The 57,671-nt window shown below is 63.4% G+C and carries 47 protein-coding genes (2 of these 47 cut by a window edge); 34 read left to right on the forward strand and 13 right to left on the reverse strand.

Annotation, left to right across the window (positions count from 1 at the left end; translation table 11 throughout):
• The 6 genes from AC1DXN_RS02475 to AC1DXN_RS02500 all read left to right on the forward strand — a co-directional run.
• On the forward strand, positions 1 to 288 hold the 3' portion of the coding sequence (locus AC1DXN_RS02475) for an ABC transporter permease (RefSeq protein WP_477271691.1). Its footprint begins 666 nt before the window's first position; 288 of the gene's 954 nt are visible here — the last part of the coding sequence; its start codon lies beyond the left edge, outside the window; it ends in the stop codon at positions 286 to 288.
• A gap of 17 nt (positions 289 to 305) precedes the next feature.
• On the forward strand, positions 306 to 1,163 hold the full coding sequence (locus tag AC1DXN_RS02480) for an ABC transporter permease (RefSeq protein ID WP_477272409.1): 858 nt from the start codon (positions 306 to 308) through the stop codon (positions 1,161 to 1,163).
• Complete coding sequence (locus AC1DXN_RS02485; RefSeq protein ID WP_477271689.1) at positions 1,156 to 3,186, forward strand: dipeptide ABC transporter ATP-binding protein; 2,031 nt, start codon at positions 1,156 to 1,158, stop codon at positions 3,184 to 3,186. The genes AC1DXN_RS02480 and AC1DXN_RS02485 overlap by 8 nt, the downstream gene beginning before the upstream one ends.
• 255 nt (positions 3,187 to 3,441) lie before the next feature.
• Positions 3,442 to 4,764 (forward strand): NAD(P)H-dependent oxidoreductase, encoded by a 1,323-nt coding sequence (locus tag AC1DXN_RS02490; RefSeq protein ID WP_477271687.1) that lies wholly within the window; start codon positions 3,442 to 3,444, stop codon positions 4,762 to 4,764.
• A 20-nt stretch (positions 4,765 to 4,784) separates the two neighbouring features.
• On the forward strand, positions 4,785 to 6,278 hold the full coding sequence (locus AC1DXN_RS02495; protein ID WP_477271685.1) for a xylulokinase: 1,494 nt from the start codon (positions 4,785 to 4,787) through the stop codon (positions 6,276 to 6,278).
• A gap of 56 nt (positions 6,279 to 6,334) precedes the next feature.
• Positions 6,335 to 6,940: a hypothetical protein gene (locus tag AC1DXN_RS02500; RefSeq protein WP_477271683.1), complete on the forward strand. Its 606-nt coding sequence runs from the start codon at positions 6,335 to 6,337 to the stop codon at positions 6,938 to 6,940.
• Between the two features lie 23 nt (positions 6,941 to 6,963).
• Here the strand turns inward: AC1DXN_RS02500 and AC1DXN_RS02505 are convergent, their stop codons facing one another.
• Complete coding sequence (locus tag AC1DXN_RS02505) at positions 6,964 to 7,926, reverse strand: sugar-binding transcriptional regulator (RefSeq protein ID WP_477271681.1); 963 nt, start codon at positions 7,924 to 7,926, stop codon at positions 6,964 to 6,966.
• Positions 7,927 to 8,352: 426 nt separating this feature from the next.
• Here AC1DXN_RS02505 and AC1DXN_RS02510 point away from each other — a divergent pair, with 426 nt between their 5' ends.
• The 8 genes from AC1DXN_RS02510 to AC1DXN_RS02545 all read left to right on the forward strand — a co-directional run bounded on the left by AC1DXN_RS02510 (position 8,353) and on the right by AC1DXN_RS02545 (position 18,228).
• Positions 8,353 to 9,336 (forward strand): ABC transporter permease, encoded by a 984-nt coding sequence (locus tag AC1DXN_RS02510; RefSeq protein ID WP_477272407.1) that lies wholly within the window; start codon positions 8,353 to 8,355, stop codon positions 9,334 to 9,336.
• Between the two features lie 151 nt (positions 9,337 to 9,487).
• Positions 9,488 to 10,426: a substrate-binding domain-containing protein gene (locus AC1DXN_RS02515; protein WP_477243363.1), complete on the forward strand. Its 939-nt coding sequence runs from the start codon at positions 9,488 to 9,490 to the stop codon at positions 10,424 to 10,426.
• A 32-nt stretch (positions 10,427 to 10,458) separates the two neighbouring features.
• The gene (locus tag AC1DXN_RS02520; protein ID WP_477271679.1) at positions 10,459 to 11,967 is read left to right on the forward strand and encodes a sugar ABC transporter ATP-binding protein; all 1,509 of its coding nucleotides are present in this window, start codon (positions 10,459 to 10,461) and stop codon (positions 11,965 to 11,967) included.
• Between the two features lie 126 nt (positions 11,968 to 12,093).
• Positions 12,094 to 12,858 (forward strand): SDR family oxidoreductase, encoded by a 765-nt coding sequence (locus AC1DXN_RS02525; RefSeq protein ID WP_477271677.1) that lies wholly within the window; start codon positions 12,094 to 12,096, stop codon positions 12,856 to 12,858.
• 8 nt (positions 12,859 to 12,866) lie between these two features.
• Positions 12,867 to 13,652, forward strand: a complete 786-nt coding sequence (locus AC1DXN_RS02530; protein ID WP_477271675.1) for an SDR family oxidoreductase — start codon at positions 12,867 to 12,869, stop codon at positions 13,650 to 13,652.
• Positions 13,653 to 14,120: 468 nt separating this feature from the next.
• Positions 14,121 to 15,095, forward strand: a complete 975-nt coding sequence (locus AC1DXN_RS02535) for an ABC transporter substrate-binding protein (protein WP_477271673.1) — start codon at positions 14,121 to 14,123, stop codon at positions 15,093 to 15,095.
• Positions 15,096 to 15,172: 77 nt separating this feature from the next.
• The gene (locus AC1DXN_RS02540; protein WP_477271671.1) at positions 15,173 to 16,252 is read left to right on the forward strand and encodes a quaternary amine ABC transporter ATP-binding protein; all 1,080 of its coding nucleotides are present in this window, start codon (positions 15,173 to 15,175) and stop codon (positions 16,250 to 16,252) included.
• Complete coding sequence (locus AC1DXN_RS02545; protein ID WP_477271669.1) at positions 16,249 to 18,228, forward strand: ABC transporter permease; 1,980 nt, start codon at positions 16,249 to 16,251, stop codon at positions 18,226 to 18,228. The genes AC1DXN_RS02540 and AC1DXN_RS02545 overlap by 4 nt, the downstream gene beginning before the upstream one ends.
• 15 nt (positions 18,229 to 18,243) lie before the next feature.
• Here AC1DXN_RS02545 and AC1DXN_RS02550 read toward each other — a convergent pair whose 3' ends face one another.
• On the reverse strand, positions 18,244 to 19,602 hold the full coding sequence (locus AC1DXN_RS02550; RefSeq protein WP_477271667.1) for an NAD(P)-binding domain-containing protein: 1,359 nt from the start codon (positions 19,600 to 19,602) through the stop codon (positions 18,244 to 18,246).
• Positions 19,603 to 19,946: 344 nt separating this feature from the next.
• Here AC1DXN_RS02550 and AC1DXN_RS02555 point away from each other — a divergent pair, with 344 nt between their 5' ends.
• On the forward strand, positions 19,947 to 20,666 hold the full coding sequence (locus tag AC1DXN_RS02555) for a helix-turn-helix domain-containing protein (protein WP_477271665.1): 720 nt from the start codon (positions 19,947 to 19,949) through the stop codon (positions 20,664 to 20,666).
• A 50-nt stretch (positions 20,667 to 20,716) separates the two neighbouring features.
• Here the strand turns inward: AC1DXN_RS02555 and AC1DXN_RS02560 are convergent, their stop codons facing one another.
• Genes AC1DXN_RS02560 through AC1DXN_RS02575 form a run of 4 tightly spaced genes read right to left on the reverse strand, consistent with a single transcriptional unit; the run spans position 20,717 to position 24,499 of the window.
• Positions 20,717 to 21,757: a heme-dependent oxidative N-demethylase family protein gene (locus tag AC1DXN_RS02560; protein ID WP_477271663.1), complete on the reverse strand. Its 1,041-nt coding sequence runs from the start codon at positions 21,755 to 21,757 to the stop codon at positions 20,717 to 20,719.
• A 9-nt stretch (positions 21,758 to 21,766) separates the two neighbouring features.
• Positions 21,767 to 22,732: a PDR/VanB family oxidoreductase gene (locus tag AC1DXN_RS02565; protein ID WP_477271661.1), complete on the reverse strand. Its 966-nt coding sequence runs from the start codon at positions 22,730 to 22,732 to the stop codon at positions 21,767 to 21,769.
• On the reverse strand, positions 22,729 to 23,325 hold the full coding sequence (locus AC1DXN_RS02570) for a dimethylamine monooxygenase subunit DmmA family protein (protein ID WP_477271659.1): 597 nt from the start codon (positions 23,323 to 23,325) through the stop codon (positions 22,729 to 22,731). The genes AC1DXN_RS02565 and AC1DXN_RS02570 overlap by 4 nt, the downstream gene beginning before the upstream one ends.
• A gap of 40 nt (positions 23,326 to 23,365) precedes the next feature.
• On the reverse strand, positions 23,366 to 24,499 hold the full coding sequence (locus AC1DXN_RS02575; protein ID WP_477271657.1) for an aminomethyl transferase family protein: 1,134 nt from the start codon (positions 24,497 to 24,499) through the stop codon (positions 23,366 to 23,368).
• 286 nt (positions 24,500 to 24,785) lie between these two features.
• On the opposite strand from AC1DXN_RS02575, the gene AC1DXN_RS02580 reads away from it, so the two are divergent.
• From AC1DXN_RS02580 to AC1DXN_RS02665, 18 genes are all read left to right on the forward strand, one after another.
• Positions 24,786 to 25,073: a hypothetical protein gene (locus AC1DXN_RS02580; RefSeq protein ID WP_477243339.1), complete on the forward strand. Its 288-nt coding sequence runs from the start codon at positions 24,786 to 24,788 to the stop codon at positions 25,071 to 25,073.
• Between the two features lie 11 nt (positions 25,074 to 25,084).
• Entirely contained in the window at positions 25,085 to 25,462 is a 378-nt protein-coding gene (locus AC1DXN_RS02585; RefSeq protein WP_477243337.1) for a hypothetical protein, read from the forward strand.
• 18 nt (positions 25,463 to 25,480) lie between these two features.
• Entirely contained in the window at positions 25,481 to 25,642 is a 162-nt protein-coding gene (locus AC1DXN_RS02590; protein ID WP_477243336.1) for a hypothetical protein, read from the forward strand.
• Positions 25,643 to 25,656: 14 nt separating this feature from the next.
• Entirely contained in the window at positions 25,657 to 27,051 is a 1,395-nt protein-coding gene (locus AC1DXN_RS02595; protein WP_477243334.1) for an APC family permease, read from the forward strand.
• A gap of 45 nt (positions 27,052 to 27,096) precedes the next feature.
• Positions 27,097 to 27,786, forward strand: a complete 690-nt coding sequence (locus AC1DXN_RS02600) for a hypothetical protein (RefSeq protein WP_477271655.1) — start codon at positions 27,097 to 27,099, stop codon at positions 27,784 to 27,786.
• Positions 27,783 to 28,112 (forward strand): hypothetical protein, encoded by a 330-nt coding sequence (locus AC1DXN_RS02605; RefSeq protein ID WP_477271653.1) that lies wholly within the window; start codon positions 27,783 to 27,785, stop codon positions 28,110 to 28,112. The genes AC1DXN_RS02600 and AC1DXN_RS02605 overlap by 4 nt, the downstream gene beginning before the upstream one ends.
• An 83-nt stretch (positions 28,113 to 28,195) precedes the next feature.
• Positions 28,196 to 29,092: a class II glutamine amidotransferase gene (locus AC1DXN_RS02610; RefSeq protein WP_477271651.1), complete on the forward strand. Its 897-nt coding sequence runs from the start codon at positions 28,196 to 28,198 to the stop codon at positions 29,090 to 29,092.
• A gap of 4 nt (positions 29,093 to 29,096) precedes the next feature.
• Entirely contained in the window at positions 29,097 to 29,828 is a 732-nt protein-coding gene (locus AC1DXN_RS02615; RefSeq protein ID WP_477271649.1) for a GltB/FmdC/FwdC-like GXGXG domain-containing protein, read from the forward strand.
• Between the two features lie 6 nt (positions 29,829 to 29,834).
• On the forward strand, positions 29,835 to 31,163 hold the full coding sequence (locus tag AC1DXN_RS02620; protein ID WP_477271647.1) for an FMN-binding glutamate synthase family protein: 1,329 nt from the start codon (positions 29,835 to 29,837) through the stop codon (positions 31,161 to 31,163).
• Positions 31,164 to 31,204: 41 nt separating this feature from the next.
• Positions 31,205 to 32,512 carry a type III glutamate--ammonia ligase gene (gene glnT, locus AC1DXN_RS02625; protein WP_477271645.1) on the forward strand — a complete coding sequence of 436 codons (1,308 nt, stop codon included), beginning with the start codon at positions 31,205 to 31,207 and terminating at the stop codon, positions 32,510 to 32,512.
• Positions 32,513 to 32,547: 35 nt separating this feature from the next.
• Complete coding sequence (locus AC1DXN_RS02630; RefSeq protein ID WP_477271643.1) at positions 32,548 to 33,801, forward strand: sarcosine oxidase subunit beta family protein; 1,254 nt, start codon at positions 32,548 to 32,550, stop codon at positions 33,799 to 33,801.
• Between the two features lie 17 nt (positions 33,802 to 33,818).
• Positions 33,819 to 34,094 carry a sarcosine oxidase subunit delta gene (locus AC1DXN_RS02635; protein ID WP_477271641.1) on the forward strand — a complete coding sequence of 92 codons (276 nt, stop codon included), beginning with the start codon at positions 33,819 to 33,821 and terminating at the stop codon, positions 34,092 to 34,094.
• Complete coding sequence (locus tag AC1DXN_RS02640) at positions 34,094 to 37,075, forward strand: sarcosine oxidase subunit alpha (protein ID WP_477271639.1); 2,982 nt, start codon at positions 34,094 to 34,096, stop codon at positions 37,073 to 37,075. Before AC1DXN_RS02635 ends, AC1DXN_RS02640 begins: the two co-directional genes overlap by 1 nt.
• Positions 37,068 to 37,697, forward strand: coding sequence for a sarcosine oxidase subunit gamma (locus AC1DXN_RS02645; protein WP_477271637.1), 630 nt, complete (start codon positions 37,068 to 37,070; stop codon positions 37,695 to 37,697). The genes AC1DXN_RS02640 and AC1DXN_RS02645 overlap by 8 nt, the downstream gene beginning before the upstream one ends.
• Positions 37,698 to 38,003: 306 nt before the next feature.
• The gene (locus AC1DXN_RS02650) at positions 38,004 to 40,373 is read left to right on the forward strand and encodes a DUF1989 domain-containing protein (RefSeq protein WP_477271635.1); all 2,370 of its coding nucleotides are present in this window, start codon (positions 38,004 to 38,006) and stop codon (positions 40,371 to 40,373) included.
• A 255-nt stretch (positions 40,374 to 40,628) separates the two neighbouring features.
• A complete protein-coding gene (locus AC1DXN_RS02655) occupies positions 40,629 to 42,341 on the forward strand; it encodes an APC family permease (protein WP_477421446.1) in 1,713 nt (570 codons plus the stop codon).
• A gap of 179 nt (positions 42,342 to 42,520) precedes the next feature.
• Positions 42,521 to 44,623 carry an oxidoreductase gene (locus AC1DXN_RS02660; RefSeq protein WP_477271631.1) on the forward strand — a complete coding sequence of 701 codons (2,103 nt, stop codon included), beginning with the start codon at positions 42,521 to 42,523 and terminating at the stop codon, positions 44,621 to 44,623.
• Between the two features lie 9 nt (positions 44,624 to 44,632).
• Positions 44,633 to 46,171, forward strand: a complete 1,539-nt coding sequence (locus AC1DXN_RS02665; RefSeq protein WP_477271629.1) for a trimethylamine methyltransferase family protein — start codon at positions 44,633 to 44,635, stop codon at positions 46,169 to 46,171.
• Here the strand turns inward: AC1DXN_RS02665 and AC1DXN_RS02670 are convergent.
• The 7 genes from AC1DXN_RS02670 to AC1DXN_RS02700 all read right to left on the reverse strand — a co-directional run bounded on the left by AC1DXN_RS02670 (position 46,168) and on the right by AC1DXN_RS02700 (position 57,253).
• On the reverse strand, positions 46,168 to 46,842 hold the full coding sequence (locus AC1DXN_RS02670) for a TetR/AcrR family transcriptional regulator (RefSeq protein WP_477271627.1): 675 nt from the start codon (positions 46,840 to 46,842) through the stop codon (positions 46,168 to 46,170). The two genes, AC1DXN_RS02665 and AC1DXN_RS02670, sit on opposite strands and share 4 nt — an antisense overlap.
• A 55-nt stretch (positions 46,843 to 46,897) precedes the next feature.
• Positions 46,898 to 48,253 (reverse strand): LLM class flavin-dependent oxidoreductase, encoded by a 1,356-nt coding sequence (locus tag AC1DXN_RS02675; protein ID WP_477271625.1) that lies wholly within the window; start codon positions 48,251 to 48,253, stop codon positions 46,898 to 46,900.
• A 130-nt stretch (positions 48,254 to 48,383) separates the two neighbouring features.
• Positions 48,384 to 49,877, reverse strand: coding sequence for an aldehyde dehydrogenase family protein (locus AC1DXN_RS02680; protein WP_477271623.1), 1,494 nt, complete (start codon positions 49,875 to 49,877; stop codon positions 48,384 to 48,386).
• A 123-nt stretch (positions 49,878 to 50,000) separates the two neighbouring features.
• Entirely contained in the window at positions 50,001 to 53,147 is a 3,147-nt protein-coding gene (locus tag AC1DXN_RS02685) for an efflux RND transporter permease subunit (protein ID WP_477271621.1), read from the reverse strand.
• A gap of 242 nt (positions 53,148 to 53,389) precedes the next feature.
• Positions 53,390 to 54,529 carry an efflux RND transporter periplasmic adaptor subunit gene (locus AC1DXN_RS02690; RefSeq protein WP_477271619.1) on the reverse strand — a complete coding sequence of 380 codons (1,140 nt, stop codon included), beginning with the start codon at positions 54,527 to 54,529 and terminating at the stop codon, positions 53,390 to 53,392.
• Positions 54,530 to 54,585: 56 nt separating this feature from the next.
• Complete coding sequence (locus tag AC1DXN_RS02695) at positions 54,586 to 55,191, reverse strand: TetR/AcrR family transcriptional regulator (RefSeq protein ID WP_477243296.1); 606 nt, start codon at positions 55,189 to 55,191, stop codon at positions 54,586 to 54,588.
• Between the two features lie 421 nt (positions 55,192 to 55,612).
• A complete protein-coding gene (locus AC1DXN_RS02700; protein WP_477271617.1) occupies positions 55,613 to 57,253 on the reverse strand; it encodes an acyl-CoA synthetase in 1,641 nt (546 codons plus the stop codon).
• Positions 57,254 to 57,442: 189 nt separating this feature from the next.
• Here AC1DXN_RS02700 and AC1DXN_RS02705 point away from each other — a divergent pair, with 189 nt between their 5' ends.
• Positions 57,443 to 57,671, forward strand: partial view of a sugar-binding transcriptional regulator gene (locus tag AC1DXN_RS02705; RefSeq protein WP_477243292.1) — the start only. Its footprint extends 725 nt past the window's final position; the window shows 229 of its 954 coding nt (coding positions 1–229); its start codon is at positions 57,443 to 57,445; its stop codon lies beyond the right edge, outside the window.

Here is a 57,671-nt window from a genome sequence, read left to right on the forward strand (position 1 = left end):
TGGCGAACGGTGATCTGGCGGCATGTGCTGCGCAATGCACTGTTGCCGACCGTCACCGTCATTGCGACGCAGACCGGCTATCTCATCGGCGGCCTCGTCGTCATCGAAACGCTGTTTCGCTACCAAGGCATCGGCTCGCTGATCTTCACCGCCGCGCGCGGCAAGGACTTCCCGATCCTCGAAGCCGGCATCCTGACCATCGGCATCGTCTATGCGGTCGCCACTCTGGCCGCCGATTTTCTCTACTCCGTGCTCAATCCGCGGATACGGCTGGGGACAGACCAATGAGCACCATCGACAGCAGCATGCCGACGCCTGACGATACCAACCGGCGCGGCCCCATGGCCGAGGTTTTCTTTTCGCTGCTGCGCTCCGGCACGTTTCTCACCGGCCTCGGCATCGTGGTGTTCTGGGTCGCCTGCGCGCTGTTCGGCGAGCATTTCGCACCTTACGATCCGCTTGCCGACGACATCATCAACGCGCTGGCGCCGCCCTCGGGCGAGCACTGGTTCGGCACCGACCAGATTGGCCGCGACGTCTTCTCACGCGTCATCGTCGGCTCGCGCGACATCCTGACTGTCGCCCCATTGGCCACCTTGTTGGCCACCATCGCCGGCACCGCGCTCGGCCTGTTCACCGGCTATTTCCGCGGCATCGTCGACGACATCATCAGCCGCATCCTCGAAGCCTTCATGGCCATCCCGGTGGTCATCGTCGCGCTGCTCGCCATCGTCGCGCTCGGCACGTCCAAGACCACGGTCATTGTCGTGATTGGTTTGAGCTTTGCGCCGATCATCGCCCGCACCGTGCGCTCGGCGGTGCTGGCCGAACGCGAGCTCGACTATGTCGCTGCCGCGCAGCTGCGGCACGAAAGCGCGCTGCACACCATGTTCGTGGAGATCCTGCCCAACGTCATCCCGCCGATCCTGGTCGAAACGACGGTCCGCCTCGGCTATGCGATCTTCGCCGTCGCGACGCTCAGCTTTATGGGTTTCGGCATCCAGCCGCCCTCGCCCGACTGGGGGCTGTCGATCTCCAGCAATTACGGCATGATCGGCGGCGGCTTCTGGTGGACGGTGTTGTTCGACGCGCTCGCCATCGCCTCGCTGGTGATCGGCGTCAATCTGGTGACCGACGGCGTGCAAGGGGCGCTCAATGACTGAGAAGGCCGCCAACGCACTCGAACTCTCAGACCTCTCCGTCGCCTACCGCGTCGGCGGCCGCAACCGCGCGGTGCTGCGCAACCTCAGCCTGACCATCGGCCAAGGCGAAGCCTATGGGCTGGTCGGCGAATCCGGCTGCGGTAAATCCACGGTGGCGCTCACCGTCGTGCGCTATCTCCCGAGGAACGGTTCTATCACCGGCGGGGCGATCTCGCTCGACGGCCAGGACGTGATGAAGCTCGACGCCGAAGCGCTCAGGCGCGCCCGCGCGGAAAGCGTGTCGATGGTCTATCAGGACCCCGGCAAGGCGCTGAATCCGTCGATCCGCATCGGCCGCCAGTTGACCGAGATTTTCGAGCTTGGCGGCGTTACGGGACAGGCCGCCACCGACAAGGCAATCGCCATGCTGAACCGGGTGCGGATTTCCGATCCGGTCAGCGTCATGCAGCGCTATCCGCACCAGCTGTCGGGCGGCATGCAGCAGCGTGTGGCGATTGCCATGGCACTGGCCAACGACCCGACCATGCTGATCCTAGACGAGCCGACGACCGGCCTCGACGCGACGGTGGAAGCCGAAGTGCTCGATCTGATCGCACAGCTGCGCCAGGAACTGTCGGCCTCGATCCTGTTCATCAGCCACAACCTCGCCGTCGTCTCCAACATGTGCGACCGGGTCGGCGTTCTTTACGCCGGCATGCTGGTCGAGGAAGGACCGACGGAGGCCGTGTTCAACGATCCGCGCCATCCCTACACGGTGGCGCTGCTGCGCTGCCTGCCGCGCGGCGGCCAGCGCAAGGATCAGGGCCGCCTCGACACCATTCCGGGGTTCCTGCCCAGCCTAGGTGCCACGATCAAGGGCTGCGCCTTCGCCGATCGCTGCGCGCTGGCGACGGACCGCTGCCGTAGCGAATTGCCGCCGCTCTACGATCTTGGTGGTCGGCTGTCGCGCTGCCACTATCACGAACAGGCGCAGTCATTGCCACGCGCCACGCCAAGCGATGCGGTTGTCGCCGCGCCGAAGGCGGCAGCCGAAGCCGTATTGCGCGTCGAGGGGGTGAACAAGACCTTTGCCAGCCATGGCCATGCGCTGCGGGCGGTGAAGGATGTTTCGGTCAGCCTGAGGCCCGGCGAAACGCTCGGCCTGGTCGGCGAATCCGGTAGCGGCAAGACCACCTTCGCCAGGCTGCTGCTTGGCCTGGTGCCGCCGGACGAGGGCGGCAGGATCGAACTCGAGGGCAAGGCTCTGGCGCCGCGGCTGGACAGTCGCACCGCTGACCAGATCAAGGCGATGCAGATTGTCTTTCAGAACCCGGATTCGGCGCTCAACCGTTCGCATTCGATCCGCCATTTGATCAGCCGGGCGCTGAAGCGGCTGGCCGGCTTGAGCGGTGCGGCATTGCAGGCCCGCCTCGATGAGCTCGTCCGTTCGGTGCGGCTTACCGACCGGCATCTCGCCGTCAAGCCGCGCCAGCTCTCGGGCGGCCTGAAGCAGCGTGTCGCCATTGCTCGCGCCTTCGCCGGCGAGCCGCGCATCGTCGTCTGCGACGAACCGACCTCGGCGCTAGACGTGTCGGTGCAGGCGGCGATCCTCAATTTGCTCGCCGACCTGCAGTCGAAGGAAGACGTCAGCTACATCTTCATCTCGCATGATCTGGCGGTGGTGCGATATCTCTCCGACCAGATCGCCGTACTCTATCTCGGCCGCATCATGGAACTCGGGCCTTCCGAAAATGTCTTTGCCGGCCCGCATCACCCCTATACCGAAGCGCTGCTGTCGGCGGTGCCCAAGCTCGACCAGACGGAGACGTCGCGCATTCGCCTCGACGGCGAAATCCCCAGCGCCACCCACCCGCCATCGGGTTGCGTGTTCCACACACGCTGCCCGCGCAAGATTGGCGCGATCTGCGAACAACAGGAGCCGCCGCTGGCCGAGGCTGAGCCCGGCCATACGATCCGCTGCCACATTCCGTATGCGGAACTGGCGAGACTGCAGAAGCAGGTGGTGCAAGCGGAGCCGGCCTGACCGCGGTCCCTTCGCGGCTCAATCGGCCATCATGAAGGCACGGTCGCCTTCCGAAAGCGACAGGCCGTAGCGCTCTGTCGCGCCCCCTCTGTCCTGCCGGCATCAAAGGCTTTCCATCGCCGCGTAGAGTCCAACCCAGATTTGAATCCTGCCGCTACTGCCAAATTGTTGGTTGAAATATTGTTCATTTGGAAATAGGAATGTTCAAAATGATGATCTCGACGCTGCGGCGCGTCAGGAACTGGAGGAAGCGACATGTCCCATCCGCAATTTGCAGCGGAACTTTTGCAGCGCGCTGAAAAGCAGGGACCTATCACCATCGGTCTCGCCGGCGCCGGGCAGATGGGCACCGACATTGTCGTTCAGGTCGCATTGATGCCGGGCATGCGGATCGGTGCCATTTCCGAGGTCAGACCGCAAGCGGCGATCGATGCCGCCTTGCTCGCCGGCCACGACCGTTCCGACATCGTGCAGGCGGCCAATGCCTCAGCCATTGATCGCGCCATCGAGGCCGGCAAGATCGCGGTGACCGAAGACCTGCATGCGCTGGCGTCGGCCGGCCGCATCGACGTCATCATCGACGCCACCGGCAATCCCAACATCGGCACGCTGTTCGCGCTCGAAGTGATGAAGAACGGCAAGCATATCGTCATGCTCAATGTCGAGGCCGACATCACCATCGGCCGCTTCCTCAAGGAAGAGGCGCGCAAGGCCGGCGTCGTCTACACCGGGGCGGCCGGGGACGAGCCCGCCTGCACGCTGGAGATCATCGGCTTTGCCAAGAGCCTCGGCTTCAACATCATCGCCGCCGGCAAGGGCAAGAACAATCCGCTGAAGATCGACGCCATGCCGGCCGACTACGAGAAGGAAGCGGCCGAGCGCAACATGAATGCGCGCATGTTGGTCGAGTTCGTCGACGGCTCGAAGACGGCGATCGAGATGGTGGCGATCGCCAACGCCACCGGCCTGGTGCCCGACGTGCCCGGCATGCACGGCCCGACCGCGACGCTCGAGGAGTTGGCCAGCGTGCTGTGCCCGCGCGAGGATGGCGGCGTGCTGCACCGCAAGGGCGTGGTCGACTACTCCATCGGCAAGGGCGTCGCGCCCGGCGTGTTCTGCATCATCGAGACGAGGCATCCGCGCGTGCTGGAGCGTATGGTCGACCTCAAGGTCGGCAAAGGCCCTTATTTCACGATCTTCCGCCCCTATCATCTGACCAGCCTGGAAGTGCCGCTGTCGGCGGCGCGCGCCGTGGTCTACAAGCGCGCCGACATGGAGCCGCTCGACCATCCGGTCGCCGAGGCGGTGGCTGTGGCCAAGAGCAATCTTGGCCAGGGACAATCGCTCGGCATGATCGGCGAGAACGACTATCGTGGCTTGGCCATGACCTGGGAGGACGCGCGCGCCAAGGGCGCCCTGCCGCTCGGCCTCGCCGAACGCGCCAAGGTGGTCAAGCCGCTCAAGACCGGCGAATTCCTGACCTATGAAAATTGTGTACCCGACGATTCGATGGTGATAACCCAGATCCGCCGTCGTCTCGACCAGTCGGACGGACGGTTCGTGACCAACGCCGCCTGACACCGCCGGATCTCCGCCTGATGAACGATGTCGTAATCGGGATCGACGCCTCGACGACGGCCGTGAAGGCGATCGCTTTCACGCGCGACGGCGAAGAACTGTTCCAGGCGCGTGAGTCCTATCCGCTTTCCAATCCCAGGCCCGGCCATTTCGAGCAGGATGCCGAGCACTGGTGGACGGCGCTGCTCGGCGCGCTGAAGCAGGTTACCGAGGGGGTTGGCGCTGCGCGGGTGGCGGCCATCTCCATTGCCCACCAGCGCGAGACCTTCACGCTGATCGACCATGCCGGCAAGCCGCTCATTCCCGCCATCCTGTGGCTCGACGAACGCGCCCGCCCGCAGGTCGCCAGGCTGTCGGCCGAACTTGGCCGCGAGACGATCCGCGACTGGAGCGGCAAGCCGCCGGATCCGACGCCGGCGCTGTACGCCATCGCCTGGCTGGCCGAACACCAGCCGCAGGCACTCAGCAAGGCGGCGGCACTTGTCGACGTGCACGGCTTCCTCGTCCACCGGCTGACCGGACGGCTGGTTACCAGCACAGCAAGTGCCGACCCGCTCGGGTTTCTCGCCGTCGCGAATCGCACCTGGCATCCCAAGCTTGTCGCGGCCGCGGGGCTGCGGCCGGAGCAACTGCCGGACCTTATCGCGCCGGGCGCCGTCTGTGGCGGCCTTAATGAAAGCGTGGCCGGACTGACCGGGCTGAAGGCCGGTACGCCTGTTGTCGCCGGCGCCGGTGATGGCCAGGCGATGGGCCTCGGCATGGGCGTCCATGGCGAGGGCAAGACCTATCTTTCGCTTGGTTCCGGCGTCGTCAGCGGCTGCTATTCCGGCACCGTCACCACGTCGGATGCGTTTCGCACGCTGGTCTCACCGACCGGTTCGGGGTTCATGCTGGAAACCGTGCTGCGCTCTGGCATGCAATTGGTCGACTGGATCGTGCGCACCACCGGCTCGCCATCCGCAGCAGTGCTGGAGAAGGCGGCGGTGAACGTTGCCGCCGGCAGCGACGGGCTGCTGATCATGCCCTATTGGGCCGGCGTGATGAGTCCCTATTGGGATGGTGCGGCGCGCGGCGCCATTGTCGGCCTCTCGCTCGATCACCAACCCGCGCATCTGTTCCGCGCGACGTTGGAAGGCATCGCCTTCGAGCAAGCCATCGCCACCGAGGCGATGGAAGCGCAGACCGGTTGCAAGCCGACAGCGATGATCGCCGCCGGCGGCGGCACCAATTCGGCTTTGCTGATGGCGATCATGGCCAGTGTGCTCGAACGGCCGATCTCGGTTTCGCCGGTCAACGAAGCCGCCGCCCTTGGCGCCGCCATGCTGGCGGCTTGCGCGATCGGATGGTTTGCTTCGCCCGAGGCGGCGGCAGAGGCGATGACGGCGGCACCCACCAGGCATGTCGACCCTGTCGATGATCTCGTGCCCTTCTACCGCGCCCGCAAGGCAATCTACCGTGACCTCTATCAGGCGACGCGCGACATCCACGAACGGCTCGGCAACGCCCCGGCGTGAGCCCCGCTCGCCGCCGATATTGCGTGTTGTCCAGCCAATGCTAGAATCGCTGGCTCATGAAGACAGCGTTTCATCTTGCGGCCCTGCTTTGGATTGTTGCCCTCGCCGCAGTCCCGATGTCGGTGCTCGCGCAAGACAACCCGCTGGCCGACGCGCCGTTGCAGGTGTCGCTCGATATGGACCATGACGGACGGATGGATCGGGCCGTGGTGGTGGAGGATCCCGACAGCGGCGAAGCGGTGCTTACCATCTACCTGGGCGCTGGTGACGAAAAGCTCGATCCGTCGCGCAAGCCGACCTTCGTCAAGAAAGCCGTTACCGAGGGCCGGGTTCTCGAGCTCGCTGCCAAGGGCAAGGGCTCGCTGACCGTCACCTCCTGTTTCGGCTGTGGCGCCGGCAAATCATGGGAGGAGACGCTGACGATCGTCTATCGCAGCGGCAAATTTCTGGTCGCCGGCTTCAGCCGTTACTGGGACTGGAACGTCCAGAAGGCCGACGGCACCGTCGAAACCACGCTCGGCAGTTGCGACATCAACTACCTCACCGGCAAAGGCGTCGCCTCGCAGGATCTGAGCGACGGCAAGCCGATCGCAGGAAAGTTCACGCTGAAGTCTTTGGCAAACTGGTCGGCTGACAAGCGCCCCAAGCCCTGCGAATTTTGAAGCGCCTCTGCGGAAGACAACACTCAGCCGTTGAGCAGGCCCTTGGCCGCATCCTCGTCGGTGATCAGCACCGAAATCTTGTTGCTGGCGAGCGCTGCCCGCATGACGGCAACTTTTTCCTGGCCGCCTGAAACCAGGATGATGTTGGGAATCTCCGACAGATCCTGCAGCGGATAGGCACAGACCCGCCGATTGACCTCGTGGTCGACCGGGCGACCCTCGGCGTCGACAAAATGGCACAGAATGTCGCCAACGGCGCCGGCGGCCTGCAATTCCTCGAGTTCACTGGGCTTGATGAAGCCGTAGTTGGCGATCGGGCTCTCGTTGGAAAACGAGCCGACGCTGAGCACGGCTATGTTTGCCCGGCGCGCGCGAAAGACGACATCCTGAACGCTGCGCTGGCTCATGAAGGCGTCGCGCTGATCCGGCCTGTCGGCATAGACCGGCACCGGCAGCAGAAAACACTCGGCGCCGATCTTTTCGGCGAACTCCCAGGCGCTTTCGGTCGGGTTGAGCGGTTGGGCGTGGGTGAGGCCACCCAGCATCGACACCACCGTCGTCCTGGCGATCGGCCGCCGCGGCAGTTCCTTGATGGCGAATTTCAGCGTCCGCCCCCAGCCGAGTGCGATGACATCGCCGGCATTCACATTGTCGGCCAGATAGGTGGCGGCGGCGTGGCCGATCATCAGCGGCGCGTTGCTCCTGTCGGCAGCCGACGGCACCACGACGGCCTGGCTGAGCCCGAAACGCTGCTTCAGGCTCTCCTCCAGCACCACGCATTCGACGACGCTGTCACGGATGCGGAACTGGACGATACCCTCCTCGCGGGCGGCGGAAAGAATGCGATGCACCTTGATGCGACCGATGCCGAGGATTTCGGAAATGCGCTCCTGCGTCAGGCCCTCGACATAATAGTGCCACGCCGCCCGCGCCTTGAGCTCGGCGTCCGGGAAGCGCGAGGCCTTCTCGTTCTCCATCACCGCCATCTTTTTGTCCTCCCGCAGCCGTGCGTAGCGGCCCCATGCTTTTCAACCGGCATTTGCAAACGGAGCAACCGTCTGGGGTCCCTCGACCTAATCGCCGCGCGAAATGAAACCCGAAATAGTCAACATTTACTTTGTCTTGGCCGCCCGCCGCTGTTCAGCCGGCTAAAATGATCGAAAGAGAAAATCCGCACTTAAAACTCGACATTCCGCGCCCTTTCGTAAGCCAAACCGAACTGCAGCGCAAACCGGCGTCGAATGAAGCGGCAGGCCTTGACAATTTTCCGATGACCGGTTTAGCTGAACAAAATTGCATATCAAAGATAAATTGTTCACAGGGAGGTACCTGGTGAACAAGGCGGATGGCGAGGCATCGCCATTTTGCTGGGTGGAGGAGACGAATTGGCTGTGAGCAACGACACAAGCGAGTTGAAAGCCGGAACCGGTGCGCAGGCCCCGGCGGGCGCCAGGCTTTCTGCGCTGTTTGCCGGAACCATGGGACCGCTGATCGGCCTGCTTTTGCTTTGCCTGGCGCTGACGCTGACCACCGACACTTTCCTGACCATGCGCAACATCCTCAACGTGCTCGACCAGATCACCGTGCTCGGCATCATGGCGATCGGCATGACGCTGGTCATCCTGATCGGCGGCATCGACCTGTCGGTCGGCTCTGTGCTGGCGCTCGCCGCCATGGTGATGGGCTATGTCGCCCATCCCGACTATCTCAATCTCGGCCTTGCGGCGGGTGTCGTCGCGGCCCTTGTCGTCGCCGGCCTTTGCGGGCTGGTTTCCGGCATGCTGGTGACCATCACCAGGCTGCCGCCCTTCATCGCGACGCTGGCGATGATGTCGGTGGCGCGCGGCCTCGCCAACATGATCACCGACGGCTCGCAGATCGTCGGCTTTCCCGACTGGTTCACCAACCTGTCGATCATCCGTCATTTCGGCTTCCTGTCGGTCACGGTCGGGCTGATGATCGTGCTGGCGATCATCTTCGCCATCTTCCTCAACTACCGCGCCACCGGCCGCAGCCTCTACGCCATCGGCGGCAGCGCCGAGGTCGCCCGGCTTTCGGGCATACCGGTCAAGTCGCTGACCAACTGGGTCTACGTCGTCTGCGGCGTGCTGGCCGGGCTCGCCGGCATCGTGCTGGCGGCACGGCTCGATTCGGTCCAGCCAAGCTCCGGCCTCGGCTACGAGCTGGACACGATCGCCGCGGTGGTGATCGGCGGCGCCAGCCTGTCGGGCGGCGTCGGCTCGATCGGCGGCACCGTGGTCGGCGTCCTCATCATCGGCGTGCTGCGCAACGGCCTGAACCTGCTCGGCGTCTCGCCCTTCATCCAGCAAGTGGTGATCGGCGTGGTGATCGCGCTGGCGGTCGCCACCGACACATGGCGGCGAAGGTCGCAATGAAGGACGGGGCACAATGAAGAATGGGGCGCAATGAGATTCGCCCGATATTCGGGCGGAATACGGATCGGTTGATCCGAAACTGGGAGTGTTCGGCCAAGGGCGCCAAGGGTGCGCCGGCAGAACTGATTGACCTTATCAACGGAGGAATAACATGCTGACCAAACGTTCACTCTTGCTCGCCGCCGCGGCCGTCATCCCGCTGCTCGGCCTCACCGACATGGCCTCGGCCAAGGACGCCAAGAAGCTCGGCCTCGCCGTCGCCAATCTGCAGGCCGATTTCTTCAACCAGATCAAGCAGTCGGTCGAAGCCTACGGCAAGGAAAAGGGCATCGAAATCGTTACCGTCGACGCCAAGGGCGATTCGGCGACGCAGGTCAGCCAGGTGCAGGATCTGATCACGCAGAACATCGACGCGCTGATCTACATCCCGGCCGGTGCCACCGCCGCCACCGTGCCGACCAAGACGGCCAAGGCAGCCGGCATCCCGGTCATCAATGTCGACCGCAACGCCGATGGCGCGCCCGGCGACACCTTCATCGCCACCAACAGCGTCGCCTCGGCCCAGGCGGTTTGCGACTACATCGCCAAGCAGGCCGGCGGCAAGGGCGAGCTGATCATCATCCACGGCCAGAAGGGCACGACACCTGAAGTCGACCGTTCGAAGGGCTGCGGCGAAGCGCTCAAGGGCTACCCCGATATCAAGGTGGTCGGCGAACTGTGGAGTGAAGGCTGGCACCAGGACGAAGGCTTCAAGCTGACGCAGGACCTGCTGCAGGCGCATCCCGACGTGTCGATCGTCATCGGCCAGGCCGATGCGCTGGCGCTCGGCGCGGCGCAGGCAGTCAAGGTCGCCAATCCCGGCCACAAGGTCTGGGTTGCCGGCTTCGACGGCGACGTGGCGGCGCTCAAGGCGCTGAAGGACGGCGTCTTTGACGTCACCGCGACGCAGCAGACGCAAGGCATGGGCCGGCTGGCCGTCGATGCGGCGATCAAGCTGGTGGCCGGAGAGAAAGTCCCCGCCGAAGATCTGCAGGATGCGACACTGACCACCAAGGACAATGTCGAGCAGTTCATCGCCAAGCATCCTTAAGAGCTGGCATCCCTGACCAGACGAGCGCAACGATGTCCCTGAATCCACGCCATACGGAGAGCCCCCATCTGGGGCTCTCCGTCAGCGGCCTCTGCAAAAGCTACGGACCGGTCCAGGTCCTGGCCGATGCAAGCTTTGAGGTGCGCCCGGGCGAGGTCGTGGCGCTGCTTGGCGAAAATGGCGCCGGCAAGTCCACTATTTCGAACATCATTGCCGGGTCGACCAAACCCGATGCCGGCACCATCATGTGGCGGGGGAAATCCTATTCCCCCGCCTCTCCCGCCGCGGCCATCGAAGCCGGCGTCGGCATGATCCACCAGGAGCTGAAGCTGCTGCCGGACCTGTCGGTGGCCGAGAACGTCTATGTCGGGCGGCTGCCGATGCGCGGCGGCCGCATCGACCGCGCGGCCATGAACGCGCAGGCATCGGCACAGCTCAAGCGCCTCGGCCTCGACGTCTCGCCGGAGCGCAAGGTGCGCACGCTGCGCATCGCCGCCCAGCAGCAGGTCGAGATCGCCAAGGCGCTGGCCCTCAATGCCGAGCTATTGATCTTCGACGAACCGACGGCAGCCCTTGGCGGCGAGGAAACGGAGCTGCTGTTCCAGCAGATCCGCAAGCTCACGGCGGAAGGTATGTCCTTCATCTATATCAGCCACCGGCTGGACGAGATTGCCCAGATCGCCGACCGCGTGGTGGTGATGCGCGACGGGCGCATCGTCGCCCGGCACGAGCGCGCCGATATTCCGGTGCGCACCGTGGTCGAGCAGATGGTCGGCCGCTCGGTCGAGCGGATGTTTCCGCCATTGTCGCCGCCGGGAGCGGACACGCTGCTCGAAGTCGAGAACCTGTCCTCGCCCGAACACAGCTTCAACAACATCTCCTTCTCGGTGAAGTCAGGTGAGATCCTCGGCCTCGCCGGACTGATCGGCGCCGGACGCACGGAGCTGGTGCGGGCGATCGCCGGCGCCGATCCGATTTCATCGGGGTCGGTGCGTGTTGCCGGCAAACCGGTGCATCTCAGCGGCCCGGCGGCGGCGATCAAGGCCGGCGTCGTGCTGGTGCCGGAAGACCGCAAGGCACAAGGCGTCGTGCTCGACCAGACCATCGGCGAGAATCTGGCATTCGGTAATTTCGACCATGTCGCGCCGAATGGCTGGGTGTTCCCCAAGGCCGTGCAGAAATTCGCCGAGGCCGGCATCGCCAGGCTCGGCGTCAAGGGCAAACCTGGCCAGGCGGTGAGCAAGCTGTCCGGCGGCAACCAGCAGAAGGTGATCATCGCCAAATGGGTGTCGCGCCCGCCCAAAGTGTTCATCCTCGATGAGCCGACGCGCGGCATCGATGTCGGTGCGCGTGCCGCGATCTATGATGTCATCGCCGATCTCGCCCGCTCGGGCATGGCGGTGGTGGTGGTGAGCTCCGACCTCGAGGAAGTGCTCGGCCTGTCGCACCGCGTGCTGGTGCTGAGCCGTGGCCGCCAGCGCGGCATTCTCGACCGCGGCGAGGCCAGCAACGTCGCCGTCATGGAACTTGCCACGAGCTAGAACAACGTATCGGAACAAAGCGCTCCAGGTGATATCCTCCCAAGGACCGGACCGCACGGGGCGCCAGCAAAAAGACTGGCGCCCCTTCATTTCGAGCGGCCGGCGGTTGGAGCAGAGGGACCGACGATGAAACTATTCGATCTTCACGGAGACGTAGCGCTGGTGACCGGCGCCGGCAGCGGCATCGGCCAGGCGATCGCCATTGGTCTGGCCGAAGCCGGCGCCGATGTCGTCTGTTTCGGCCATACCTCCAAGGGCGGGTTGGACGAGACGGCGCACAAGATTACGGCACTTGGCCGCAAGGCGCTGGTACTGACCGGCACGGTGACTTCGGAGGCCGATCTTGCGGCGGCGATCGAGAGCACCGAGAAAGAGCTCGGCGCGCTGACCATCGCCGTCAACAATGCCGGCATTGCCGGGGCCGAAGCAGCCGAGACGCTGTCGCTGGAGAAGTGGCAGAAGGTCTATGACGTCAATGTCAGCGGCGTGTTCCTGTCCTGTCAGGCCGAGGCGCGCGCCATGCTGACGCGGCGCAAGGGCTCGATCATCAACATCGCCTCGATGTCCGGCTCGATCGTCAATCGCGGCCTGACCCAGGCGCATTACAATTCGTCGAAGGCCGCCGTCATCCACATGTCGAAGAGCCTCGCCATGGAATGGGCCGATCGCGGCCTGCGGGTCAATGTGGTCAGCCCGGGCTATACGCTGACCCCGATGAACAAGCGCCCGGAGGTCGCCGAACAGGTGAAGATCTTCGAGCGCGACACGCCGATGGGCCGCATGGCAGCACCGGAAGAAATGGTCGGCCCGACCGTGTTCCTCTCCAGCCGCGCCGCGAGTTTCGTCACCGGCATCGACCTCATCGTCGATGGCGGCTTTGTCTGTTGGTAGGAGGAAAAATGCAGAAGCGTTTCGAGGGAAAGACGGCCGTCATCACCGGCGCCAGCGGCGGCATCGGGGCGGCGATGGCGAAACGCTTCGCGGCTGAGGGTGCTGCCGTCGTCATCAGCGCAATCGACCCGCGTGTCGACGAGGTCGCCGCCAGCCTGAAGGCGGCCGGCGCCAAGGTGGCGTCGATGCGGATGGACGTGACCAGGAAGGATGAGGTTGCCGCCCTCTACGATCTGGCCGAACGAGAATTCGGCCGCGTCGATATCTCGGTGCAGAATGCCGGCGTCATCACCATCGCCCGGATCGAGGCGATGACCGAGGCCGAGTGGGACAAGGTGATGGCGGTCAACACCAAGGGCGTGTTCCTGTGCTGCCAGGAGGCCATCGCGCGCATCCGCAAGCATGGCGACGGCGGCCGGCTGATCAACACGGCGTCGGGCCAGGCGCGGCAAGGCTTCATCTACACGCCGCACTACGCGGCCTCGAAATTCGGCGTCGTCGGCATCACCCAGAGCTTGGCCAAGGAAGTGGCCAAGGAGAAGATCACCGTCAACGCCATCTGCCCCGGTATCATCGACACCGACATGTGGGCCTATAACGACGCTGCATGGGGCAAGTTGATGGGCGACTACAAGCCCGGCGAGTTGATGGCCGAATGGGTGAAGAACATCCCGATGGGCCGTGCCGGCAGTGGCGAAGACGTCTCCGGTCTGGTCAGCTTTCTCGCCAGCAGCGACGCGACCTACATCACTGGCCAGACCATCAATGTTGACGGCGGCCTGATCATGTCGTGAGCAAGCTGTTCACGCCGTAAGCAGTGCCTGCCCGGGCCGACGCTGCGAGCGTCGGCGACTAGCCAATGCCGTTCGAATTTCGCGCTGCGAACGGCATTGTGCGTTGCGCAAGATGAACGTTGGTATATATAATTTCATCCCATGAAACGGCTTTGGCGAGGTGGGGCTTGCCAGGCTGACAGCCGAGATCATGGAACCTTGATGGCTCGCACGTCTCAGAGCGCCGCAAGAGCGGCGATCGATCCGCGGATGATTGCTTGCGCAGCAATCCGTCGGCAGCCATGACGCGGTCTCGTCCCGCACGACATTTTCACGAAATTGGGCACCACCCCTCTGCGCCGGCTTCAACGCCGGCGGCATTATGGTGCCAACGGCCTTGCGCAACGACGAGCTTTCCCAACACAATCAAGAAAAGACGCAAGAAGGGAACGACTGAGAACTTCCACGTGGTTTGACAGGAGAACAAGCATGTCATTTCGGAGTGTGATTTCGAAACTATCAATGGGAGCCTTCGCACTTGCCGCGGCAAGCGCACTGACATCTTCGGCCCAGGCGGCCGCGCCTGAATCCAACGACCCGATCAAGATCGCGCTGTTCGACTGGACCAGCGTCAATCTGAACGCCAAGATCCTCGGCGGCATTCTCGAAAAGCTCGGCTACACGGTCGAATATCCGACCGCCGATTATCTCTCCAGCCTGACCACCGGCCTCACCAATGGCGATCTCGATGTCGGCCTCGAATTCTGGGACACGACGGCCGGCGAAGCCATGAAAGCGTCCGACGCGACCGGACAGACCGAACGTCTCGGCAAGCTCGGACCGAAGGCCAAGGAAGAATGGTGGTTTCCCGAATACATGAAAGAAAAATGCCCGACCTTGCCGGACTGGCATGCACTGCTCGACCCGACATGCGCGGCGTCGTTCTCGACGGCGGAGACGGCGCCGAAGGGACGCTATCTCGGCGGCCCGGTGACCTGGGAAGGGTTTGACGACGAACGCGTCGAAGCGCTGAAATTGCCCTTCACCGTCATCCATGCCGGCACCGATGCGGCGATGTTTGCCGAACTGGATTCGGCCTATCAGCGCAAGGCGCCGATCATGCTGTGGATCTATTCGCCGCATTGGGCGCCGGCCAAGTACAAGGGCGAATGGGTGCAATTCCCCGAATACACGCCCGAGTGCTACAACGACCCGAAATGGGGCACCAACCCCGATGCCAAATATGACTGCGGCAAGCCGCATGGCGAGATCTGGAAGTATTCCTGGTCCGGCATGAAGGACAAGTGGCCGGTCGCCTACAAGGTGGCGAAAGCCTTCACGGTCGATACCGACGAGCTCAACAAGATGAGCGGCGAGATCGATCTCGATGGTAAGACACCGGAAGACGTCGCCGCTGCCTGGATCGCCGCCCACGAAGCCGACTGGAAAGCCTGGGCGCAGTGATCGTTCCGACTGGAAAAGTGAGACCCGGCTGTTGATCAGCCGGGCCTCAGTTTTTGATGTTCCAGAAGGACAAACGAATGACGGATACGACTGAACAAGGCGTGATCTCCACGGGCGCGGATGCCCGCCCGATAAAACTTGCCTGCCGCAATGTGTGGAAGCTGTTTGGCGCGAACGCAGCCAATTTCATCCGCGAGCGCGACGGCAAGGCCAGCATGGCGGACGTTGCAGCGGCCGGGCTGGTCGGCGCCGTGCGCGCCGTCGACCTCGAGATACGCCAGGGTGAGATCTTCATCATCATGGGCCTGTCCGGCTCCGGCAAGTCGACGCTGGTGCGTTGCATGTCCAGGCTGGTCGAGCCGACCCATGGCAAGGTCGAATTCGAAGGCAAGGATCTGCTGAAAATCTCCGATGCCGCGCTGATTGAATTGCGGCGCCACCGCATGGGCATGGTGTTCCAGAATTTTGCGCTTCTGCCGCATCTCAACGTGCTGGAGAACATCGCCTTCCCGCTGAGCATCCAGGGGCAGGACCGGCCGACGCGCGAAAAACGGGCGCAAGAAGTCATCGAACTCGTCGGCTTGCGCGGCCGCGAGCATTTCTATCCGCGCGAGCTTTCGGGCGGCCAGCAGCAGCGCGTCGGCATCGCCCGCAGCCTCGCCACCAAGCCGGAAATCTGGTTCCTCGACGAGCCGTTCTCGGCACTCGATCCGCTGATCCGCCGCGAGATGCAGGACGAGCTGATGCGGCTGCAGACCATGCTGCACAAGACCATCGTCTTCATTACCCATGATTTCGACGAAGCGATAAGGCTGGCCGACCGCATCGCCATCATGAAGGACGGCGAGGTCATCCAGATCGGCACGCCGGAACAGCTGGTGGTCAATCCGGCGACCGACTATGTCGCCGAATTCACCCGCGACGTCGACCGCGCCAAGGTGATTTCGGCGCGCAGCCTGATGCGCGCCTGCGATGGCTCGGAGCATGGCGGCACGGTTTCGCCCGATGCCAAGATCGCCAGTTTCTCGGCCAGCATCGTCGCCTCGGGCAAGCCGTTCGCGGTGGTCAACGGCACCGGCAAGCCAATCGGCGAAGTGACGCCGCAAGCGGTGATCGGGCTGCTGGCCGGTCTGGACAGACCGAGAGCCGGCGCATGACGGTGACGGCGAGCGCCAGTGAGGCAAGACCGCCGGTTCAGCGCTGGCTGCTAATCTGGGCGCTGGCACTTGCCGCCGTGCTGGTGGTGTTCCTGCAGCAGGACAGGCTGCCCTGGGCGGTCAATTATCCCGCCGAGGCGGTTGTCCCGGTCGCCGACTGGGTCAGCGCGCTGATGCGCTGGATCAAGTCGAACTTGTCGTGGCTGACCCGCTCGATCACCGCCGTGCTCGGCGTTCCCCTCGATTTCGCGCTCAATCTGCTCGCCAAGAGCTTCAAGATCGGTCACGGCGCCGACGCCTATGTCTTGCCGCGCCTGTCCTGGGTCGGCGTCTGCGCCGCCGCCTTCCTTGCCGGGCATGCCGCTGGCGGCCGAAAACTCGGCATGCTTGTCGGCGGCTGTTTCCTCTACATTGCGCTGTTCGGCCAATGGACCAGCGCCATGCTGACGCTCGGGCTGATCTCGATCGCCGTGCCGTTCTGCATCGTCACCGGGCTGTTCGCCGGCATCTGGGCGTGGCGCAAGCCATGGGCCGAGAGACTGATCGTCTCCCCTGCCCTTGACCTGATGCAGACAATCCCGACCTTCGCCTATCTCATCCCGATGCTGCTGCTGTTCGGCAACAGCCCGGTTTCGGCAATGATCGCGACCGCCATCTTCGCCACGCCGCCGATGGTGCGGGCAACGATGCTGGGCCTGTCCAGGGTGCCGTCCGAGATCGATGATTTCTCAGAGATGGCCGGCTGCACGGCGCGGCAGAAACTGTGGCGCGTGCTTTTGCCGTCGGCGCGCCCGACGCTGATGGTCGGCGTCAACCAGGTGATCATGCTGGCGCTGAACATGGTGATCATCGCCTCGATGATCGGCGCCGGCGGCCTCGGCTACGATGTGCTGCTTGCGCTGCGAGCACTGAAGGTCGGCGAGGCGATGGAAGCCGGCCTTGCCATCGTCGCGCTGGCCATCGCGCTCGACCGGCTGAGCCAGGCCATCGCCCACAATCATGCGAAGGGCCACGTCCATCAGGAAGTCAGCCCGCGCTTCTGGCGGCGCTATCCCAATCTGACGCTGGCGGTTCTCATCCTTGCCGCGACCACGCTGCTCGGGCTGTTCGTGCCGGCCTTCGCCGCGGTGCCCAAGGCGATCACCTTCACCACCGCGCCGTTGTGGAAGGCAGCGGTGAGCTGGATCACGATCAATTTCTTCGACACGATCGAGGCGTTCCGTGTCGCACTGATCCTCAATATGCTGAACCCGGTGCGCGCCTTCTGCGAGGGCTTTCCGTGGTTGGGCGCGGTTGCTCTTCTTGGCCTGGCCGGCTACCAGCTCGGCGGGTTGCGGCTGGCCACCCTGGTCGCCGCGCTGACCGCCTTTTGCGCCATCACCGGGCTGTGGGAAAAGACCATGGCGACGGTCTATCTCTGCGGTATCTCGGCCTTCATCGCATGCCTGATCGGCATCCCAATCGGGCTGATGGCCTCACGCAGCGACCGCTTCGAAAAGATCGTCACGCCTGTTATCGACACGCTGCAGGTGCTGCCGTCCTTCTGCTTCATCATCCCGGTGGTGATGCTGTTTCGGGTCGGCGACGTCACCGCGATGATCGCAACGATAGCCTTCGCCGTGGTGCCGGCGATCCGCTACACCAATCACGGCATCCGCCAGGTGCCGCCGGCGCTGATCGAGGCTGCCAAGGTTTCGGGCTGCACCCCGCGCCAGACCTTCTTTCGCGTGCAACTGCCGCTGGCGCTTCCCGAGATCATGCTGGGCGTCAACCAGACCATCCTGATGGCGCTGGCGATGATCATCATCTGCGCCATGGTGGGCACGCGCGATCTCGGCCAGGAGGTGTTCATCGCGCTGTCCAAGGCCGATTCCGGCCGCGGCATCGTCGCCGGCCTCGCCATAGCCTTCATCGGCATCGTCGCCGACCGGCTGTTCAATGCCTGGACAGCGAAGGCCAGGGCAAGGCTGGGGTAGGCTGAGAGGTCGCGGCTATTCCGCCGCGACACCCTTGACCTCGAGATAGCTCTCCATCGAATCGTCCAGCGCCTGCAGCCACGGCGTGTGGTGCAGCGGCGCCATGGTGCCGGTCATCAGCGAGCGGTAGGCATGGTCGCGGAAGCTCATAATGTCTTCCGCCTTGTGGTGCTCCCACTCCATGAAGGTCTGGTTGACCGCCTCGACATCGAAGCCGGGATAGTCGGTCTGCTCCATCAATTCCTTGGTGTAGTCGCCCTGGAACCAGATCATTTGCTCGGCGTCTTCCAGCGTTTCCTCACGCGCCCGCCATTTCGCGCCGTGCGCTGCCATCGCCTGCGCCGACGGCAATTTGATGCGGCCCATGATGACGTCACGGGCAAACCAGGCCTGCGCATCGAACATGTTGAAGGTGTAGAACTGGTCCTGCATACCGATGAAGGACAGCTTTGGGTTCTTCTCCCAGACGACGCCTTCATAGAGCCCGTCCGGCCACATGCGGTTGGCGGTCTTGAGCTTCAGCTCTTCGGTAAGGAACGGGAAGGAATGCAAATAGCCTGTGCACAGGATGATGGCGTCGACGTCCTTTGATGTGCCGTCCTTGAAGTGCGCGGTCTTGCCGACGACCTTCTGCAGCAGCGGCACTTCCTTCCAATTCTCCGGCCATTTGAAGCCCATGGGCTTCGAACGGTAGCTGGAGGTGATCGATTTGGCGCCATATTTGTAGCATTGCGAACCGATGTCCTCGGCCGAATAGGAACGGCCGATGATCAATATGTCCTTGCCCTTGAATTCCATGGCGTCGCGGAAATCATGGCTGTGCAGGATGCGGCCATTGAAGGTGGCGAAGCCCTCGAAATAAGGCACGTTGGGCACGGAGAAATGACCGGAGGCGACGACGACATTGTCGAACTCTTCGGAGTACGTAACGTCGTTGGTGCGATCATGCGCGGTGACAGTGAACTTTTTCGTCGTGTCGGAAAACGTCACCATGCGCACCGGGCTGTTGAAGCGCACCCATTTGCGCACGCCGGATTTTTCGACGCGGCCCTTGATGTAGTCCCACAGCACGGCGCGTGGCGGGTAGGAGCCGATCGGTCGGCCGAAATGCTCCTCGAATGTGTAGTCGGCGAATTCCAGGCATTCCTTCGGCCCGTTTGACCAGAGGTAGCGGTACATCGAGCCGTGCACCGGGTCGCCATGCTCGTCGAGGCCGGTGCGCCAGGTATAGTTCCACAGGCCGCCCCAGTCCGACTGCTTTTCGAAGCAGACGATTTCGGGAATATCGGCGCCCTTGTCGGCGGCCGACTTGAAGGCCCTGAGCTGCGCCATGCCGGACGGTCCGGCTCCGATGACCGCAACGCGACTTTTCATTCCGAGCCTCCCAATCTGATTTCGACTTTTGTTTTGACGCAATTCCCAAGGGAAAGCGCCGTGAGCTTTTCCCAGAAAACCGTTTTACACGTTTTCTGGAATTGCTCTTACGAAACAAATTTCACTCACAGTACAGTAATTGCCCCTTTGATGCTGTCAACTGGCCTTGTGGCAAAACCGCGTTTCGCCGGGGCAACTTCTGGTGAAAAACCGCAATCGCCGGCGCCGGCAAAATACGGGGACGGACCGCAAATGGCTTGTCGGGGCGGTTGCGCTTCTGTATCGGCACCGATTATGTTCACCTTGAGTGAAATAAATCTGCAGAGTCTTGGGATGGTGGCGACATGGCGAAAACAGCATCCGATCTCAAGCCTGGCTCCGCGGTCGCGAAGACCAAGCCGTCGCTGAAAGGAGCGGCAACGGACGGGCGAACCATCCGCGCGCCGCTGACGCAGAACCCGCATGCCATTCGTGACACGCGCGAAAAGGTGCTGGAGGTGGCGATCGGCCGTGAAGTCAGGGCGTTCCGCAAGAAGCTCGGCATCACCGTCGCCGATCTGGCGGTCGCCACCGACATTTCGCTGGGCATGCTGTCGAAGATCGAAAACGGCATCACCTCGCCGTCGCTGACAACGCTGCAGGCGCTGTCGCGGGCGCTCGGCGTTCCGGTCACCGCCTTCTTCCGCCGCTTCGAGGAAGAGCGCAGCGCGGTCTTCGTCAAGGCCGGCGAAGGGCTCGATGTCGAGCGGCGCGGCACGCGCGCCGGCCACCAGTACAATCTGCTCGGCCATATCGGCTCCAACACCAGCGGCGTTGTCGTCGAACCTTACCTGATCACGCTGACCGAGGATTCCGATGTGTTTCCGACCTTCCAGCATGAGGGCATGGAGTTTCTCTATATGCTCGAAGGCGAGGTCGTTTACCGGCACGGCAGCAACCTCTACCCGATGAAGCCCGGCGACAGCCTGTTCTTCGACGCCGATGCACCGCATGGGCCGGAGAAGCTGACGCAGCTGCCGATGCGGTATTTGTCGATTATTTGCTATCCGCAGAGCGCGGGCTAAGTAGCCAATCTCCCCCCTCGTGGGGGAGATTGGCAGCTTCGGCGGCAGCTTCAATCCGGCCCAAACCCTGGGCTCGTCGCACTCCCGTCATCCAACTTCGACAGCCATTCCACCAGTGTCGGCCTATACCGCGTCAGGCCCTTGTAATTGGCGAGCTCGTCGGGAAGATCGCGTATCACGCGGTGCAGGCGCCGTGCCCATTTGGGCTGCGTCACCAGTTCGTCCATCTTGATCAGATAACAGCGGATCGGGAAGACGATGCCGTTCGAGCGCGGCAGCCGCCAGAAGCTCTGCAGTTCGACGCGCAGATGCACCTTGTCGCCGACATTGTCCGGCGTCACGGTGGTGCGGTCCGGTCCCCATTTGTGATAATTTTCCGGGCTGGTGTCGAGCCGCGGATTGATGGTCATCGTCCAGTTCAGCCGCCGCGCCGGCTTGCCTTGCTGGATGTTGGTGAGGAACTTCAGCGCCCTGACAAAAATCCCCTTCTCATGCGCCAGCGGCACCGGCGCGTGCCACTCGAAAAAATTCATGCCGATGTCGAAATCGAGCGACCAGTCGGCCTGGGTGGTGACCATGCCGGCATCCATCCACAGATTGCCGTCGCGCTGGTCGAGGATGCAGAAATCGCCCTGGCTCTGCCGGGTGATGTACTCCATCGGCCCGTAAGGCAGCGTCGAGGTGTCGCCGAAGGTGAAGCTGTCGTCGATGCCGAGCGGCCGGTTGATCCAGCGCCAGCGGTCTCCGTCGCGGGTCAGCGTGAAATGCTCGGGATAGCCGAGCGCCTGCTGTTCCATCAGCAGTTCGAGCAGGTCCCAGCCGGCCAGCGTCATATGCGGCAGCGACTGGCAGCGCAGCGGATCCTCGGCCAGTACCAGCGCACGGTCCTGCATCTCGGCGACATAGTGCTCGTCGACGTCGATCAGGTTTTCCAGCACGCTGCCCTTCGGCCCCAGGACATGCGGCTCGATATTGACCGCATACATGTAGCTGTCTTCGTGGAACGGAAACGGAAACCGCCTGATGTGTTCCGGGCTGTTCCTGAAGGTGAAATCGTCGCGGAACGTTTCCTTGCGAAAGGTGATGCCCATGATTTCCTCCTACCGTTCCAGCACCAGCGACCGGCCCTCGAAGCGCGAGACGCACGGCATGATCTTGCAGCCGGAGCGGTGGTCTTCCTCGCTCAGCCAGTGGTCGTTGTGGATGAACTTGCCGTCATAAGAGATGACGTTGGTTTCGCACTGGCCGCAGACACCGCCGCGGCAGAGATAGGGCGGATCGACGCCGGCCGCCTCGATCGCTTCGAGCAGGCTCTGCTGCTCGCCGACGCGGATCGTCTTGCCGCTGACGGCGAGCGTGACATCGAAGGGCGCGCCCGGCTGCGGCGCGGCGAAATGTTCGAAATGCACCGTCTCCGATGGCCAGCCGAGTGCAGCTGCGCGGTCGCGCACCCAGCCAATCATGCCCGAGGGGCCACAGACATAGAGGTGCGTGCCGAGCGGCTGGGAGGAGAGCAGGCGGTCGAGCTCGATGCGCTCTTCCAGATCGTCGTGATAGAGCCGGATGCGGCGGCCATAGCGCTCCTGCAGCACGTCGGCATAGGTTCCGAGCGAAGCGGTGCGGCAGGTGTAGTGCAATTCGAAATTGCCGCCTTCGGCCGCCAGTTGCGCGGTCTGCGCCATGAACGGCGTGATGCCGATGCCGCCGGCCAGCATCAAATGTTTTTTGGCGCGCAGGTCGAGCGAGAACAAGTTGACCGGGTAGCTGATCACCATCTCCAGCCCCGGCTTGACGGACCGGTGCATGAACAGCGAGCCGCCGCGGCCGACGTCGTCGCGGCGCACCGAGATGGTGTATTCGCTTGTGTTGAGCGGCGAGCCCATCAGCGAATAGGGATTGAGCCGGGTGCGCTCGCCATCGCGCATTTCGACGACGACATGGGCGCCGCCGGAAAATGTCGGCAACAGCTGGCCGTCACGCCGGCGAAAATGGTAGCGCGTCACCAGATCGTTGACCGGAACGACATCGCTAACCACGACATCGAGTTTGGTTGTGCCGGTGCTCATGGAAAGATCTCCTCCAAAGGAGGAATTTCGCTGCGGTCCTCGGCGTTGATGCAGACGCCCTGGAAGGCGGCGATGCGCCTTGAATAGTGATCGCGAACCAACAGCAGGAGGCCGCAATGCGCACAGGTCGCCGGCTGTGTCGTCACGTTCTCGGTGATGCCCTTGCAGTGGACGCATTGCATGCGGCGCGCCAGCGAGCCACGGTGCTCGGTCTGAATCGAAGTGTGGTCGATGCCGGCCTCAAGAGCTGCCTGCATGGCCTGGCCGATCAGCCCTTCAGTGCCGGCGAGATAGAGGCGCAGGCCCATATGCGCGTTGGTCAGCGTCTGTTTCAGTCGTGGCAGAGCACTGGCGACGGAAGGGCTCTGATAGAACTGCGCCGGCTTCAGGGCCTCGAGCGTAGCGACATGTTTGCCGTCATGGCCGGGGATGAAGATGATGTGGGCGTCGCCGAAAAAACCCGCCGGCGCCCTGGCGGCCAGCTCTGATATCGCCAGCGCACCCTCCGCATCCGCCACGAAAAGATGGTGCTTGCCGGGCTGCGGAGACAAGGTTCCGTAAACGGGCCGGCTGATGATGCTTTTGGCTGCCATTCTCTGTTTATGCCTCGAACCCCTCGCCGCTGACTATGCCTCAACCTTTCGCCGTGCGCTTGGTCTTCTTCGGGTCGTCGAAGGGAAGCGGCTCAGCCGTCGCCTTGATCGCCCCGCTCCTGTTGCGAATTTCGAGCTTGGTGCCCTGTACCGCGCAGTCGACATCGAGCCGGGCGATGCCCATCGATTTCTTCACCAGCGGCGAATACATGGCGCAAGTCACCACGCCGACCTTTTTGCCGTCGCGATAGACCGGCGCGCCCTCGTCGGCCGGCTCGTTGCCTTCGAGCAGCACGCCGAAGATCTTGAAGCGCTCCTTGCCCTTSAGGCGRTAGTGCTCCTCGGCGCCGCGRAAGCCGGTCTTCCCCGGGCTGACGGTGAAGTCGAGGCCGAGTTCCCACAGCGTGTCGCCAGGCCCTTCATTGTCGAACGGATATTTTTGCGAATTGTCGTAGGGATAGAACAGCAGATAACTTTCGACGCGCAGCATATCGAGCGTGGTGAAACGGCAGGGGATGATGCCGGCGCTCTTGCCCTCGTCGAGGATCCTGTCCCAGATCGTGCCGGCATCCTGGCCGCGGCAGAAGATCTCATAGCCGCGCTCGCCAGTGTAGCCGGTGCGCGAGATCATGACGGGAAAACCGAACAGCTGCGTCTGCATGTGATGGAAATAGTTGAGGTCGCGAATGCCAGGCACATGCTTGGCCAGATAGTCGACCGCGGTCGGTCCCTGCAGCGACAAGTCATGCAGATTGTCGTCGAAGCGCAGCGAGACATCGCGGCCCACCGAAGCGCGCTGCAATTCCTCATGGCCGGTGCCCGAACCATGCACGACCATCCAGGCGTTGGGGCCGGTGCGGTAGAGGATGCAGTCGTCGGTGAATTTGCCCTGCTCGTTCAGCATGCAGGCATAGGCGGACTTGCCGGGATAAATCTTTTCCACGTCGCGCGTCGTGGCAAGGTCGATCAGGTGTGAGGCGTGCGGCCCGGTGATATGAACCTTCTTCAGGCCCGAGACGTCCATCAGCCCGGCCTTGGTGCGGATGGCGACATACTCCTCGTCGGCATCCTTGTCGTAGGTCCATGCGGTTCCCATGCCGCTCCAATCTTCGAGCTTCGAGCCGAGCGCGCGGTGGCGATCCGCCAGGGTCGAAAATCTCCAGGATGCCGTCATCCGCTCGTCCTCCGTTTCGAAAACTCTATTGCGTTCCCTGCCCCCTGCGCAGCGGCGGGGGCTTTGAGCGAATATTGACCGCAAACGTTCGGATGCCGCAATACCCATAAGCAAATAATTTCATTGTCAGGCAAGATTCGTGGTTGGGGACAAACGGTTAACCCCACGTAAATTCGGCTTGACAATTGCGGAATTCGGTCTGAATTTATGAAAAAAATTTCACTCTGTTGAAAGAGGGCAGCGGGCGGCCAATTCGGGGCCGGGCGCTGGAAAAGGGGAAAAACCGATGTCAGACCTGCAACAGCGCATCGAAGCGCTGTACCGTTCCGACGTGCGCGGATCGGTACTCCTGATCGTCTGCCTGTGGGCGACGATCCTCTTCGTCCTCATCATGACATGGCCATACATCCCGGACACCGGGATCAAGATCGTCGTCGCAATTGCCGCCGCCGCCGTGCTGATCTTCAACACAGCCGCCATCCTGGCGATGGTCAGTCACTACAAGGAAGATAAGGACTTCATCTACGGGCTCGACATCAAGAACGCCGACGCGTTCCGCAACCGCAAGTCCTGAGGGGAATTGAGATGCCGCGCTACACGCCGCCGTTGCAAAGCAAGGCCGGGCAGATCTTCGATATCATCGTCGTGGTGGTCGCCATTTTCGTGGCGCTGTGGCTGCCGCTGAAACTGGGGCTGGCCGGGGCGGCGAAATCCATCGACGCACTCGATACCAAGACCTGGGAATCGCTGGGCCAGAACCCGACCATGGCGTCGATCTGGGAAAAGCTCGGCTACACGCCCGAGACCGCGCACGACATCATCCAGAACCACTTCCACTATGTCATCGACTGGCCGACGCTGATCATCATGGCCGCGGTGCTGATCGGTTATTTCGTCTTCCTGTTCCGCGCCTCCGATCGCGAATACCGCGACGTCATCAACGAAAAGTTCGACGACAAGTAAATCCGGGGAAGCATCATCATGTGGACCGCACTCTCTTATGCATCGTGGGGCATCTCGATCGTGCTCACGCTGTGGATGCTTTACGACTGGTTCAAGATCGACACGACATTCTCCGAAGAGGTTTTGACCTCGTCACGTGAAGGCGAACTTGAAGCCGCCTCCGAAGAACACCGGATCTGAGTGGGGATTGATCAATGACGATGGCGCTTGAACCCACGATCCACGGCGACAGGGTTTCACTGCTCAGGGTGCTCGGCCCGGCCCATGTCTGGGCACTCGGCGTCGGCATCGTTCTGGTCGGCGAGTTCACCGGCTGGAATTTCTCGGCCGACAAGGGCGGCGCGCTGGCGGCGCTGATCGTCTGCTGGATCGTCGGACTGCTCTACACCTCGGTCGCCATGATCGATTCCGAGGTCACCTCGACCGTCGCCGCCGCCGGCGGCCAGTACGCGCAGGCCAAGCACATAGTCGGGCCGCTGATGGCGTTCAACGTCGCGCTGTTCCTGGTCTTTGCCTACACCATGCTCGAAGTCTCGGACGCCATTCTGCTCGGCGATACCATCGTCGCCAAGGCGGGCGTCGAAGGGCTCACCCACAATTCATTCATCGCCGCCACCATCGTCGTGCTGGCGTGGCTGAACTATCGCGGCGTGCTGATGACGCTCAACGTCAATTTCGTCGTCACCGCGATCGCCTATGTCTCGATCGTCATCCTGTTTTTCTCGGTCAGCCCGTGGACGCAAGGTGCCGTGCTGAAGCTCAACGAACTGGTTACCCCCGGCAACGCCCTGCCCTACGGCTGGATCGGCGTCATCGCCGCCTTCCAGTTCGGCATCTGGTACTATCTCGGCATCGAGGGCACCACGCAGGCGGCCGAGGAAGTGCGCTCGCCGGCCCGCTCGCTGCCCTACGGCACCATGGCCGGCATGATCACGCTTTTGATCGCCGCCGCCATGACCTGGTATGTCTGCGCCTCGATGATGCCGTGGGAGTATCTGGGGATTACCTACTATCCGCTCTGGGATGCGGGCAAGTTGACCGGCAGCCCACTGCTGGAGAACCTGTTGTTCATCGCCACGCTGCTTGCAGCCATCGCCTCCGCCAATGGCTGCATCAACGACGCCGCTCGGGCCTGGTTCTCACTCGGCCGCGACCGCTATCTGCCGACCTGGTTCTCGGCCGTGCATCCGAAATACCGCACCCCCTACCGCTCGATCCTGTTCCTGCTGCCGATCGCGCTCGCCTTTGCCTTCATCGCCGACCTCAACCAGGCGATCACCTTCTCGATCTTGTCGGGCGTGCTGCAATACACCTTCATGAGCATCAACATCGTCATGTTCAGGAAGAAGTGGCCGCTCGGCTCGATCCGCCGCGGCTATACGCATCCGTTCCATCCGCTGCCGGCGATCGTGCTGTTTTGCCTGTGCGTGGTGACCTTCTTTGCCATCTTCCTCGGCTTCGGCTCGCAGCTGATCGCCATGGTCGCCTTCTACTTCCTGATCTCGCTGTGGTTCCACTTCTACCGCTACAAATTCGTGCGCCGCGGCGATCAGTTCACCATGCCGTGGCCGAAGCCACAGGGCTATTGAACGAGGTAAGGGTGCTCGCCCCTGGGGCGGGCCTGGTTTGACGAGGTGTTTGAAGTGACGTCAGCATTGCTGGCCGGGCTCATCGCCCTGGCACTCGTCGTTCACCTCGCCTGGCTTGCGCGCGCCAATGGAAAAAAGGCCATGGCCGCACTGGTGGCCGAAGAAGCCGGCGTCCGCACCGTGATTGCAGATGCAGTCAACATCTCGGACGGTGCCGCCGGTGTCGTTACCTTTGCCGGCTCGTGGAAGGGCCAACGTGTGCAAGTGCGCACCATTGTCGACACGCTGGCGACGAGAAAGCTCCCTGCCCGCTGGCTGTCCGTCTCGATCACCGAACCGGTCGCGGTGCCTGGCACTCTCGACATGATGATGCGGCCGGGTTCGCCGACGACCTTTTCCAATTTCGATCATCTCGACCACACGCTGCCTAAGGTCTCTGACTTTCCAGCCGAGGCGGTGGTGCGAACCGACCGCAAAGGCGTGCGCTTCCCGCAGGATACCATCGCCAATCATCTCGAGATCTTTGCCGAGGGGCGCGCCAAGGAACTGCTGATCACCCCGAAAGGCGTGCGCATCGTCTGGCTGCTGGCGGAGGCCGAGCGGGCGCGCTATGGCGTGTTCCGGCAGGCTGAATTCGGCGGCGCCAGGCTCGAGCCGGCATTGATCGAAAAATTGCTGATTTCGGCATCGGCGCTGCGCGATGCCATCAATCAACGCGAACGGCAGGCGGCATGACCAGTTCCACAACCTCACCCGCACCGGCAAATCCGTATCTGGTGCTTGGCGCCGCGATTGTTTTGCCGGCAAGCGGGCATGTCATTCTGGGTGTGCCGGTGCGCGGTTTGCAGTTTCTTTTCTTCATGGTGATCCTGGCCTGGGTGACGGCCAAGATCGCGCCGCCTGACGCCTCCTTTGTCGGTCGCCATGCCGGCGGCTTCCTGATCTACGCCTTGTCGGTGCTCGACGCTTACAAGATCGCCCGCATCCGCACCGCCAAATGGGTCCACAGCGCCCGCACGGGCGGCGATAGTCCGGGCGGCGATGCACAGGTTGACATATAACGAGAGGAATATTTTTTTCATACCAATTGAATTCCCGGGACTCATTCGATACATCTCCAAGGGAACAACCTCGGGAGCCTGACATGTGCGGAATCGTCGGACTGTTTTTGAAGGACAAGTCGCTTGAGCCCCAGCTCGGCGCGATGCTGTCGCAGATGCTGATCTCGCTCAGCGATCGCGGTCCCGACAGCGCCGGCATCGCCATCTATGGCGCGCCTGCCAGGAATGAAGCCAAGATCACCATCCAGTCGGCCAAGCCGGAGCGCGATTTTCGCGGCCTCGACGCCGAGCTGGCCAAGGCCATCGGCACGCCGGTGACGATCAGCGTGAAATCGACCCACGCCGTCGTCAGGACCACGCCGGCTAAGATCGACGAAGCGCGCGAGGCCATCCAGGCGCTGCGCCCCGACATCCGGATCATGGGCGCCGGCGACGTTGTCGAGATCTATAAGGAAGTCGGGTTGCCCGAGGCGGTCGTCGACCGCTTCGACGTGCGCTCAATGACCGGCACGCATGGTATCGGCCATACCCGCATGGCTACGGAATCGGCGGTGACGACAATGGGCGCGCATCCGTTCTCGACCGGCGCCGACCAATGCCTTGTGCACAATGGCTCGCTGTCCAACCACAACAATGTCCGCCGCGAACTGATCCGCGAAGGCATGAAGTTCGAGACCGAGAACGACACCGAGGTCGCCGCCGCCTATCTCTCGTCACAGATGGCGCATGGCAAGAACCTCGGCGAGGCGTTGGAGGGCACGCTCTCCGACCTCGACGGCTTCTTCACCTTCGTCGTCGGCACCAAGAACGGCTTTGGCGTGGTGCGCGATCCGATCGCCTGCAAGCCTGCCGTCATGGCCGAGACCGACCAGTATGTCGCCTTCGGCTCGGAGTATCGCGCGCTCACCAAACTGCCCGGCATAGACGGCGCCAAGGTCTGGGAACCCGAGCCCGCGACCGTTTATTTCTGGGAGCATTGAGTTCATGCCGGCAACGAAACTTTCAAAGACGGTGACGCACGACCACGCTGCGAGGGTCTTCGACCTCGACGAGCTGTCGTTGCGCGAGCTCAACCAGGCCCTGCACAGTCTGACCCCCGGGTCGAACGAAACGGCCTGGGAAGTGCTGAACCCGAAGGGCAACCATTCGGTCGCCGTCGGCGTCGACCAGCCGGTCACCATCGATGTGCGCGGCAGCGTCGGCTATTATTGTGCCGGCATGAATGATGGCGCCACGATCACCGTGCACGGCTCGGCCGGACCGGGTGTCGGCGAAAACATGATGTCGGGCTCGATCACCATCAAAGGCGATGCCAGCCAGTATGCCGGCGCCACCGGCAGGGGCGGGCTGCTGGTCATCGAGGGTAATGCCTCGTCGCGCTGCGGCATTTCGATGAAGGGCATCGACATCGTCGTGCATGGCAATATCGGGCACATGTCGGCGTTCATGGCGCAGTCGGGCAATCTGGTGGTGCTGGGCGACGCTGGCGATGCGCTGGGCGACTCCATCTACGAGGCGCGGCTGTTCGTGCGCGGCAAGGTCGACAGCCTGGGTGCCGACTGCATCGCCAAGGAGATGCGGCCAGAGCACGTTGAGCTGCTGAAGGGCCTGCTCGAGCGCGCCGGCGTGACCGGGGTCAAGCCGTCCGAGTTCAAGCGCTACGGCTCGGCGCGCACGCTCTACAATTTCAATATCGACAACGCCGACGCGTATTGAGGCAGCATGACCTATCGCAACCCGCCGACGACGCCGCGCAAATCCGCGACCTTCGACGACTACACGCTCTCTGAAATCCGCCGCGCCGCGGCGACCGGTATCTATGACATTCGTGGTGCCGGCGCAAAGCGCAGGCTGCCGCATTTCGATGACCTGCTGTTCCTTGGCGCCTCGATCTCGCGCTATCCGCTGGAAGGCTATCGCGAGCGCTGCGACACCAGCGTCGTGCTCGGCTCGCGCTATGCCAAGAAGCCGATCGAGCTGAAGATCCCGATCACCATTGCCGGCATGAGCTTCGGTTCGCTGTCCGGCCCGGCGAAAGAAGCGCTAGGCCGTGGCGCGACCTTGTCGGGCACCTCGACCACCACCGGCGATGGCGGCATGACCGAGGAAGAGCGCGGCCATTCCAAGCAACTGGTCTATCAGTACCTGCCCTCGCGTTACGGCATGAACCCGCGCGACCTGCGCCGGGCCGATGCCATCGAAGTGGTCGTCGGCCAAGGCGCCAAGCCCGGCGGCGGCGGCATGCTGCTTGGCCAAAAAATTTCCGACCGTGTCGCCGAAATGCGCACGCTGCCGAAAGGCATCGACCAACGTTCGGCCTCGCGCCATCCCGACTGGACCGGGCCCGACGATCTCGAGATCAAGATCCTCGAACTGCGCGAAATCACCGACTGGGAAAAGCCGATCTACGTCAAGGTCGGCGGCGCGCGGCCCTATTACGACACAGCCCTTGCGGTGAAGGCGGGCGCCGATGTCGTCGTCGTCGACGGCATGCAGGGCGGCACCGCGGCCACCCAGGAAGTGTTCATCGAGAATGTCGGCCAGCCGACGCTTGCCTGCATCAGGCCGGCGGTGCAGGCGCTGCAGGATCTCGGCATGCACCGCAAGGTGCAGCTGATCGTCTCCGGTGGCATCCGCAACGGTGCCGATGTCGCAAAGGCGCTGGCGCTCGGCGTCGACGCGGTTTCCATCGGCACGGCAGCGCTTGTCGCGCTCGGCGACAACGACCCACGCTGGGAGGCCGAGTACAACGAGCTCGGCACCACGGCTGGCGCCTATGACGACTGGCACGAGGGGCGCGACCCCGCGGGCATCACCACGCAGGACCCAGAACTGATGAAGCGGGTCGACCCGATCGCCGCCGGACGGCGGCTGGCGAACTATCTGAAGGTGATGACGCTGGAAGCACAGACCATCGCGCGGGCCTGCGGCAAGAACAGCTTGCACAATCTCGAGCCCGAGGATCTCGTCGCGCTCACCATCGAAGCCGCCGCCATGGCCGGCGTGCCGCTGGCCGGCACCAACTGGATACCGGGGAAGAACGGCTTCTAAGACATCCGAATAGCAAAAATACCATCAAGCGAGGAACTATAATGGGGAACGATCTCGCCGCCTTCGCCAAAGAGAACGGCGTCAAATATTTCATGATTTCCTACACCGACCTGTTCGGTGGGCAGCGTGCCAAGCTGGTGCCGGCGCAAGCCATCGCCGACATGCAGAAGGACGGCGCCGGCTTTGCCGGGTTTGCCACCTGGCTCGACCTGACGCCGGCTCATCCCGACATGCTGGCGGTGCCGGATCCGGATTCGGTGATCCAGCTGCCATGGAAGCCAGAGGTCGCCTGGGTCGCCGCCAACTGCATCATGGACGACAAGGAAGTCGACCAGACGCCGCGCAACACGCTGCGGCGGCTGATTGCCGAGGCGGCGAGCGATGGCATGCATGTCAAGACCGGCGTCGAGGCCGAGTTCTTCCTGATTTCGCCGGACGGCAAAACGATATCCGACGAGTACGACACCGCGTCGAAGCCCTGCTACGACCAGCAGGCGGTGATGCGCCGCTACGATGTCATCGCCGAGATCTGCGACCACATGCTGGCGCTCGGCTGGGGCGCCTACCAGAACGACCATGAGGACGCCAATGGCCAGTTCGAGATGAACTGGGCCTTCGATGACGCCCTGGCGACCGCCGACAAGCACTCCTTCTTCAAGTTCATGGTCAAGTCTGTGGCGGAAAAGCATGGCCTGCGCGCCACCTTCATGCCGAAACCCTTCCAGGGCCTGACCGGCAATGGCTGCCATGCCCACATCTCGGTATGGGACAAGGCGGGCAAGACCAATGTCTTTGCCGACAATGCAATGGAACTCGGCCTGTCGGCCAAGGGCAAGAATTTCCTCGGCGGCATCATGAAGCATGCCTCCGCGCTTGCCGCGATCACCAACCCGACGGTCAATTCCTACAAGCGCATCAACGCGCCGCGCACCATTTCGGGCGCCACCTGGGCGCCGAACACGGTGACCTGGACCGGCAACAACCGCACCCATATGGTGCGCGTGCCCGGCCCCGGCCGCTTCGAACTGCGCCTGCCCGACGGTGCGGCCAACCCGTATCTGCTGCAGGCCGTCATCATCGCCGCCGGTCTCGACGGCATCCGCTCCAAGGCCGATCCCGGCAAGCGCTACGACATCGACATGTACCAGTTCGGGCATACGGTGAAGGGCGCGCCAAAACTGCCGCTCAACCTGCTCGATGCGTTGCGTGAGTTCGACAAGGACAAATCGCTGAAGGCGGCGCTGGGTGAGGAATTCTCGGCGGCCTACCTAAAGCTGAAGCACCAGGAATGGAATTCCTATGCTTCGCACTTCACGCAATGGGAGCGTGACCACACGCTGGATATCTAACGTCCCAGCGGTGCGAGCGACCTCGGAATGAATTTATGAAATACTCGATCTTCTCGCTCGCCCGCGCCGCCTTTTCCGGCCACAAGAACTGGCAGCGCACCTGGCGCGACGCCACGCCGAAAGACCGCTACGATGTGGTGATCATCGGCGGCGGCGGCCATGGCCTGGCGACCGCGTGGTTCCTGGCCAGCGAGTACGGCATCAAGAATGTCGCCGTGCTCGAAAAGGGCTGGATCGGTTCCGGCAATGCCGGCCGCAACACCACCATCATTCGCTCCAATTACGGCCTTCCCGGGAATACCGGCTTCTACGAATTGTCGATGAAGCTGTGGGAGCGGATGGAGCAGGATCTCAACTACAACACGATGGTCAGCCAGCGCGGCGTCCTCAATCTCTATCACTCCGACGCACAACGCGACGCCTATGCGCGGCGCGGCAACACCATGCGGATCAACGGCATCGATGCCGAACTGCTTGACCTCCCGGCGATCAAAAAGATGATCCCGTTCCTGAACTTCGACAATGCACGCTTTCCGGTGCAAGGCGGGCTGTTGCAGCGGCGCGGCGGCACGGCGCGTCACGATGCCGTGGTCTGGGGCTACGCCCATGCAGCGAGCGCACTCGGCGTCGACATCATCCAGAATTGCGAGGTCACCGGCTTTGTCAGAGACGCCAACGGCAAGGTGACCGGCGTCGAGACCTCGCGCGGCAAGATCGGCGCCGGCAAGGTCGGCATGGCGGTTGCCGGCAGCACCTCGCGCGTCGCAGCGATGGCCGGGTTGCGGCTGCCGATCGAAAGCCATGTGCTTCAGGCCTTCGTCTCCGAGGCGATCAAGCCGCTGATCCCCGGTGTCATGACCTTCGGCGCCGGCCATTTCTATGTCAGCCAGTCCGACAAGGGCGGGCTCGTCTTCGGCGGCGATATAGACGGCTACAATTCCTATGCCCAGCGCGGCAATTTGCCGGTGATGGAAGACGTCTGCGAGGGCGGAATGGCGCTGATGCCGATGATCGGCCGCGTGCGGCTGCTGCGCCAGTGGGGCGGCATCATGGACATGTCGATGGATGGCTCGCCGATCATCGACAAGAGCCCGGTCGACGGGCTCTATCTCAATGCCGGCTGGTGCTATGGCGGCTTCAAGGCGACGCCCGGCTCCGGCTTCGTCTTTGCCCATCTTCTGGCGCGAGACGAGTCGCATGTTGAAGCCGCAAAGTTCCGCCTCGACCGTTTCCGGCGCGGTGCAATGATCGACGAAAAGGGCCAGGGCGCCCAACCGAACCTGCATTGAAGGCGGTCTGAAAGAGCATGCGTATTGTCTGTCCCTTCTGCGGCGAACGCGAACTCGGCGAGTTCACCTATCTCGGCGACGCCAAGCCGGTGCGACCAGAGGCCGACGCCCCGGAAGACGCGGTGTTCGACTATGTCTATCTGCGCGACAATATCGCCGGCGAGACCAGCGAATACTGGTACCATGGCGGCGGCTGCCGGGCCTGGCTGAAGATCGCCCGCAACACGCTGACGCACGAGATTTCGGCGGTGGAACCGGCGGCGGGTGTTGGCGCCGCCAAGGTTGGCGCGTGATGGCCGGCGCACAGACAAATCGGCTGGCCAGCGGCGGCCTCATCGACCGCTCGGCGCTGCTGAATTTCCGCTTCGACGGCAAGACGCTCTCCGGCTTCCAGGGCGACACGCTGGCCTCGGCACTGATCGCCAATGGCGTCAAGCTGGTCGGCCGCTCGTTCAAGTACCATCGGCCGCGCGGCATCCTCACCGCCGGCTCGGAAGAGCCCAACGCGCTGGTCGAGTTGCGCACCGGCGCACGGCGTGAGCCGAACACCAAGGCGACCACTGCCGAACTCTATGACGGCCTCGAAGCCGCCAGCCAGAACCGCTGGCCGTCGCTGCGCCACGATGTGATGTCGGTCAACCAGCTGTTCGCGCCGATCTTCGTCGCCGGCTTCTACTACAAGACCTTCATGTGGCCCGCGAAATTCTGGGAAGCGATCTACGAACCGGCGATCCGCCGTGCTGCCGGTCTCGGCCGCGCTGCAGGCGTTGCCGATCCCGACCACTACGACAAGGCGTGGGCGCATTGTGATGTGCTGATCGCCGGCTCCGGCCCGGCGGGGCTTGCGGCAGCACTCGCCGCCGGTCGAAGCGGCGCCCGCGTCATCCTGTGCGAGGAAGATTTTACGCTCGGTGGCCGCCTGCTCTCCGACGGGGGCACGATCGACGGCCTGCCGGCAGCCGAATGGATTTTTCGCACGCTGGCCGAACTTGCCGCGCTGCCGGACGTGCGCATCATGAGCCGCACGACGCTTTTCGGCGTCTATGATGGTGGGACCTATGGCGCGATCGAGCGGGTCAGCGACCACCTGCCCTTGCCGCCCGAGCACCAGGTGCGCCAACGGCTGTGGCGGATCGTGGCCAAGCGCTGCATTGTCGCGGCCGGCGCCATCGAGCGGCCGATCGTCTTTGCCGGCAATGATACGCCCGGCGTGATGATGGCTTCGGCGATGCGGACCTATGTCGCGCGCTATGCGGCGTCTCCGGCAAAGCGCGTCGCGCTGTTCACCAACAATGAGGATGGCTGGCGCACGGTCGAGACCGCGCTAGCCGCAGGGTTGCAGATCGCGGCGGTCGTCGATGCACGGCCTGACGTATCTCCAGCCCATCGCTCGCTCGCCTCTAAGAACGGGTTCACCGTACTGCACGGCTCCGTCAGCGGTGTCGATGGCGGCAAGGACGGCGTTCGGAAAATTGCGGTATCGCTCTCCGGTGGCGCGCGCGCCGAAGTCGAGGCCGACGGGCTCGCCGTTTCCGGTGGCTGGAACCCGGCGGTCGGACTGACCTCCTACCATCGTGGCCGGCCGAAATGGCAGGACGCTATTGCCGCTTTCGTGCCAGACGGAGCGCCTCCCGGCATGGTCGCCGTCGGTGCCGCCAACGGCGCTTTCGGACTCGGCGCCTGCCTGAGCCAAGGTTTTGCCGCCGGTGCTGCGGCGGCAGCTGGTGCCGGTCGCAGCGGCACGGCAGGCGCGACCCCGGTCGCCGATGACGAGGCCTTCTCCCTGACCCCGCTCTGGCATGTCGCCGGTAAAGGAAAAGCCTTTGTCGACTACCAGCACGACGTCACCGCGTCAGACATCGAACTGGCGCAGCGTGAAGGGTTTGAATCGGTCGAGCATTTGAAGCGCTACACGACGCTCGGCATGGCCACCGACCAGGGCAAGACATCCAATGTCGCCGGCCTCGCCATCATGGCTGCGGTCAGCGGCAGGTCCATTCCGGAAACTGGCACGACGATCTACCGGCCTCCTTACGTGCCCGTCGCCATCGGCGCCTTCGCCGGTCATCATCGTGACGAGACTTTCCATGCGACGCGGCTGACACCCTCGCATCATTGGGCGGCCGAACAGGGCGCCATCTTTGTCGACACCGGCCTGTGGAAGCGGGCGCAGTGGTATCCGCGCGCCGGCGAGAAGGACTGGCTGGAATCGGTGACCCGCGAGGTCAAGGCGGTGCGCGGCGGCGTCGGCTTCTGCGATGTCTCGACGCTGGGTAAAATCGACGTGCATGGCCCGGATGCCGGCGCGTTCCTCGACCGCGTCTACATCAACACCTTCTCCAGCCTTGCCGTGGGCAAAGCCCGCTACGGGCTGATGCTGCGCGAGGACGGCATCGTCTATGACGACGGCACCACGTCGCGGCTGGCCGAGGATCATTATTTCCTGACCACCACCACGGCCAAGGCCGGGCTGGTGATGCAGCATCTCGAATTCTGCCGGCAGGTGCTGTTCCCCGAGCTCGACGTGCAGCTCACATCTGTCTCCGACCAGTGGGCGCAGTTCTCCATCGCCGGACCCAAGACTCGCGACCTGCTGAAAGAAATCGTCGATCCGGCCGAGGATCTTTCCAACGAAGGCTTTCCGTTCATGGGCGCGCGCGAAGTGGCGCTGCGCGGCGGCATCAAGGCGCGGCTGTTCCGCATCTCGTTCTCCGGCGAAATGGCGTTCGAGATTTCCGTTCCGGCCCGCTATGGCGAGGCGCTGGTGCGCAATTTGATGCTGGCCGGCGCGCCATTCGGCGTGACGCCCTACGGCACCGAGGCGCTCGGCGTTATGCGCGTCGAAAAGGGCCATGTCGCCGGGCCGGAACTGAACGGCACCACGACCGCGGGCGACCTCGGCCTCGGCAAGATGATGTCGACCAAGAAGGACTTTATTGGCCGCAGCATGGCCGGCCGCGAAGCGCTCGTGGCGTCGGACCGGCAGGTCGTGGTCGGTATCAGGCCGGTCGACAAGGCGCGCCGTTTGCGCTCCGGCGCGCACATCATTCCGAAGGGCCAGACACCCGGCCCAGGCAATGACCAGGGCTACGTCACCTCGGTCTGCTTCTCGCCGACGCTCGACCAATGGATCGGGCTCGGGCTGGTCGAACGCGGGCGCGGGCGCATCGGCGAGATCGTCCATGCGCATGATCCGCTGCGCGGCGAGGACTATGATGTCGAGCTCTGCAATCCCGTCTTCTACGATCCGGATGGAGGGCGCCAGCGTGGCTGAGTTTTCCTGGGACATTCGCAGCCCGCTTGAGCGGGCGCTTGCCGCCGGCGCGCATGGCGCGGGCGGCATCGAGGCCGGCGTCTCGCTGACCGAAGTCCGCAATTTCGACCTCGTGCAGGTAATGGCGCGGCGCGGCAAGGCGGCAGAGGTTGCGGAGGCCGCGCAGGCCCGCTTCGGCGTGGCGGCTCCGGAAACACCGAAGGCGGTCGACACGGCGGATGCGACGCTGATCTGGTCCGGACCGGATCAGTTTTTTGTCCTGACCAAGGGCGGCAAGCATGGGACCGGAGAACTCGGCCCGGCCTTTGCATCGTCCGCCTCGCTGTCGGATCAATCTCATGCGCGCGCGCTGATCAGTATCTCCGGTGCCAAGGCACGCACCATGCTGGCAAAGCTGTCGTCGATCGATCTGCATCCGGCGGCATTTTCGGTTGGCGCTGCTGCCGCGACCTCGATGGATCATACCAGCGTCACGCTCTGGCGCGGGAATGATCGGGCGGATGGACTGGCGGTGTTTAACGTTCTGGTGTTTGCGACGTTCGCCGAGAGCCTTTGGCATACGATGCTGGATTCGGCTGCGGAATATGGCGTGGCGATCGCGCATTCGGAGGATTTGGCGTAGCGCGCCCTTCCCTTCTCCCCCTGTGGGAGAAGGTGGCTTGGCGCGCAGCGCCAAGACGGATGAGGGGTGTTGGAAGAAACTAGGCGTCAAAAAATATAACTATTCTAGGTACTTATGTCTTCCCCGTTGCGATCCGTCCAGCACCCCTCATCCGACCGAGCTGCGCTCGGCCACCTTCTCCCACAAGGGGAGAAGGGAGAGCCGCACCCAGTCGCTCCACCTTGCTAAACCTACAAGGGCTGCTATTCTTGCTGCTAAAGTAATTTTACACACAGGCAAACTTGTTTCTCGAACCGCAAGGCTGAGATGAGCCAGTCGCCCTACCCCGCAATTGCCGCCGGACCGCCCCGACCGAGCCTGATCCTCAGGCCCGGCCAGATCGCGCTGCCGGCGGGCATGGAGCGTCATACGATCCAGGGCAACGGCGCAGTGCTCCTCGACATCGAGGCCGGCGATACCATCACCGTGCGCAATGTCGAGGGCGGGCAGGCTTGCGAGTTGCTCGCGTGGGACAAGACCGGCGTAAGCGACGCAGGCATCCTCGGTGAAATACCCAACAGCAATGCCACCGGCATCAAGGCGCTGCTGATCGACGGCGACGACAGTCTCTCGGCTGTCCGCCGCGGGCTCGAACGCCGTCAGGTGCAGCTCGATCAGGCCAAGGCGGTGCGCGTGTTCGGCGGCACAACGCCGGCCGGCACCGAACAGGGTTTTACCGTCGCCCGGGACGGCGCCATGCTGATCGCCGCGCCGGGCGGGCCGATGCTGGTCGATGGCCACGACACGGCGACACCGCTCAGCGTCATCGTGCGCCGCGCCACGATCCGCCCTGCCTCCAAATCGCAGCTTGGCGATCCGCTCGCCGATCCGGTGCTCGATCTGCGGGTTCATTCGGCGACGGCGGAATCCTACTTCGTCAAGGCCGGCGACTATCTGCAGATCATCGATGTCGACGGCCGGCAGTGCACCGACTTCCAGTGCTTTTCGGCGCGCAAGCTGGACAAGGGCCGCGACCATCCGCTCGACGTGACGACGACGCGCACGCTGATGGGATCGAGCTATCCGATGCCCGGCCTGCATTCGAAATATTACGACCAGGACATGGAGCCGCTGGTCGAGGTGGTGCAGGACACGTGCGGCCGGCATGACGCTTTCGCGCTGGCTTGCGCGGCCAAATATTACGACGACATCGGCTATCCCGGCCATACCAACTGCTCGGAGAACTTTAATCGGGCGCTGGCAGACAGGGGCGTCACACCGCGTGCGGGCTGGATGGCGATCAACTTCTTCTTCAACACGGCGATCGACGCGCATGGCGTCATGGTGTCCGACGAGCCATGGTCGCGGCCGGGTGATTATGTGCTGCTGCGGGCGCTGACCGACATCGTCTGCGTGTCCTCTGCCTGCCCAGACGACACGACGCCGGCCAATGGCTGGAACCTGACTGACATCCATGTGCGAACCTATTCCGGCCAGCACAAATTCTCGCGAGCGATCGCCAGACGCATGACGCCCGATTCGGAACCGAAAATGACCCGCGAGACAGCCTTTCATTCGAGCTTTGCCAAGCACACCCGCAACTTCGTGGAGTATAGGGGGTATTGGCTGGCCAATGCCTTCGCCAAGGAGGGCCCCATCGACGAATACTGGGCTTGCCGGCAGGATGCTGTGATCATGGACCTGTCGCCGCTGCGCAAGTTCGAAGTCACCGGCCCGGATTCCGAAGCGCTGCTGCAGTATACGCTGACCCGCGACGTCAAGAAGCTCGGCGTCGGCCAGGTCGTCTATTCCGCCATGTGCTACGAGCATGGCGGCATGATCGACGACGGCACGCTGCTGCGACTGGGCAAGGACAATTTCCGCTGGGTCGGCGGCGACGATCTGTCCGGCGAATGGCTGCGCGAGACGGCGGCAAAGCTCGGCCTCAACGTGCTGGTGCGCTCGTCGACCGACCAGATGCACAACGTCGCCGTGCAAGGGCCGAAGAGCCGCGACATCCTGCGAGAGGTGATCTGGACCTCGCCGTTGCAGCCATCGATCGACGAGCTCGAATGGTTCCGCTTTGCCGTGGCGCGCATCGGCGGCGGCAACGGCATCCCGGTCGTGGTGTCACGCACCGGCTACACCGGCGAACTCGGCTACGAGATCTGGTGTCATCCGCGCGACGCCGCAAAAGTGTTCGATGCCATCTGGGAGGCTGGCCAGCCGCACGGGCTGAAGCCGATGGGTCTGCAGGCGCTCGACATGGTGCGCATCGAGGCCGGGCTGATCTTCGCCGGTTACGAGTTTTCCGACCAGACCGATCCCTTCGAGGCCGGCATCGGCTTCACCGTGCCACTGAAGAGCAAGACCGACGACTTCATCGGCCGCGAGGCGCTGATCCGGCGCAAGGAATATCCGCAGACGAACCTGGTCGGCCTCGACATCGATGCCAATGTCGCCGTCGGCCATGGCGATTGCGTCCATGTCGGCCGCGCCCAGATCGGCGTCGTCACCTCCAGCATGCGTTCGCCGGTGCTGAATAAGAACATCGCGCTGGCGAGGCTCGATGTCACTCATGCCGCCATCGGCGCGCAAGTCGAGATCGGCAAGCTCGACGGCCATGCCAAGCGACTGCCGGCACGCGTCGTCGCCTTCGCCCATTACGATCCGCAGAAGACCAAACCGCGCTCCTGATGCCCGCCTCGAGACGTCCTGCCGACTAGCCTGCGACGCTGTCTGCCGGTCGGGTTTTCGTGTTTTCACAAGCGTGATGTGCATGGCCTCACAAAACGCTTGACGTGAAAGCGCGCCGGATCAATGTTCACTGTTAAGAAAAAAATGCGACTGACCGGAAACACCGGCAGTCGACCAAAGCATGCATCTGCGATGAAGCCACGCACAGTCGCGGCCGTCACGGACGGGGAACATCAAAAAGGGGATTTCACACACATGAGCACGACAACGACTGCGCTGGCGCAGCCCGCCGCCGAAGGCGAACTGCACCGGAATATCGACTGGCGCGGCGCCTTCTGGGTGGCCAGCGGCGTTCCGGCCCTCGTCCTGTTTTCGATCGGCGGCATTGCCGGCACGACCGGAACGCTGGCCTTCCTGATCTGGACCGTGTCCATGGTCATGGGCTTCCTGCAGTCCTTTACCTATGCGGAAATCGCCGGCCTGTTCCCGAACAAGTCCGGCGGCGCCTCGGTCTACGGCGCCACCGCATGGCTGCGCTATTCCAAGTTCATCGCGCCGCTGTCGGTGTGGTGCAACTGGTTCGCCTGGTCGCCGGTGCTGTCGCTCGGCTGTTCGATTGCCGCCGCCTACATCCTCAACGCGCTGGCGCCGGTGCCGCTGTTCACCGAAACCTCGCCGGAAGTGGTCACCTACATCGCCGCCCATGTCGGCACGGCGCCAGCTGACGCGATTGCCGCCGTGGCGGCTGCGGCAACGCCCGCGATCCGCAACTGGACCTTGTTCAGCCATACGCTGGGTCCGGTCTCGTTCACGCTCAACGCGACCTTCTTCATCGGCGCCGTGCTGATGCTGATCATCTTCGCCATCCAGCATCGCGGCATTCTCGGCACGGCCAATGTGCAGAAATATATCGGCCTGCTGGTCATCATCCCGATGCTGATCGTCGGCGTGGTGCCGATCTTCACCGGCCAGATCGACTGGGCGAACTTTTCGCCGCTGGTGCCGCTGGCTGCCGCCTATGCACCTGAACCCGGCTCGTGGAACATCGCTGGCTGGACGCTGGTGCTTGGCGGTATGTTCATCGCGGCGTGGTCGACCTATGGGTTCGAGACCGCCGTCTGCTACACCTCCGAATTCAAGAACCCCGGCACCGACACGTTCAAGGCCATCTTCTATTCCGGCCTGTTGTGCCTGCTGCTGTTCATCCTGGTGCCCTTCACCTTCCAGGGCGTGCTCGGCCTGAACGGCATGTTGGCCACCCCGATCGTCGACGGCTCCGGCGTTGCCGACGCGCTGGCCGGCATGGTCGGCGGCGGAAATCTCATCCACAGCCTGCTGGTGATGCTGATGATCCTGGCGCTGGTGCTGTGCATCATGACGGCCATGGCCGGTTCTTCGCGCACGCTCTACCAGGGCTCGGTCGACGGCTGGCTGCCGCGCTATCTCAGCCACGTCAACGAGCATGGCGCCCCGACGCGCGCCATGTGGACCGACCTGATCTTCAACCTGATCGTGCTGGCCATCGCTTCGGCCGATGCGACGAGCTTCTTCTTCATCCTCGCCGTGTCGAACTGCGGCTACATCATCTTTAACTTCCTCAACCTCAACGCCGGCTGGATCCATCGCATCGATAACGGCCATATCGCCCGGCCGTGGAAAGCACCGGGCTGGCTGCTCGGCGTCGGCGCCATCTTTGCCTATGTCAACGCGATCTTCATGGGTGCGGGCGCCAAGGTGTGGAACCCGATGGCGCTGTGGGCCGGACTGATCACCGCTGCCCTGATCATCCCGGTGTTCTGCTTCCGCCACTACATCCAGGACGGCGGCAAATTCCCCGACCATATGCTGGCCGACCTCGGCATGAATTCGTCCGATCTGGCGGTAAAGAAGGCGGGAATGCTGCCCTATCTGACGCTGGTCGCCGGCGTCGTGGTGATGCTGCTCGCCAACTGGTTCTTCGTCATCTGACAGCAATCGGAAGGGATCGAGCGTAGTCGCGCTCGATCCTAGCCTCCCGGCTGAAGCCCACCCCGACAGTGTCGGGGTGGGCTTTTTCGTCTTCGGCTGGTGACAGATCCATTGCGTTCCGTCGTCGGTGCGAATATGCTTGTTATACGATCGTTCAACAAGCGTATTCGCTGACACCGATGACCTGTAACCCTCGCTACGAAATCCTGTTCGAGCCGATGCGGATCGGGCCTGTCACCGCGCCGAACCGCTTCTACCAAGTGCCGCACGCCAGCGGCATGACCAACGCGCTGCCCAGGGTTCGCGCGGCCTTTCGTGAAGCCAAGGCCGAGGGTGGATGGGGGGTGATCTGCACCGGGGCCTGTTCGATCGACCCGAGTTCGGACGACGCGCCGCTGCCTTTCGCCACGATGTGGGACGACAACGATATCCGCGCCCATGCGCTGATGACGGAAGCGGTGCACCGCCATGGCGCGCTGGCCGGCGTCGAATTGTGGCACGGCGGCGCCTCGGTGATGAACAGGACAAGCCGGCTGCCGCCGCTGTCGCCATCCGGCATTCCATGGATGGCCACCCATGTCGGCTTCATGGGCAATTTGCGGCCGAAGACGATGGACAAAGTCGACATTCGCGAGGTGCTGAGATGCCAGGCCGAAGCGGCGCGCAAGGCGCGCACCGCCGGCTTCGACATCGTCTATGTCTATGCCGGCATGGGTTATCTCGGCTACGAATTCCTGCTGCCGGAATACAACCATCGCGCCGACGAATATGGCGGATCGATCGAGAACCGGGTGCGCTTCGTGCGCCAGATGATCGAGGTCACCAAGGAGGCCGTCGGCAAGGATTGCGGCGTCGCCTTGCGGGTAAGCCTCGAGGAACTGCGCGGCCGGCCCGGCCGCAACCAGCCCTCCGAGGCGCACGAGCTGGTCGAGCTGCTCGCCGATTTGCCCGACCTGTTCGACGTCAAGATGGATTCCAGCCCGACCGACTGCTCGGCGTCGCGATTCAGCGGCGAAGGCAGCCACGAGCCAGTGATCGACTTCGTCAAGTCGCTGACGAAAAAGCCGGTGGTCGGCGTCGGCCGTTTCACCTCGCCCGACACCATGGTCTCGCAAATCAGGCGCGGCGTACTGGACTTCATCGGCGGCGCGCGGCCTTCGATTGCCGATCCGTTCCTGCCGAACAAAATCCGCGAAGGCCGCGAAGCCGAGATCCGCGAATGCATCGGCTGCAACATCTGCATTTCAAGCTGGCATGACGGCGTGCCGGTGCGCTGCACGCAGAACCCGACGGCCGGCGAAGAATGGCGGCGCGGCTGGCACCCCGAACGCGTCGAGCGCACCGACGCGTCTGAGCGCATTCTGATTGTCGGCGGCGGACCAGCCGGGCTGGAATGCGCACTGACGCTCGGCCGTCGCGGCCACGAGGTCACGCTCGCCGACAGCAGCCGCAGCTTCGGCGGTCGGCTGACCTTCGAGAAGACGCTGCCCGGCCTGTCCGCCTGGAATCGCGTCGTCGACTATCGCCTCGGGCGCCTCAATGAGATGAGCAACGTCTCACTCTACCCGGTGAGTACGCTCGGCGTGGACGAGATCATCGACCTGGCGCCGGAGCGCGTGGTGCTGGCGACCGGCGCGCGCTGGACGGATATGGTCTATTCCGCGCTGGAGATCCCCGTCGGCAGGCTCGACCATCCAGATGTCCTGACCCCGGACGATATCGCCGGTGGCCGGCTTCCCCAGGGGCCGACCTTGGTCTTCGATTTCGACAATTATTACATGGGCGGCGTCCTCACCGAACATCTGGCCGCGCACGGCATACCGGTCAGCTACGTGACCCCGGCCGGTCAGGCTTCGGCCTGGACGGTCATGACTAACGAACTGCCGTTGGTGCATCGCGCGCTTGCGCGGCGCAAGGTGCCGGTGACGACGCTGCATCTGCTGAAGTCGTTCGACGGCGAGACGGCGACGCTGGCGCATCTGTTCACCGGTGAGGAAACCCGAATGGCCTGCCGCTCGGTGGTGATCGTGGGACTGCGGTTGCCGCGCAATGAACTGTTCGAGTCCCTGACAGAAAAGGCGGATGCGCTTGCGGGAGCCGGCATCAAAAGCGTCGATCGGATCGGCGATACGCTGGCGCCCGGCGCCATCGCTCATGCGGTGCATAGTGGCCACAAGCTCGCGCGCGAGATCGGCACGAAGATCCGCTGGCAGCCCTACCGCCGCGACACGCCGATCGTCGATGCGGTGGTGGATTTCGACATGCGGACGGCTGCGGAATAGGAGAAGGTCATGGAGCGCATCACGGCACGTCGCAGACCCGGCCGCCCGCAACGCGAGATCGGCGGCATCGAACAACGGCCGTGGAAGCAGCTCACGCGACCTTACGCGCCGATCGAGATCCTGTCGGCCGACCAGGTGCAGACGATCCACGAGATGGGTCTCACCATCCTCGAGGAGATCGGCATGCGGGTGCTGCAGCCGCAGGCGCGCCAGTTCTATCGCGCGGCCGGCTGTGAAGTCGACGAAGGCGAGATGCGGGTGCGCTTCGACCGCGCCATGGTGATGGAGCGCGTCGCCATGGCGCCGTCCTCATTCGAGTTGCGCGCGAGGAATCCGGAGAAGAACGTCAAGATAGGGGGGAAGCACTGCATCCTGTCGTCGGTCGGCGGCCCGGCCTATGTCATGGACAATGACCGCGGCCGCCGCCCCGGCACCTATGCCGAGATGTGCGACTATCTGAAACTCATCCAGTCGTTCAACGTGCTGCACCAGGAGGGCGGCGGGCCGTTCGAGCCGCTCGACCTGCACCAGAACACGCGCCATCTCGACCTCTACTATGCCGAGATCACATTGCTCGACAAGAATTGGCAGCCACAGACGCTTGGTCGGGGTCGCGCCACCGACGCGCTGGAAATGGTGGCGATTTCACTCGGCACGACGCGCGAAAATCTCGCGCAAGAGATGCCTGTCTTCACCGGCATCATCAACACCAATTCGCCGCTGCAGCTCGACGAGCCGATGGCCGAAGGGCTGATCGCACTGGCCGAGCATGGCCAGGTCAATGTCATCACCCCCTTCACGTTGGCCGGCGCGATGAGCCCGGTGACGCTGGCCGGCGCGCTGTCGCAGCAGCATGCCGAGGCGCTGGCCGGCATTACTCTCACCCAGATCGTGCGCCCCGGCGTGCCGGTGATGTATGGCGGCTTCACCTCCAATGTCGACATGAAGACCGGTGCGCCGGCCTTCGGCACGCCTGAGTATACGCAGGCCGCCCAGATCACCGGCCAGCTGTGCCGGCTGATCGGCGTGCCGTTCCGCTCCAGCAATGTCACCGCCGCCAACTCGGTCGACGCGCAGGCGGCCTATGAAAGCGCCATGTCGCTGTGGGGCTGCCTGATGGGCGGCGCCAATCTGGTGCTGCATGCCGCCGGCTGGCTCGGCGGCGGGCTGACCGCATCGTTCGAGAAACTGGTCATCGATGCCGAGATGCTGCAGATGATGTGCGCCTATTTCGACCCGCCGGTGGTCGACATCGACACGCTGGCGCTGGAGGCCGTGCGCGAGGTCGGCCCGGCCGGGCATTTCTTCGGCGCCGCACACACGATGCAACGCTACGAGCGGGCGTTCTACTCGCCGCTGGTCTCCAACTGGGACAATTACGACACCTGGGTCGAACGGGGCCAGGTGACAGCGCGCGAGCGAGCCAATGTCGTGTGGAAGCGCATGGTCGCCGAATACGAGCAGCCGCCAATCGATCCGGGCATCGACGAAGCGCTGCGCGACTATATGGAGCGCCGCAAGCGCGAGGGCGGTTCGCCGCTGAATTAGACCCCGCGCAGCGGGCCGACCTGAGCTTCGAGCATCTCGAAGCCGGCAGCCTCCGCTGCCTGCGGTGTCACGACGCTTTCATCAAGACACCATTCGAGCCAGAGCCCGTCGACCAGGGCGATGAAATTGCGCGCCAGCGCCGGCGCATCGACGTCCCGGCCGCGCGGCGTGGCGACCGCGGCGATGTCCTCGGCGAGTTCGGCCCGGTAGGCGTCGTATAGTTCACGATGCGCTGCCTTGAGGCGCGGGTTGACGGCGATCTCACCCCACAGCGAGAGCCAGATCAGCAAATTGTCACGGCTGAAATAATCGGGCGAGAAGTTTGACTGCACCAGAGCGGCCAGCGAGGCCTCGGGCGGCCAATCGGGTTTCTCGGCGCGGCGGCGCTTGGCCTCGGCGATCTGGTTGTTGACGCTGGCATAGAGCGAAGATTTGTAGACCTCGACCAGCAGCCCGTCGCGACCTTCGAAATGGTGGTTGATCAGGCCACGCGAAACGCCGGCCTCCTTGCAGATGCGATCGATGGTGAAGGCGCCGATGCCGCCAACCGACAGGCACCGCGTCGCCGCCTCGATCAGCATGGCACGGCGCACATCCGGCTGCTCGCGGCTGAAGCGCGGCGGCGACTTCTTGGCGCCGCGCTTGCGTTTGGGGGTTGCTGGTTCCGTCATCGACCCCAGCTAATCGATTGCCGTCAAACTGTCCACGTCTTGCCGGTCACGCCCTTTAGCCGGCCTTGCGGATCGCCGCTTTGGTGTCTTCGAAGAACCGGTTCAGCGGCCGCTGCAGGCCGAGATTCTCGCGCAAGGTCGTGCCCTCATACTCGCGCCTGAAGAGCCCCCGCCGCTGCAGCTCGGGCACCACCTTCTCGGCAACGTCGTCGAGCCCGGCGGGCAGATAGGGAAACATGATGTTGAACCCATCGGAGCCCTCGGTGACCAGCCATTCCTCCATCTCGTCGGCGATCGTCTTGGGAGTGCCGACGAAAGCCAGGCCGGAATAGCCGCCCAGCCGTTGCGCGAGCTGCCGGACGGTCAGATTTTCCTTGCGCCCCAGTTCGATGACGCGCTCGCGGCTGCTCTTCGAGGCGTTGGTCTCGGGTATTTCGGGCAGCGCTGCATCCGGATCGAAACCCGATGCATCATGGCCAAGCGCGATCGACAGCGAGGCAATGCCGCTCTCGTAATAAACAAGACTGTCGAGCTTCGCCCGCTTGGCCTGCGCTTCTTCGATGCTGTCACCGACGATGACGAAGGCGCCGGGCAGGATCTTGATGTCGTCGCGTGAACGGCCGAGCTTTTGCGCCCGGCCCTTGACGTCGGCAAAGAAGCGCTGACCCGCCCCCAGATCGGCATGGGCCGCGAAAATGACTTCGGCCGTTTCGGCCGCCAGCTGCCGTCCGGCCTCCGATGCGCCGGCCTGGACGATGACCGGCCAACCCTGGATGGGACGCGCGATGTTGAGAGGGCCGCGCACCGAGAGATGCTCGCCCTTATGGTCGAGCACATGCAGCCTCTCCGGATCGAAGTAGAGGCCGCTTTCCGCGTCGCGGATGAAGGCGTCGTCGGCAAAGCTGTCCCACAGGCCGGTGACGACGTCGTAGAATTCGCGCGCCCGCTGGTAGCGCTCGTCATGCTCGACATGCTCGTCGAGGCCGAAATTCAGCGCCGCGTCGGGGTTGGACGTGGTGACGATGTTCCAGCCCGCGCGGCCGCCGCTGATATGGTCGAGCGAGGCGAACCGGCGGGCAATGTGATAGGGCGCGTCGAAGGTCGTCGACGCGGTTGCCACCAGCCCGATGTGATCGGTGACAGCGGCGAGCGCCGACAGCAGCGTGAACGGCTCGAAGGACGTGACCGTATGGCTGCGCCGCAGCGCCTCGATCGGCATGTTGAGCACGGCCAGATGATCGGCCATGAAGAAGGCGTCGAACTTGGCCGCCTCCAATGTCTGCGCGAAGCGTTTGAGGTGCGCGAAGTTGAAATTGGCGTCGGGATAGGCGCCCGGGTAGCGCCAGGCGCCGGTGTGAAGACTGACCGGGCGCATGAAGGCGCCGAGCCGCAATTGTTTTTTGTCTGCCATGGATGATCACCTGACGTGGACGAGCGCTATCACTCCGATATGCCAGCAGGATCGGACGGCTTTGCGGTGCTGGAAAGGAATTCTGTTTTGCAAAACCCGTTCTCGGGAGCATTTTCGTATGGATGGCCGTTCAATCTATTTTGATGAACACGCCCTTGGTGTTGAGATATTCGTCGAGATGCTCACCGCCGCCCTCGCGGCCATAGCCGCTCATCTTGTAGCCGCCGAAGGGCACTGCCGGATCGATGGCGTGATAGGTGTTGACCCAGACCGAGCCGGCGCGGATCTTTCGTGACAGTTTGTGCGCGGTGGCGACGTTCTGCGTGAACACCCCGGCGGCTAGACCATAAAGCGTGTTGTTGGCCCGCTCGACCGCTTCGTCCAGTGTATCGAAGGGCAGCGCCGAGATGACCGGGCCGAAGATTTCTTCTCGGGCGATCTTCATGTCGTCGGAGACGCTGGCAAAGACCGTCGGCGCGACGAAATTGCCGGCGGCAAGCGTGCCTTCGGTGAGACGGGTGCCACCGGTAACGAGTGTCGCACCTTCAGCCGTGCCGGCTTCGAGGTAACCTGTGACCCGTAGCAACTGCTTTTCGGAGACAAGCGGGCCGATCTCGGTTGCCGGGTCGATGCCATCGCCGATCCTGAGCCCTTTGGCGTAAGCGGCGAGCCGCGCGACGAACTCGTCATGGATGGAGCGCTCGACGAACAGGCGCGAGCCGGCGATGCAGATCTGGCCGGAATTGGCAAACACCGACATCGCGGCTACCGGCACCGCTTTGTCGAGATCGGCGTCGGCGCAGACGATGACCGGTGACTTGCCGCCGAGTTCCAGCGAGACACGCTTGAGGTTGCCAGCTGACGCCCGGATGATCGACTGGCCGGTTGTGGTCGAGCCGGTGAAGACGATCTTGTCGACGCCCATATGCTCGGCCAGTGCCGCGCCTGCCTCGGCGCCGGTGCCGGTCACGATGTTGACGACGCCCGGGGGAACGCCGGCCTCGTTCATGATGTCGGCGATCAGCAACGGCGTCAGCGGCGCCTCTTCCGATGGCTTCAGCACAATGGTGCAGCCGGTGGCCAATGCCGGACCGATCTTCCAGATCGAGGCGGCGGTCGGCGCGTTCCAAGGGATGATGGCGCCAACGACGCCGACCGGTTCCTTGCGGGTGAAAGAAACGACTTCACCCGGCAGCGAGTTCTCGATGGTCTCGCCATGCAGCGCGGTGGCCATGCCGGCGTAATAGCGCAGCATACCGATGACACGGTTGCGGTTGGCGCGGGTGCGCACGATCGGCATACCCATATCGGTGGTGTCCGAGCGGCTGATCTCTTCCCAATGCTTTTCGAAGAGGTCGGCAATCTTCAGCAACAGCACCTGCCGCTCATAGGGCTTGAAGCGGCTCCACGGCCCGTCGAAAGCTTTTCGCGCTGCCGCCACGGCGAGATCGATGTCCTGACGGTCGCCGCGCGGCACCGTGGCGATGACCGCGCCTGTGGCCGGATTGCGGGTCTCCATGGTCAGGCCCGAACGGGCATCGACCCAGGCGCCATAGATGAACATCTGGCGATGGCGTCCGTCGATCGGCAGGCGCAGGGTGATCGAGGTCTGGGCCAGAGTCATGATCTTCCTCCTCGCAATAGGCGGGGTGATGGCCGCCCGCGATGGAGAAAGCCAGAACGCCGCACGTCAGACGTACGGCGTTCTAGCATTTTTTGACCGGCGCATCCTATGCGCCAGCGGGGATCACTCGGCTGCCAGGGCCAGTTGCGGCCTTTCGTTGTTTTCGGCCAGCTCGGCCTCGACCGCCTCTTCCGCAGTCGCGGCCTTCTTCGGCTCGCGGCCGAAGAACAGCGCATAGCCTGCCGGCAAAACGAGGATGGTGAGCACGGTGGCAACCAGGATGCCGCCCATCATGGCGTAGGCGAGCGGGCCCCAGAACACGGCGCGCGAGATCGGGATCAGCGCCAGCACCGCCGTCATCGCCGTCAGCACGATCGGCCGGAAACGGCGGACAGCCGAACCGATGATGGCCTCCGAGCGTTCCATGCCTCGAGCTATATCCTGGTCGATCTGGTCGACCAGGATGATCGAGTTGCGCATGATGATGCCAAGCAGAGCGATGACGCCGAGGATGGCGACGAAGCCGAACGGCGCGCCGCTGATCAGAAGTGCGGCCGCAGCCCCGATGATGCCGAGCGGGCCGGTGGCCAGCACCAGCATCGCCTTGCCGAAATGCTGCAGCTGAATCATCAACAGCACGACGATGATAGCCAGCATGATCGGCGCCTTGGCGGCGATCGAAGCCTGGCTTTCCGCCGAATCCTCGGCGCCGCCCTGGATCTCGACCTTGTAGCCGGGGGCGAGGCCGTCACGCAGGCCTTTTATGTCGTTGTACAATTTGGTGACGACATCGTTCGACTGCACGCCATCCGGCAGCGTGGCGCGCACCGAGATGGTTGGCAGACGATCGCGCCGCCATTCGACGCCTTGCTCCAGCACCGGGACGACCTTGGCCACTTGCGACAGCGGCACGAAGCCGCCGAAATCGGTCGGGATGGAGATCGAGTCGACCGAGGACAGCAGGCTGCGGCTTGCGTCCGGTTCGCGGGCGACGATGGAAACCGTCTCCTCGCCGTCGCGGAAATCATCGAGCGGCGCGCCCGACATGGTTGCCTGCAGCATCTGGCGAATGCGCTGCGAGCTGACGCCGAGCGCCCGGGCGCGGTCCTGGTCGATGACCAGCTTCATCGCCGGCACCGGTTCCAGCCAGTCGTCATGGATGGCGCCGAGCTGCGGATTTTCCGCGAATTTCGCCTTCACCTGATCGGCAATGCGGCGCACCTCCTGGCGATCCGGGCCCATGACGCGCATCTGCACCGGCCAGCCTGTCGGCGGGCCGAGGAAGAGGCGGTCGACCTTGCCGCGGATCGACGGGAAGTCCTGCGCCAGAATGGTGCGCAGCTTGACGATCAGCCGCTCGCGGGCCGGTTCGTCATTGGCCATCACCAGAAGCTGGGCGAAGTTCGGGTTGCGCAGCTGCTGGTCGAGCGGCAGGAAGAAGCGCGGTGCGCCCTCGCCGATATAGGTGGCGATGAAGCGCTTGTCGGTGTCGCCCATCATCTTGGCTTCCAGCGCCTTGGCCTGCGTCTCCACCTCCTTGATCGAGGTTCCCTCCGGCAGCCAGAGGTCGACAAGGATTTCCGGACGCGACGATTGCGGGAAGAAATTCTGCGGGATGAACTGGAACGCCCACAGGCTGGTGGCAAAGGTCATCAGCGTCATCACCAGGACGATGATGCGGTGGCGCACGGCCCAGCCGACGGTGCCGCGCAGCCGGCGGTAGAAGCTGGTGTCGAAGGCATCGTGGTGATTGCCGGCATGCTTGCGCTGCTTGAGGATCATGTAGCCGAGCCACGGCGTGAAATAGACCGCCACGAACCAGGAGACGACCAGCGCGATGCCGACGACGTAGAACAGCGTGCGGACATATTCGCCGGCCGTCGAGGCGGCGAAACCGACGGGGATGAAACCCGCGGTGGTGATCAGCGTGCCGGTCAACATCGGGAAGGCGGTCGAGGAATAGGCGAAGCTCGCCGCGTCGATCTTGACCAGCCCCTCTTCAAGCTTGCGCTCCATCATCTCGACGACGATCATCGCATCGTCGACGAGCAGGCCGAGCGCAATGATCAGCGCGCCAAGCGAAATGCGCTGCAGGTCGATGCCGAGCTCGTACATGATGGCGAAGGTGGCGGCCAGAACCAGCGGAATGGCGATGGCGATGACCAGGCCCGAGCGCCAGCCGATCGACAGCAGCGAGACGGCAAGCACGATCAGCAGCGCTTCGCCCAGCGCCTCCATGAACTCCTTCACGGCATCGCGGACGACTTCCGGCTGGTCGGAAATCTGGTCGACCGAAACGCCGTAGGGCAGCGCCTCTTCGAAACGCTTGTAGGTCGCCTCGACGTCGGTGCCGACATCGGTGACGTTGAAGCCCCTGGCCATGACGACGCCGAGCTGGACGCTTTCGTGGCCGTTGAAGCGATATTTGCGCTGATAGGGATCCTCGAGGCCGGCGGACACGGTGGCGATGTCGCCGAGACGCGTCACCTGGCCGCCGGCGCGCAAGCGCAACTCCCTGATGTCGGCTGCCTTGGTCACGTCGCCTTCGACCGAAATGCGCACCGAACGCAGACCGGTGTCGACGGAGCCCGCCGGATCGACATTGTTCTGACCCTTGATGGCATTCTGCAGGTCGGACAGCGTCAGCCCGCGCTCGGCAAGCGCCTTAGACGACACGTCGATATAAATCTTCTCCGGCTGGTCGCCGATGATGACGGCCTTCTCGACGCCTGGCGTCGTCAGCAGCATGTCGCGCGCCTGGATGGCGAATTTCTTCAGTTCCGGATAGCTGTAGCCATCGCCGCTGATCGAGTGCAGGGTGATGAACGTGTCGCCGAACTCATCGTTGAAGTATGGCCCGAGCAGCCCCTGCGGCAATTCATTGGCGATGTCGCCGACCTTCTTGCGCACCTGATAGAACGCGTCGGCGACCTGCGCCGGATTGGTGTCGCCCTTGACCTGCAAGGTGATGATGGCGCTGCCGGCGCGGGTGTAGGAGCGAACGAAATCGAGATGCGGCGTTTCCTGCAGCTTGCGCTCGATCTTGTTGACGACCTGGTCCTCCATCTCCTGGATCGAGGAGCCAGGCCAGATCGCCTGGACAACCATGACGCGGAAGGTGAAATCCGGGTCTTCCTTCTGGCCCATGCGCATCAGGCCGAGTGCACCGGCAATGATGATCAGGCCAAACAGAAAGCGCGCGATGGAGGGATGGCCGATGGCCCAGCGCGAAAGATTGAAAGGCTGCTTTTCATTGGCGTCGGTGGTCATGGCGTCAGCCCATCCAATTGATCGTCAGCGCGTTTGCGCACGTTCTCAGAGTTTCCGATGTCGGCTTCCGGGCGGCGAGGCTTTCCGAGCGGAGAGACTCATCGCGGTGGGACGCGGGTCAGATGTGGGGGTTACATCAACCTTGCGTCTCACCATCGGGCGCTCGCCGCCCGGAAACCATGAACCGATTGACCTCGCGGCTTGCGCCGATGCGATGAAAGCCGGTTTTCGTTTGCTTCGTGTCAGCGCAGGGCCTTGGCCGCGTCTTCCGCGGATGCCGACTGTTGCGCTGCACCGCCGGTCAGCTTGACCTGCAGATTTTCGGTCATGAACTGGGTGCCTGCGGCTACGACGACGTCGCCTGGCTTCAGCCCGTCGGCGACACTGACGCCGTCGGCGGTGAATTCGGCAACCTTGATGGGGCGCGGATGGACCGTGTCGCTGCCGCGGTCGACTGTCCAAACGATCTTCTGGCCGTCCTTTTCAGCAAGCGCGCTGAGCGGGATGGACACCATCTGCTGCCGGCTCGCCACCGAGGCTTCAATGTTGGCGGTCATGCCCAGCAGCACGCGGGGATCATCGGGTAGCGAGACGCGAACGGCAAAGGTACGCGACTGCTGATCGGCGCTGCCGGCCACTTCGCGGACCTTGCCGTCGAGGCTCAGCGCGTCGTCGGACCAGAAGCTCGCCTTGACCGCCTTGCCCGGCTTGAAGGCGGCAATATCCATTTCGGGAACCGCGATCAGCACTTCCTTTTCGCCGTCGACGGCAACGGTCATTACCGGCGTGCCGGCACCGACCACCTGGCCGACATCGGCGCTGATGGATGTGACGATGCCGTTCTCGCTCGCCTTGAGATCGGTATAGACGACCTGGTTCTGCGCTTGGGCAAGCGTCGAGCGGGCGGCATCGCGCGTCGCCACCGCCTGGTTGTAGCTCAGCGTCGCCTGTTCGAGCTGCGACTTGGAGGTGAAGTTCTTGGCAAAAAGCTGCTCGGCGCGCTCCCGCGACAGATCGACCGTCTCGACCTGCCGCTCGGCGGCATCGAGGCTGGCCTTGGCGCTCTTGACCGAAAGCTCGTAGTCGGTGGGATCGATGCGGGCCAAGACATCGCCTGATGTCACATGCTGGCCGATATCGACAAGGCGCTGGGTGACCTTGCCCGAGATGCGAAAGCCGAGATTCATTTCGGTGCGGGCGCGCACCGAGCCGGAATAGTTGAGTTCGCGGCTGTTCTCAGCCTGGCCGATCTCGACCACCTTGACCGGGCGGATGATGTCCTGGACTTCGGTCTTCTCCTGCGAGCAGGCCGCGAGCCCGAGCGTGGCGACGATCAGGCCAGCGACTGGCAGCCTGCTGATGATGGAACTGGACAAAGACACTTTAGCACTCCTGACTGGAGATGAACTTTCGACACCGGCACCCGGTGGGGTGGCGGCTATTTCAAAGCCTTGATCGCATAGTCGATAAGGTCGTCGGGCATCGCCCGGTTGGTCTTGGCAAGGCACTGCGCCACCATCTGCGGGTGGCACAGAATGACGGTGGCGGCGCCGAAGCAGCGCGATGCGATGACCGGATCCTGTTCCCGGAACTCACCGGCCTCGATGCCGTCGCGGATCACCTCCGCGAACAAGTCGTGGATGCTGTCGACATGCTTGTCGATGACGCCCCAGTCGCGTTCGAGCGCAACGATGACCATCTCGTGGACCTTCTGATCGTCGAGCATGACTTCCATCGTCATCTTGTATTGCGCATGCACGTAGCGCCGCAGCCGCTCCTCGGCACTGATCGGCAGCCTAGAGATCTCGTAGGCCATCTTGTAGCTGGCGCCGAGCATCCGGCCGCAGACGGCCTGGTGGATTTCAACCTTGGAGGCAAAGAAACGGTAGATGTTGGCCGGCGACATGCCGAGTTCGCGCGCAATGTCGGCAACGTTGGTCTTGCCGTAACCGTAGTGACGGAACAGGCGCTCGGCGCAGTCGAGAATGCGTGTCACATTCTCCTGTCGGGTGGGGTCGGCCACTATGTTGGCAGCTTCTGACATGGCTCTCTGTCGATTAACGAGTGACGAATTTCAATTTTCGTCAGTCGTAAATCGAAAAAGGTGGGATGTCAACGCTGATTCGACGTACACGTATAATTGGTGACAGATGGTGACAATGTTGGCGGCCGGGCTCCACGCGCTTCGTCATCCTAGGGCGAAGCAAGGAGCGTAGCGACGCGGCGCAGACCCTAGGATCCATGCCGTGACGCATGTCGAATAATGCAGCGATACCAATTAGTTGCGCCGATATACGCCTAACGTCCGCCGCCAGTGATTCTCGATCGCCGGAGTGCTGCCGCAAGGTCACGGCATGGATCCCAGGGTTTCCGCTACGTTGCTTCGCGACTGCTCCACCCTAGGATGACGAAGTCACGCAGGGCCGCGGCAAATTGTCGAGGCCATCGCAAGAGTTGCAGTGTAGTTAAGCCTGCTTCGCCATTTCCCGCAGCCGGAACTTCTGGATCTTGCCGGTCGAGGTCTTCGGGATTTCCGCGAATATCACCGCCTTCGGCACCTTGAAGCGGGCTAGGAGCGCGCGGCAGTGGTCGATGATCTCGGCTTCGGTCGCGGTCTTGCCCGGCTTCAGTTCGACATAGGCGACCGGCACCTCGCCCCATTTCTCGTCGGCCCGCGCAACGACGCCACAGGAGGCAACGGCGGGGTGCTTGTAGAGCGCATCCTCGACCTCGATCGAGGAGATGTTCTCGCCGCCGGATATGATGATGTCCTTGGAGCGGTCCTTGAGCTGGATGTAGCCATCGGCATGCATGACGCCGAGATCGCCGGAGTGGAACCAGCCGCCGGCGAAGGCCTCGTCACTCGCCTTGCGGTTCTTCAGATAGCCCTTCATGACGATGTTGCCGCGGAACATGACCTCGCCGATGGTCTCGCCGTCGGCCGGCGTTTTCTGCATCGTCTCCGGGTCCATCACAGTGAGATCTTCAAGCGCGGCGTAGCGCACGCCTTGCCTTGCCTTCTTGGTGGCCTTCGATCCCTTGTCGAGACCGTCCCAGGCGCCGTGCCACTCGTTGACCACCGCAGGACCATAGGTCTCGGTCAAGCCATAGAGATGGGTGACGGCAAAACCGGCGTCGGCCATGCCCGACAGCACCGCCTCCGGCGGCGGCGCCGCGGCGGTGTTGAAGGTGACGGTCTGCGCGAACTCGCGCTTGTCTTCGTCCTTGGCGTTGATCAGCACCGACATCACAACCGGCGCGCCGCACAGATGCGTGACGCCCTGGTCGGCGATGGCGTCGTAGATCGGCTTCGGCCGCACCCAGCGCAGGCAGACATGGGTGCCGGCCTGCACGGCCAAGGTCCAGGGAAAGCACCAGCCATTGCAGTGGAACATCGGCAGCGTCCACAGATAGACCGCGTGCTTGGCCATGCCGGCATGGATGGTGTTGGTGTAGGCCATCAGGGCCGCGCCGCGATGGTGATAGACGACGCCCTTCGGATTGCCCGTGGTGCCGGAGGTGTAGTTGAGCGATATGGCGTCCCATTCGTCGTCGGGCATCGACCAGGCGAAATCCTCGTCGCCGCCGGCGACAAACTCCTCATAGTCGAGCGCGCCGAGCCGTTCGCCCTTGGGATAGGGCGCATCGGTGGCGTATTCGGGATCGTCATAGTCGATGACCAGCGGCTTTGCTCTGGCCAACGCCAGCGCCTCCCTGACGACAGCAGAGAATTCGCGGTCGACGATGAGCACCTTGGTTTCGGCATGGTCGAGTTGGAAGGCGATGACCGCGGCATCGAGGCGTGTGTTGAGCGAATGCAGCACCGCCTTGGTCATCGGCACGCCGAAATGCGCCTCAAGCATTGGCGGCGTGTTGGACAGCATGACAGTGACGGTATCGCCCTTGCCGATGCCGCGCTTTGAGAGCGCCGAGGCAAGCTTCAACGAGCGGCGCCAGAAATCGCGATAGGTGGTGCGCTGGCGGCCATGGATGATGGCGACATGGTCGGGATAGGTCCTGGCCGCCCGCTCCAGATAGGTGAGCGGCGTCAGCGGCTGGTGGTTAGCCGCGTTCTTGTCGAGATCCTGTTCATAGGGATTGCCCATCCCGTCCTCCCCAATGTCTTCCTTGTGACGTTCTAATCACAGGCTCGGGCCGCGTCACCACCAACGATGCCACGAGAGTGCGCATTTGGCACAATGATGTTCTGGATTCAGCTGATGAAGGGGCATCGTATACCTCGGCTCGGTTTGACTTTTGTCGAGAGCCGTGAATAATGTCAGAGAGGAGATGGCATGGCGATCCGACCGGCAGAACAGCTTATCCACAAAGCCGCCTGGCTTTACTACGCCCACGGCCTGCGTCAGGACCAGGTGGCCAGCCAGCTCAAGATTTCCCGTGCCTCGGTCGCCATGTATCTGCGCAAGGCGCGCGAGACCGGCATTGTCAACATCTCGACCTCGACCCAACTTTTCACCGATGATGTGCTGGCGCGCAAGCTCGAAGACGCGCTGAAGCTCGACG

The sequence above is a fragment of the Mesorhizobium sp. P2_H9 genome (genome assembly GCF_056403215.1).

What these genes read in the sequence shown, in the direction of transcription:
- AC1DXN_RS02480 (WP_477272409.1), top strand. Translation starts at nt 306, where the DNA reads ATGCCGACGCCTGACGATACCAACCGGCGCGGCCCCATGGCCGAGGTT.
- AC1DXN_RS02485 (WP_477271689.1), top strand. Translation starts at nt 1,156, where the DNA reads ATGACTGAGAAGGCCGCCAACGCACTCGAACTCTCAGACCTCTCCGTC.
- AC1DXN_RS02490 (WP_477271687.1), top strand. Translation starts at nt 3,442, where the DNA reads ATGTCCCATCCGCAATTTGCAGCGGAACTTTTGCAGCGCGCTGAAAAG.
- AC1DXN_RS02495 (WP_477271685.1), top strand. Translation starts at nt 4,785, where the DNA reads ATGAACGATGTCGTAATCGGGATCGACGCCTCGACGACGGCCGTGAAG.
- AC1DXN_RS02500 (WP_477271683.1), top strand. Translation starts at nt 6,335, where the DNA reads ATGAAGACAGCGTTTCATCTTGCGGCCCTGCTTTGGATTGTTGCCCTC.
- AC1DXN_RS02505 (WP_477271681.1), bottom strand. Translation starts at nt 7,926, where the DNA reads ATGGCGGTGATGGAGAACGAGAAGGCCTCGCGCTTCCCGGACGCCGAG.
- AC1DXN_RS02515 (WP_477243363.1), top strand. Translation starts at nt 9,488, where the DNA reads ATGCTGACCAAACGTTCACTCTTGCTCGCCGCCGCGGCCGTCATCCCG.
- AC1DXN_RS02520 (WP_477271679.1), top strand. Translation starts at nt 10,459, where the DNA reads ATGTCCCTGAATCCACGCCATACGGAGAGCCCCCATCTGGGGCTCTCC.
- AC1DXN_RS02525 (WP_477271677.1), top strand. Translation starts at nt 12,094, where the DNA reads ATGAAACTATTCGATCTTCACGGAGACGTAGCGCTGGTGACCGGCGCC.
- AC1DXN_RS02530 (WP_477271675.1), top strand. Translation starts at nt 12,867, where the DNA reads ATGCAGAAGCGTTTCGAGGGAAAGACGGCCGTCATCACCGGCGCCAGC.
- AC1DXN_RS02535 (WP_477271673.1), top strand. Translation starts at nt 14,121, where the DNA reads ATGTCATTTCGGAGTGTGATTTCGAAACTATCAATGGGAGCCTTCGCA.
- AC1DXN_RS02540 (WP_477271671.1), top strand. Translation starts at nt 15,173, where the DNA reads ATGACGGATACGACTGAACAAGGCGTGATCTCCACGGGCGCGGATGCC.
- AC1DXN_RS02545 (WP_477271669.1), top strand. Translation starts at nt 16,249, where the DNA reads ATGACGGTGACGGCGAGCGCCAGTGAGGCAAGACCGCCGGTTCAGCGC.
- AC1DXN_RS02550 (WP_477271667.1), bottom strand. Translation starts at nt 19,602, where the DNA reads ATGAAAAGTCGCGTTGCGGTCATCGGAGCCGGACCGTCCGGCATGGCG.
- AC1DXN_RS02555 (WP_477271665.1), top strand. Translation starts at nt 19,947, where the DNA reads ATGGCGAAAACAGCATCCGATCTCAAGCCTGGCTCCGCGGTCGCGAAG.
- AC1DXN_RS02560 (WP_477271663.1), bottom strand. Translation starts at nt 21,757, where the DNA reads ATGGGCATCACCTTTCGCAAGGAAACGTTCCGCGACGATTTCACCTTC.
- AC1DXN_RS02565 (WP_477271661.1), bottom strand. Translation starts at nt 22,732, where the DNA reads ATGAGCACCGGCACAACCAAACTCGATGTCGTGGTTAGCGATGTCGTT.
- AC1DXN_RS02570 (WP_477271659.1), bottom strand. Translation starts at nt 23,325, where the DNA reads ATGGCAGCCAAAAGCATCATCAGCCGGCCCGTTTACGGAACCTTGTCT.
- AC1DXN_RS02580 (WP_477243339.1), top strand. Translation starts at nt 24,786, where the DNA reads ATGTCAGACCTGCAACAGCGCATCGAAGCGCTGTACCGTTCCGACGTG.
- AC1DXN_RS02585 (WP_477243337.1), top strand. Translation starts at nt 25,085, where the DNA reads ATGCCGCGCTACACGCCGCCGTTGCAAAGCAAGGCCGGGCAGATCTTC.
- AC1DXN_RS02590 (WP_477243336.1), top strand. Translation starts at nt 25,481, where the DNA reads ATGTGGACCGCACTCTCTTATGCATCGTGGGGCATCTCGATCGTGCTC.
- AC1DXN_RS02595 (WP_477243334.1), top strand. Translation starts at nt 25,657, where the DNA reads ATGACGATGGCGCTTGAACCCACGATCCACGGCGACAGGGTTTCACTG.
- AC1DXN_RS02605 (WP_477271653.1), top strand. Translation starts at nt 27,783, where the DNA reads ATGACCAGTTCCACAACCTCACCCGCACCGGCAAATCCGTATCTGGTG.
- AC1DXN_RS02610 (WP_477271651.1), top strand. Translation starts at nt 28,196, where the DNA reads ATGTGCGGAATCGTCGGACTGTTTTTGAAGGACAAGTCGCTTGAGCCC.
- AC1DXN_RS02615 (WP_477271649.1), top strand. Translation starts at nt 29,097, where the DNA reads ATGCCGGCAACGAAACTTTCAAAGACGGTGACGCACGACCACGCTGCG.
- AC1DXN_RS02620 (WP_477271647.1), top strand. Translation starts at nt 29,835, where the DNA reads ATGACCTATCGCAACCCGCCGACGACGCCGCGCAAATCCGCGACCTTC.
- glnT (WP_477271645.1), top strand. Translation starts at nt 31,205, where the DNA reads ATGGGGAACGATCTCGCCGCCTTCGCCAAAGAGAACGGCGTCAAATAT.
- AC1DXN_RS02630 (WP_477271643.1), top strand. Translation starts at nt 32,548, where the DNA reads ATGAAATACTCGATCTTCTCGCTCGCCCGCGCCGCCTTTTCCGGCCAC.
- AC1DXN_RS02635 (WP_477271641.1), top strand. Translation starts at nt 33,819, where the DNA reads ATGCGTATTGTCTGTCCCTTCTGCGGCGAACGCGAACTCGGCGAGTTC.
- AC1DXN_RS02640 (WP_477271639.1), top strand. Translation starts at nt 34,094, where the DNA reads ATGGCCGGCGCACAGACAAATCGGCTGGCCAGCGGCGGCCTCATCGAC.
- AC1DXN_RS02650 (WP_477271635.1), top strand. Translation starts at nt 38,004, where the DNA reads ATGAGCCAGTCGCCCTACCCCGCAATTGCCGCCGGACCGCCCCGACCG.
- AC1DXN_RS02655 (WP_477421446.1), top strand. Translation starts at nt 40,629, where the DNA reads ATGAGCACGACAACGACTGCGCTGGCGCAGCCCGCCGCCGAAGGCGAA.
- AC1DXN_RS02660 (WP_477271631.1), top strand. Translation starts at nt 42,521, where the DNA reads ATGACCTGTAACCCTCGCTACGAAATCCTGTTCGAGCCGATGCGGATC.
- AC1DXN_RS02665 (WP_477271629.1), top strand. Translation starts at nt 44,633, where the DNA reads ATGGAGCGCATCACGGCACGTCGCAGACCCGGCCGCCCGCAACGCGAG.
- AC1DXN_RS02670 (WP_477271627.1), bottom strand. Translation starts at nt 46,842, where the DNA reads ATGACGGAACCAGCAACCCCCAAACGCAAGCGCGGCGCCAAGAAGTCG.
- AC1DXN_RS02675 (WP_477271625.1), bottom strand. Translation starts at nt 48,253, where the DNA reads ATGGCAGACAAAAAACAATTGCGGCTCGGCGCCTTCATGCGCCCGGTC.
- AC1DXN_RS02680 (WP_477271623.1), bottom strand. Translation starts at nt 49,877, where the DNA reads ATGACTCTGGCCCAGACCTCGATCACCCTGCGCCTGCCGATCGACGGA.
- AC1DXN_RS02685 (WP_477271621.1), bottom strand. Translation starts at nt 53,147, where the DNA reads ATGACCACCGACGCCAATGAAAAGCAGCCTTTCAATCTTTCGCGCTGG.
- AC1DXN_RS02695 (WP_477243296.1), bottom strand. Translation starts at nt 55,191, where the DNA reads ATGTCAGAAGCTGCCAACATAGTGGCCGACCCCACCCGACAGGAGAAT.
- AC1DXN_RS02700 (WP_477271617.1), bottom strand. Translation starts at nt 57,253, where the DNA reads ATGGGCAATCCCTATGAACAGGATCTCGACAAGAACGCGGCTAACCAC.